Source organism: Bacillus cereus (genome assembly GCF_007678085.1).
Lineage (GTDB): Bacteria > Bacillota > Bacilli > Bacillales > Bacillaceae_G > Bacillus_A > Bacillus_A cereus_BE.
The window spans coordinates 1,384,741-1,442,411 of the sequence record NZ_VEDW01000001.1 but is presented as its reverse complement, the minus strand read 5'-3'; the positions used below and the strand labels follow the sequence as shown (position 1 = coordinate 1,442,411).

Sequence of the window (57,671 nt, the reverse complement as noted above, 5' to 3'; positions counted from 1 at the left end):
AGCCTGTACGCGTGTATACGGCGGTTGGAAGAAGAGCTCCACTTTATGCGGGTGCATGTCCGAGGATTTTACTATCGTATTTCTCTGAGGAAGGGCAACGGAAATACGTAGAGGAAACGGATTTAAGACAGTTTGCAGATGGAACAATTGTGGATAAGAAACAGTTGTTTGAAGTGTTACAAATGGCGAAAAAGGAAGGACATACAATTAGCTACTCTGAGTTAGAAAATCATACAGCGGCTATAGCAGCGCCCATTTTTGGAAGTGATGGAACAGTTGTAGCGGGCATTAGTATTTCGGGATTAGCAATTGAGTATAACGAAAGTAATATTGCATATTTTATTGCGAAAGTGAAAGAGACAGCACATCGCATTTCGAAAGAACTCGGCTTTTTGGCATAGAAAGAGGGAGTGGGATGAAATTTTCTGCGTTAGGGGATCAAGCAATTATTGTTACATTTGGTGAAGAAATTGAGATGAAGACATACGAAAAAGTGCAGCGATTATTTCAAGCGTTGAGGCGGCACCCGTTTACAGGAATGGTTGAGTGTGTGCCGTCTTTTACTTCATTAGCTGTCTACTACAATGTATACGAAGTATGGAAGCGAAATGGGAGAAGTGAAGGGTCATATCATTACGTTTGCCGGTATATACAGGAGCTTTGTAATTCGTATCAAGAAGAATTAAATCAGGATGTGAAACATATTTCTATACCTGTTTGCTATGGGGGAGAATATGGACCTGATTTAGAAGAGGTCGCGCAGTATAGAGGATTACGAGCGGAGGATGTGATTCGCATACATAGTGAAACAACATATTTTGTGTATATGTTAGGTTTTACACCAGGATTCCCGTATTTAGGAGGGCTATCAAAAGAACTAGAAACACCTAGAAAAGAAACGCCACGGTTACAAATACCTGCTGGTTCGGTAGGTATTGGCGGAAATCAAACAGGTATATATCCGCTTGAAACACCAGGAGGATGGAATATTATTGGCCGAACACCAATCTCCTTATTTAATCCGAAAGAAGAAAAACCAACTTATATTCAAAGCGGTATGTATTTACGATTTATCCCAATAACGAAGGAAGAGTACGTATCACTTGAGGGGGCTAAAGAATGGATGTAGAGGTTTTACACGCGGGAATGTTTACAACAGTCCAAGATTTAGGACGATCTCACTATCAACAATACGGTGTACCAGTTGGCGGGGCGATGGATCCAAGTGCACTTCGGATAATCAATATATTAGTCGGTAATGAAGAGAATGAAGCGGGACTCGAAATGACGATTATGGGACCTAAATTGTTAATAAAGAAAACGACTTTACTTGCGATTGGCGGAGCGGATATGGAGCCGTTACTGAATGGGGAGCGTATTCCATTATGGCGTCCCATTTTAGCGGAAGAAGGTAGCATGCTTTGTTTTGGAAAAGTGAAAAGTGGGTGCAGAGCGTATGTGACTTTTGCAGGTGGTATACATATTGATCGTACGATGGGAAGCAAAAGTACTTACATACGTGCTGCGATTGGTGGTATTGAAGGAAGGATGCTGAAAAAAGGAGATTATTTTCAAATTGGTACGCACACAGAAATGGCAAGTCGTTTCATTCAAGATTTACAAAAGAGTGAGCAAATCAAAACGAAATGGGCAATTAGCGGCAGCGTACTGCCAAAGTATAAGAAATATCCTAAGCTGCGCGTCATAACTGATTTTGAATATGATCAATTTACAGAAGAAAGTATAGGGACGTTTTTTACGAAAGAGTATAAAGTATCTAATTACGCTGATCGTATGGGCTATAGAGTTGAAGGAGAAGTTTTAAATAGAGTGGAAGAAAAAGAGATTTTATCGAGTCCCGTTACATTTGGGACCATTCAAGTTCCAAATGGTGGACAGCCAATTATATTAATGGCAGATAGACAAACGACAGGTGGCTATCCGAGGATGGGAAATATCATTTCAGTAGATTTACCACTTCTTGCTCAATTAAAACCGGGGGACTATGTTTCTTTTGAGAAAATTACGCTGGAAGAAGCGGAACAATTGTACATAGAACAAGAAGTAAATATGAGTCTATTAAAGAAATTCATCGCTTTACGAAGCTGACACTAGGAGGGAAATATCGTGACGACAATCGATTTAAACTGTGATTTAGGAGAAAGTTTTGGAGCTTATAAAATGGGGAATGATGATGAAATTCTTCCGTTTGTTTCCTCTATAAACGTTGCTTGCGGTTTTCATGCGGGTGATCCGACTGTAATGAGGAAAACGGTCGAAAAGGCACTGCAGCACAATGTAGCAATAGGCGCGCATCCTGGTTTTCCAGATTTAATTGGATTTGGAAGAAGAAATATGAACGTGTCAGCGAGTGAAGTATACGATTATGTATTGTATCAAATTGGCGCATTAGAAGCATTTGTGAAGGCGGCAGGTGGGAAGATGCATCATGTGAAACCGCACGGTGCTCTATATAATATGGCAGCGACTAATCCGGGAATTGCAGATGCAATTGCAAAGGCGATTTATGATAGTGATCCAAGTCTATTACTTTACGGATTAGCAAATAGCGAAGCTTTTATACAGGCTGCAGAAAAATACAATATAACTCTCGTACAAGAAGCTTTTGCAGATCGTACGTATAAGCAAGATGGGACATTAACGAACCGGACAGAAGAAAATGCGCTCATAAAAAATGAAGACGAAGCGATAAAGCAAGTACTACAAATGGTGAAAGAAGGGTATGTAAACGCGGTGAGCGGAGAGAAAGTAACAGTTCATGCACAAACTATTTGTTTGCATGGTGATGGAGAGAAAGCATTGCAATTTGTGAAAAAAATATACAGAACATTCGAACTTAATGGTGTTTCTATTTGTGCACCGAAATAAAGTGAAACTTTAATCAGTGGGGAGGTCATCCCTCCGCTGATTATTAGTTGAACCAATCGGGCATTAACGGGCAGTTGACTTCCCATCTAAATTTTTTGCTTTAGTCGAATTTTGAGGTGGGAGTTTTACTGCCCGTTAATGCGGGATAAAAAATAGGGGGAAGTGCTGGAATGATTAAATTAATCGGGATACTACTTGTTGCAGTTGGTTTTTTATTTAGATTAAATACACTATTAGTAGTTATGGTTGCAGGTATTGTTACTGGTATGGTTTCAGGATTAAGCTTTTATGATGTGATCAGCATGTTCGGTAAATTTTTCATAGAAAATAGATATATGTCTATGCCTATTATATTAACTTTACCGGTAATCGGAATTTTAGAGCGTTACGGTTTAAAAGAAAGAGCAGAAGCACTTATAACGAAGTCAAAAGGTGCAACAACAGGAAGAGTATTAATGTCGTATTTTACGATAAGAGAATCATCAGCAGCACTTGGACTGAACATTGGTGGTCATGCGCAAACAGTAAGACCGCTCGTTGCGCCAATGGCAGAGGGAGCTGCGCAGGGTAGATATGGTAAACTCCCAGAAAAGTTAAGAGAAAAGATTAAAGCAAATGCAGCAGCTGCAGAAAATACAGCATGGTTTTTCGGAGAGGATATATTTATCGCAACTGGAGCTATTTTATTAATGAAAGGTTTCTTCGATTCAGTAGGTATGCATGTCGGTGTATGGGATATGGCACTTTGGGGTATTCCAACAGCAATATCAGCACTTATCGTAAGCTGGATCAGATTTAGAAGATTTGATAAATATATAGCGAAAACGATGGAAGCAAAAGAAAAAGAAGAGAAGGAGGCAATATAAAATGAACATCATCACAATGGATACAATCTATTACGTATTAGGTATAATCGTTGCCTTTATCGCTGTTCGTATTGCGTTTGATCGTGAACATCCAAATCGATGGGGTTCTAGCTTATTTTGGGCATTGTTTGCAGTTACATTTTTATTCGGCAATGTAATCCCTTCGTTTTACGTTGGCTGTATTGTACTTGCTATGGTCGTGTTAGCTTCATTAAACAAAGTAACAAAATCAGAGGAGAAAGAAGTACCAGTACAAGAACGTGTAAAACATGCTGAGAAATTAAAAAATAAAATTTTTATGCCTGCACTTTTAATACCTATTTTTACAATTATCGGTACGTTAACGTTAGGAAAAATCAAATGGGGAAATGTTTCTCTTGTTGATCCAGATAAAGTAACGTTAGTTGCATTAGCGCTTGGTGCATTACTTGCATTCGTTGCGGCGATGCGTATTACAAAATCGAAAATAACAACGCCTGTTCAAGAAGGAAGCAGGCTATTACAAGCTGTCGGCTGGGCTGTTATATTACCACAAATGTTAGCGGCACTTGGTGGTATTTTCGCGAAGTCTGGCGTTGGACAAGTCGTTTCTGATTTAGTCGGCCAAGTATTACCGACAGAGTATCCGTTCGTTGCTGTTATGGCATATTGTTTAGGAATGATGCTCTTTACAGTTGTAATGGGAAATGCATTCGCAGCGTTTGCCGTAATTACTGGCGGAATTGGCTTACCTTTAATTGTTCAAATGCACGGAGGAAACCCGGCAATCATGGCAGCACTCGGTATGTTTGCTGGATATTGCGGAACGCTACTTACTCCAATGGCAGCGAACTTTAATATCGTTCCGGCAATGCTTTTAGAATTAAAGGATAAAAATGCGGTTATTAAAGCACAAGTGCCAATTGCTCTTTCAATCTTTATTATCAATATGTTTATTATGTACGGTCTTGTATATCGTTTCTAATTAGGAGGGAAAACTATGAAAACAGTATTACTAACAGGATTTGATCCGTTCGGCGGAGAAAGCATCAACCCAGCTTGGGAAGTCGCAAAAAGTTTGCATGAAAAAACAATCGGAGAATACAAGATTATTAGTAAACAAGTACCAACTGTATTCCAAAAATCAATCAGCGTATTAAAAGAGTATATAGAAGAAATAAACCCTGAAATGATTATATGTATTGGACAAGCTGGAGGCAGACCAGATATTACGATAGAGCGTATCGCAATTAATATTGATGATGCAAGAATTGCTGACAATGAAGGGGATCAGCCGGTAGATGTACCGGTTGTAGAAGAAGGGCCGGCTGCCTATTGGTCTACGCTTCCGATGAAAGCGATTGTAAAAAGAATTCAAGAAGAAGGCATACCAGCTTCCGTTTCACAAACAGCAGGTACATTCGTTTGTAATCATTTATTCTACGGACTCATGCATGAACTAGAGAAACAGGATAAGAAAATAAAAGGCGGATTTGTTCATATTCCGTTTTTACCAGAACAAGCGAGTAACTATCCAGGCCAACCGAGTATGTCACTTTCTACTATTCGTAAAGGGATAGAACTGGCCGTAGAGGTAACGACGACAGTTGAGGTGGATATAGTGGAAATTGGGGGCACGACGCATTAAATAATAGTAGATTAAAGAGGGCTGATGTGGCCCTCTTTTTGTATTTGTATGAAGATGCAGTATGGAATACAAAGAGCGAGATTGTTGTAATAGGAGCAGTCTAACATATACGGAATTGTTTCAAATAAAAGGAAACTTTTAGCCAAAGAAAGTGAGCGATTCCTTGTTTATGCTGAAGGAAATGGTGAGAACCAAACATGGCATTATCAGATTTTAATATGTTTTAGTTTTTCTAAGAGTGAATGTAAAGATTATCTCACCTATTATTTGTAAATAATTTGTGAGATAATCTTTTTTATAGTGATAATTCCTATAATAAAATAAATCAATAAATATTTTCATTAGTGATTGTTTAGGTGTAAAAAATGTATTAACGAAATGAGTGAATTGAATGGATGAATTTGAAAGATTAATTATTAGGAGTAAACAGCTAGATAATGAATCCAAGTTGTTACGAAAAGATATGAAAATGGTTATAGATGAAAATGAAAGGGTTATAGAAATTGCTAAGAACTCGAATTTTTATTTGAATGATATCGATAGAAAGTTTGCTGAAGCAACGAAATTAGACATCAAGGATTATCCCTTTTTATTTTTAGCGGTATCCTTACAATGTTTAAGGCAGTATCTTTTAACGCCTTTTGAAGATAGAAATACTCACGATGTTAGTGAAAAGGAATACAAAAAAAGAGAAAAAGAGATTTTCAATAACAAATTTAGTCAAAAGGCTAACAAAGGAAACAGCATACCTTATTCTGCCTCGCTAAGTGACATAATAGCTAAGGGGGTTCCGTATGATGCGCAATTTGGCAGTCGAGATTTTGGCCTTGGCCTGAGTGGTAATGCGCATCGTTATAGAACACTGGGACATGATCCGTTATTAGGTTGGATATTCGGAACTTCGAACATTATGACCAGTACTCTAACTAACTCGCAGCTAAATACGTATCATATAGCGTCCTCTCCGATGGCAAATGGTTATTTAAAAGCAAAAATAACGGAAGAGGCTGATACTGTGATTATGTTTGAGAAAGTAAAAAATCGGGCTTTTAATGAACCGGAGATACTTGGAGCTGCATTAATAAAACAAGGATTACATATAAAGTCTGATGAATATTCAAAAGCCGGCTTACCGATACCAGGTACTATTTTACTTTCACCAGAATTTTCTCAAGAACTTGCTCACTATGGTATTGATGCCGGCAATTTTAAAATAGTTGGTAAACAAGTGACATACTCTATGTTGATCAATTTATTAATAGCTATGCTTCATAGAATCTTCTATAACGAAGAAACATGCGGCTCATTAGATTTATATAAAGTGAAAACAAGAAAAATATTAATGTACTCAAATATAATCGCATCAGCAAGTAACCTTATTGTCGTAGCATTTGAGTCTAGGCGAAAAAGAAAACTAACTACAAAAAGATTAGATATCGGGGGATTGTTAGGTGCTTTATATCGTATTGCCACAGACACTAAATTTATAACAAATGTAAAAGCTGAATTCGTTTACAATAATTTCAATCAGCTAATACAAGGTGATGAATACAACTTCAATATTAAATAAGGGGTAGGAAAATGAAACGAAATTCGAATGATATAAAGAGAATGGAAAATCTTATTCCTAAGAAATATTCATGGGAGTGTGACCCTATTTATACACGATTATTTAAATCAGAAAATGATTATTTAATTGAGGGCTATAAAACAGCAAGTGATGTTTACGATAGAATAATCACAGGATTAAACCTTGAATTTGAGAAATGGCTCTTCAAACTTGAGGTAACTGATATAGAAAAGCAAAGATTAATTGAGCATTTAATATTAGCTATTAGCAAGCTAAGAAAAGATAGTTCAAATGAATACAATGATGAACGAATGAATTTACTGATTAGATGTTTAGATGTGTTTAATGAAGATGTAAACTCTTATTCTTCTAATGAAATGAAACACTTGCCGTTAGATAAGGAATTTTCTGATTGGAGACATGTATATGATATTTCTAAAAAGTACTGAACTAAAATTTAAGAATGAAGGATATTCTAAATGCCAATCAATATTTAACGAAAAGATTGAGAAACAAAAGAGGATTTTTGATGAAAAAGCACGAGGTTTAGTGAGAAATCTAGATAAAAAAGAACAGTTAATCAAGGACTTACTTTTGATGTTACAAAAAGAAAAAAACAAACCGAATAAAGATCCAGACTATATTAATACACTGGAAAAGAGCATTTATGTGCTTCAGGAAGATTATAAAAACTTGGCGGAATTTAGTGCAAATAACGTATTACAAAGCAAAGGGATTCCAACTCAGGTGAAATTATTAGAATAAGTTGGATAGATAGTATTTTAGTAGCCCTCGACATGACTTCATTTACTTCAAAAAACTATTTCTTTTATTGAAACACTCTAAAAGAAATAGTTTTTTTACATATATATACCTTTAGTAATCTTTATTTTATTTGTATATATAGCAATAAGAAAACTCCAACTCATCGGTATTTTAAAGCATGAATGAGTTGGAGTTTTGGTCTTTTATTCGCAAGTTTATCGTTCATCGAGTAAATTTATGACGCAGTCTTTATGTTTAAGAAGCTCAATTTTAGATAAATAGTCAGCTCTCTTACCAAGTTCTTTTAGGTGTGTTTTGTTTTCTAGGAATATCATTGATCCAACACATATAATATCGCATTTGTAATCAGTTGTGAATCCGCCTATATGTTAGTTCGTTTGGTTTGTATAGTCAATAGTTTTATGTCAGTTTGTTCAATTAAAATTAAATAACTTTATTTTAATTTTAATTGAACAGTAGTTATCTTGGGAACTTTAATTACGCCCCAAAAAGTTTTGGTGTAGATAATGTAACATAGTAAATAAATCGAATCGTACAACACCTCTTGTAAACAACTGGTATAATAAGTATAGCAATATACATAGAGGTGATTTTTGTGCAACAATTCGAAGAAGTACGTTCAATTTTAGAGCAAGCGAAGAAAATTACAGTGTTAACAGGTGCTGGTGCAAGTACGGAAAGTGGTATTCCAGACTTTCGTTCAGCAAATGGATTGTATGCTGATGCGAATGTGGAAATGTATTTATCAAGAGGATATTATAATAGAAATCCGAAAGAATTTTGGAAGCATTATAAGGAAATCTTTCAAATTAATACGTTTCATCAATATAAACCAAATCGTGGGCATCACTTTTTAGCTGAATTAGAAGAACAAGGGAAAGACATTACGATTTTAACGCAAAATATTGACGGTTTACATCAATTAGGTGGTAGTAAACATGTCATTGATTTACATGGAACGCTTCAAACAGCGCATTGTCCGAAGTGTAAAGCGGGGTATGATTTGCAGTATATGATTGATCATGAAGTGCCTCGCTGCGAGAAGTGTAATTTCATCTTAAATCCAGACGTTGTTTTATACGGAGATACATTGCCGCAATATCAAAATGCGATAACACGTTTATATGAAACAGATGTACTTATCGTTATGGGAACGTCATTAAAAGTGCAACCCGTCGCTTCATTCCCGGAAATCGCAAAGAGGGAAATAGGGGCAACGACAATCTTAGTAAATGAAGAGTTAACAGGGCAAGAATATAACTTTGATTTTGTTTTTCAAAATAAGATTGGAGAGTTTGTTGAAGGGGTATCATCGGTTAAATAAGTTATTATTTTTATGAAAAACTGAGGTGTATAGAGAGCACCTCAGTTTTTTGCTTGAATAAAATTCATGTTATGACGTATTAAAGGGAATGGTAATAAATAGGTTATAAAGTTAAAAAACTGAAAATTAAATCTTTTAATTCTTTAGTAATTAATATAAAATTCTATATATATCATATAAATAAATTTGATACATAATGGTTCTGTGTAGAAATGTTAATAGAATGAAGCGAGGGAGCGAAATGAGACAAAAAAAGGAGCAGAAGAAACAATCGAAAAAGAAAAAGACTCATATTCCTTTTCGATTAAATGTACTATTTTTTATCGTCTTTCTTTTATTTTCAGCTATTATAATTCAATTAGGTAAAGTACAAATCATTGATGGAGAAACGTATAGAAATGAAGTGAACAAAAAGGAAGATGTAACGGTAAGCACTCCTGTTCCTAGAGGGAAAATGTTTGATCGGCAAGGTCAAGTGATTGTAAATAACAAACCACTACGAACCGTTACATATACGAAAATGAAAGGAGTAGATTCGAAAGAAGTTTTACAAGTAGCAAGACAGTTAGCCAAGCTAATAGAAATGTCACCAGAAGATATAGCTAAGTTGACAGAAACAGATAAGAAAGATTTTTGGATGCAGTTAAATGAAAAGCGTGCTGCAGCAAAAGTGACAAAAGAAGATGAGAATACATTTAGGAAGCAAGAGATGGAAGGGAAAGAATTAGATAAAAAAGTAGAAGAATTACGTAGGGAAAGAATTACGCAAGAAGAATTAAGTGAACTTTCAAAAGAGGATTTAGAAGTACTAGCAATTAAAAGTAGGATGAATGCGGGATATAAAATGACGCCGCAAATTGTTAAAAAAGATGTAAGTCAAAATGAATACGCAGTCGTAAGTGAAAGATTGGCAATTTTGCCAGGAGTGGATACGACAGTGGATTGGGAACGTGAATACCCAAATGATAAAATACTTCGTTCCATACTTGGTAGCGTTTCTACTGAAAATGAGGGCTTGCCAAGAGAACAGTTAGATTATTACTTAGTGCGTGATTATAACCGAAATGACCGTATTGGTAAGAGTTATATCGAGAAACAGTACGAAGATGCATTACATGGAACGAAAGAACAGTCGAAAAATATTACGGATAAAGCGGGAAATATAATTCGGACAGAAAAAGTGACTGAAGGAAAAAGTGGAAATAATTTAATGTTAACAGTTGATATGGAGTTACAGAAAAAAGTAGAGGAAAGTCTTGAGAAGAATTTACGAGCGTTTCATTCTGCAGAGCCGATGATGGATCGCGCGTTCGTTGTGATGATGAACCCGAAAAATGGACAAATTTTATCAATGGCTGGAAAGAAAATAGTAAATAAAGATGGTGGCATGCAAATAGAAGACTTTGCTTTAGGAACGATGACAAGTTCTTATGAGTTAGGATCAACTGTGAAAGGGGCTACGTTATTAGCCGGATATCAAACTGAAACAATTAAGCCGTATACGCATTTCTTCGATGCACCAATGTATTTTAAAGGAAGTACTAAGCCAAAGAAATCGTGGAAAGACTTTGGAGATATTGATGATTTAAGAGCTTTACAAGTTTCATCAAACGTCTATATGTTTAATACAGCATTAAAAATGGCAGGTATAAATTATGTGCCAAACAATCCGCTAGATATTAAAAAAGAGACATTTAATACAATGCGCTACTATTTTAGACAGTTTGGCTTAGGGGTACCGACTGGAATTGACTTGCCGAATGAATCGATTGGTCAAATGGGTAGAACAGATACCATACCTGGTTTTTTACTTGATTATGCGATTGGACAGTACGATACATATACACCGCTTCAGCTTGCTCAATATATGTCAACAATTGCAAACGGCGGTTACCGAATGAAACCACAAATTGTACAAGAAGTGAGAGAGCAACCACATAGACCAGAGGATGTTGGAAAAGTTGTTCGGTCTATTGAACCGGTTATTTTAAATCGAGTGGATATGGACACTTCATACATTAATCATGTAAAAGAAGGATTTAGAAGAGTTTTTCAAGAAACTGACGGGACAGGTACTGCAACGTTTAAAGGATTACCGTATAAACCAGCTGGAAAAACAGGAACAGCTGAAACCGTATATGGAGGAGAAAGTGATATTGGAAGAGATGAAAACAATAACCGAAAAAAATGTTATAATTTAACTCTTGCCGGTTATGCACCATATGATGCTGATCCGGAAGTAGCTTTTTCAGTTGTTGTACCATGGGTGAATGATGACAAATCGGGAATTAATTCTGCGATTGGTAAAGAGATTTTGGATGCGTATTTTGAATTGAAAGCAAAAAGAGCGGGTGGAAATCCAATCCCAGTAGAACAGCCGAATAAGGCCCAGTAAAAATAGTATCACTGCATGAAGACATATTGTGCAGTGATATATTTTTTGAGTTAAAAAGCGTTTAAATAAGGTGGGAATGGATATGAAACAGGAGATTAAAAGAGGTTGGGGGAAATACATACTCTTCGTGTTTGTTTTGGTAATAGCCTATCATTCTTTTACTTTATGTAAAGTGGAAGGGAAATCGATGCAACCGACTTTATATGAAGAAGACTACGTATTTGTAAATAAAGCAGCAGTACATTTTTCTAATTTAGACCACGGAGAAATTGTCATTATAAAGGAAGAGGATGAGTCTAAATATTATGTAAAACGAGTAATAGGGCTTCCTGGTGACGTAATTAGCATAACGAATGGATCAGTATATGTGAATGATAAAAAGCAAGAAGAACCGTATACAAATAAAGGCTTATTCAATAATACGCAAGTGTTTTATAACTTTCAAAAGACAAAAATCCCGCCAAATAAGTTATTTGTAATGGGAGATAATCGTGAACTTAGTAGAGATAGTCGAAACGGCTTAGGATATATTGAAGAAGATAATATAATAGGCAAAGTAGAATTTGTATATTATCCTTTTTCAAAAATGAAGATCATAGAATAAGTGGGGTTTTACAAAACCCCACTTATTAAAGTTTCACTTTATCTTCTTTAAAAAACCTTTAGGATTAAGTGAGATGAAAAACTTATGCTTAGATTCATCGATTATGAAATTGTTATTTTTAGTTAAAAACTCTTCTACAGCTTCCATTGGGCCAGGGCCAAAATTAGGTAGGAGAGGGTTTCCATTAATGCTTGTATCTTCTACAATCATGTAACTGCCTGTTGTTACAAAAGATTTATAAAGTAACAGTTCTTTTGAGACATGCTCTTTACTATGATCAGAATCTAAAATAACTAAAATTACATCATCTGGTTTGCGCATACTTAAAATGGTTTGGACGGCCTGTACAGAAACAGAAGAAGCTGTTAAATACGTAATACGATTATGTGATGGTCGATTTGGCTGTGGAATGATATCGATAGTAAGTACATGACCTTTTCCTATTAAATCTAATATAGAAGCTAAATACAGTGCGCTACCACCATGGAACGTTCCACATTCAATAATTAAATCGGGTTTTAATTCGTGAATGATCTCTTGGTACAAAAAAAGATCAGAGGGAAGTTTACAGATTGGAACTCCGAGCCAGTGTGTATCGTGTAACCAAACGTTGCTGTCGTAATAAAGTTTTAGAAATTCATTGCTTATAGTATCGATGTTAATTCTCCTTTCTAAAAAGGATGCTTTCACTTTACGTAAAATATTTACGTATGAAAGTTGTACTATATATTATGTGATACGGGATTGTAAGGCGAGTGTTTTTACTTAAAAATAAGCTAAATAACTCATGTGTAAATGAAAGGAAATGGACGGATGTACAAATACACAATTTGCTTCATTAGAAAAGGAAATGAAATACTTTTATTGAATAGAAATAAAAAGCCAAATATGGGAATGTGGAATGGTGTCGGAGGAAAAATAGAAGAGAATGAAACGCCATACGAAGGAATTATTAGAGAAACGCTTGAGGAAACGGGAATAGAGCTTCCAAGTGTAGCATATAAGGGGAATGTTGTTTTTAAAGATAAAGACGAGTCTTGGCATAATGAGGGAATGTATGTGTTCTTTGCTGATTTGCCAGATGGAGTACATATGAATACACCATTAAGTACGGCGGAAGGATTATTAGAATGGAAAGAAATTGATTGGATATTAAATCGTGATAATAGAGGTGTAGTTAGCAATTTACAAAAATACTTACCGATAATATTAAAAGAAGAAAATAAGTTGGAACATATATTCACATATGATAACCGGAATATTATTAATTACACAACTGCATGTTTAATGGAAGATGAAGTGAACAAACGGTATGAAAAACAACTTGTTTCTCAATAGAAAAGTATGAAAATAATCACTCTCATTATATATACGAGGTGATGATATGTTTTAAAAATATATTTCATTAGGCATGATCGTTATATGTATGATGTGCTTTTTTGTAGCTTGTTCGAAAAGTGATAAAAAACTGCAAGACATTCAAAAAGCAGATTATCTTGTTTCGTATTCAAATGCAATGAAAGATGGTGGTTACATATATGCGTATGAGTAGTACTATCTATGCTACAATTTACTATAAGTGAGAAAGGAAGGTGTCTTATGAAAATATCCGTTTATGTTGCAAGTGCATTTAGCAAGGATCATAAAGGGGGAAATAAAGCAGGAGTGGTATTTATGGAGGATACATTGACCACTACTCAAAAAATGGCAATAGCCAAACAACTGGGCTATGCGGAAACCGCATTTATATCAGAATCTGAAATTGCGGATTATAAAATTGAGTATTTTACACCAAAAGAGGAAGTTGATTTATGTGGGCATGCCACAATTGGCTCTTTCGCGATACTGATGCATGTAAATAAACTTTTCAAGAATCGCTATACGATTGAAACGAACAGTGGTGTTCTTACTATTACCATAAAAGATGACATCATATTCATGGAACAAAACGAACCGATATTCTATGATGTTATATCTGCAAACGAGTTCATCGACTGTTTTGATAGTAAAGCTATAGACAATACATACCCAATTCAAATTGTCTCCACGGGCTTAAAAGATATTTTAATTCCTATAAAAAGCGAAACACAATTACATACACTGCAACCTAATTTTGAAAAAATAAAAGAAATCAGCAAGTATTATAATGTTGTCGGAATGCATCTATATACTTTTAATGACAATCGAATAATATGCAGAAACTTTGCTCCACTATACGACATTAATGAAGAAGCAGCGACTGGAACTTCAAACGGTGCATTAGCTTGCTATCTTTATGAACAGCACTATTTGCAAAAAGAAGTCTATGTATTTGAACAAGGTTATTCTTTACACTCGCCTTCTGAAATATTAGTTAAATTAGCAACCGATAGCGAGAATAAAATAGAAAAAGTTTATGTTGGTGGCAAAGGCTATTACTGTGAAATGAAGCATTTAAATATAGCAAATGTTGAATGAATATGAAAAAGAGATGGTAGATCCATCTCTTTTTCATATGCTCCATGATTTACTGCGAATCGCCTTAATTAGAAAACGATGTTGCTTCACATCAAAATATCCTTTTTGCAAGATGATTTCATGTATACGATATAATTCCTCATAATACCTTTCAACAGTAAAATTAGGAACTTGCCACGGAATCGCTTTTAAATAATAGACGATAGCTCCAATGTCGTAAAAGCGTTGAAAAGGGAACTCTTCTTTTTCTTCTAAAATAGTAAATCCATTTTCCTTTAACTCACTACATGACGCTTCGAGCGACCAACTTGCGAATTCGCTATTTAGCGGTGCATTAAACTGCTCATTTAGTTCTGCACAATCGAGACCACCAACTTGTTGTGTAAGAAATATTCCATTAGGAGAAAGGATTCTGTTTACCTCAGAGGCAGCATATGATTCATGTTGATTTATGATTAAATCAAACTGACCATTTTGAAATGGTAAAGCAGTATCATCAATCACTTCGACGACTGTAATCCCTAAAGGTTCTAATTTCTTCCGAGCAATTGGTACGTTTGGAGCATAGCCCTCAGTAGCATAAATAGTTGACGGAAACGGTTGTAACATAGATAAAAACTCTCCGCCGCCAGTACCCATATCGAGCATTGATACTGCATGCTGCATAAGCTGGAAAGCTGTACTGCCATACGACCACGATAAAGGCTCGCTCTTCATTCGACCCGTTTCTGAAATGAAAGAGAAATCCCAACCGCTAAAATTTATATTAGCACTTTCTAATAGTAATGAAAATAATAAATCACGTTGCATAATTGTATCCTCCTATTTTGTAAGTAAATGATATGATGAGAAAAGAAAAAAAGGAGGACCTCTTATTAAAGGGGAACGGTTTTACGTTTCGTGTTCAAATAGATTCATATACATTCGCTCCTTGTGAGAATGGTAATTTATATATTCGGGATTTTCGGATGGAATTCCTTTGGGGTATAAAGAAAAGGAAGCGATTGAATGGATAGAGTTAAAAAGGCTGATTGAGGAGAGGGCGACTCATTACGGTTTTATGGTTATATAGTAAAAAAGAATAATGAAGATAAATTCGTTAAAAGAGTCTATTTAGATACAGGTCACGGATGTTTTTACTTAAAATGATAAAATTTCAACTGGAATCGTGTACTTGTTAACACTTTAAAGTGGGAAAACGCTAATGATATGTATCCTCCTTTATTTCAAAAAAACATAATCATTTTGTATAGCAGAGCATTTATGACAACGTATATAATAAATAGAAGGTAAAAAGGAGTATAAACTATGCAGCGGGATGTGATGGGGAATGTGGGGGTTTTTTAAATGGAAAAAATCAGTGGAATTGTCTAAAGAAGAAAAAATTGAAATAAATACAAGAAACAAAGAAGAGGTTCTTCAGAAATCAAGAGAGTTATTATCTGATTTTCAGTACGACTTTGAATTTGTAAGTGAAGATCTTGAGCATGTTCTAATTCTTGATAAGTTGTCTAGAAAAATAGCTTTTATACAGCTTTCTAGTCTTGAAATAGAACCAACTATTCTAGCTTTAAAAGATGTAAATGGACTGGGTATTTATTATGATTTTGCCAAAATAGGCATAGAACGATATTCATTTGAAAATTTTGGGGATATTTATAATCTTGAAAAATGTGCAAGTGAAATTGATTTTACTACTATGTCTACTATGAATTCGATATCTATCTATATTAAATATGAGTTAGATTATGTCACCGAAGAAGAAATCATATTACCCTTCTATAAAAAGGGAGAATCTTTGTTTTATTATGAGGAAAAACACGAGGAATTAAAAGGTTTATATGAATTTCTTATTAGATGTATAATTGAAGATGAAAATTTAAGAAGAGAAGAAAGTAAAATTAAAGAACTTAAATCTATTATTGAAGACCTATGCCAATATAAAAATAAGAATAAAGAATTGCTGGATAATCAAAGTCCATTACTAAAAACATTATTAAGTGGTTTAGTACATGATATTCCCTATTCATGCGAATTTGGTCGTAATATATTTGTAGATATAGATAAATTAGGATTATCTATAAAAGGATTTAGAATGGATAGATTGTATATTGATTGTAATTTTGAAGCGATTGAATCTTTGGGAAATCAGGAAATCAGAAAGTTAATAATTCAAATAATTGAGCTTCAAATACAAAACTACGGATATAAAGAAGTAAAATTAATATCAAGTCAATCAAAGTTAGATGAATTAGAGATTAAAAATGACGTCAGTGTTCAAGAACAGATCGTAAGAGAAGTAATTGAAGTATATCCGGAATTTTATAAAGAATCATATAAGTCTTATGTGTGTTACCAGGAGACGTTATTTATATATTATGATAAAAATGAAACATACAATCTAAAGTCAAGTAATATAAAGTGGGATAAAAATAAGCTCTCCATATTGGAGTATTTAATTGGGGATCAAACTATTAACGTTGTGCTTGTTCCGAGTAACCACAAAATTCAATACTATTCTATGGAGAATATAGAAGAGATTTGGCGTATTGTGGTTAAATATACTATCGATAACGGGCATTACTCAGATTATAGCAAAGAAACGCTTTTAGCTAGTAAAGCATATGCATATAAGGATCAAGTCTTATCTATTTATAATGTAGATAGACCTGGAAATCTAACGAGTGATCTTATAGATAATATCAAATATGCTTTTTACATTTACACAGGTCAATTTGTTAATTCATTTGAAATAAAGGATAATCCAGAAAAAAATGTGAATCAGCAAGACGATGAAGAAAATGTACCGCTGATCGTTACTGAATGGATAAAGCAAATAGAATCTCAGCCACACACACTTTTTGATGTCTTCGATTTTCGGGATATAAATTCTGGAATTTACGTTTTTTTAGATCATAAATTGTATGTGGCAAATCTTATGAATTTTACTTCGGAGAATGAATATCAATTACCTAAAGAGCCTTGGATGGACAATCTTACAAAGCGGTCTCTCCGTATAAATTCTGGGTACTTATCTCTAGGGGAATGTCACTTTGGCTCTTATCATGAGAAGTTTGCAACAAGTATTAGGCAGTACTTAATAGGTTTAGATCAGGTACAGAAAAATCAAATGAAGCCGTGGAAACAAAAATGTATGGAAAATAATACGATTCAAACGTTATTCGAAAGATTTTATCAAAAGAAAGTTAAACCGTTTATTAATGCTACTTATTTAGATGATATTTTAGACGATGTAGTAGATTTAAATGATGAGATTGAAACCTTTAGCCAGTTATTAATGAAAAGAAATTATATAGAGGGTGATGAATTTTTAATTGGTGTGTTTGTAAGAGAATGCGTAGTTAAGAGTGCGATTAAAGATTTTTCAGAAACATTCAAACGGCATAATGGTCTTCATTTTGAAAATATAGCAAACATGACATTAACGGAATGTTTGCAGGCGTTCCATGCAGTAGATTTTGCTAGTATGAAAAACCAGGAAGACCTGGCAAGCTTCATGTGCTTCTTGTTGCAAAATAATAAAATCGAACTGGATGTAACGTATCAAGATTTACAAGAAAAATTAACCGAGATGTTAATGCAAGATGGCGAAGAGCAGATGCTGCAGGATTATGAATCAGATCTCTTAGCTGAGGACGAAGATGTTCCATCAATCACAATTGAAGATGTCGATGAGATGGATGGATATCAGTTTGAAGAGTTTGTTGCACAGCTATTTCAAGAAATGGGATATAAGACTGAAGTAACGAGTAGCTCAGGAGATTATGGTATTGATGTTATTGCGAAAAGAAAAGGATTAACGATTGGCATACAGGCAAAGAGATATAGTGACAAAGTATCGAATAAAGCTGTACAAGAGGTGATTGCTGGAATCGCATTTTACAATTTAGATCAGGGTTTAGTTATTACAAATAACTACTACACGAAACCTGCACAAAATCAGGCGAAGGGTACCAGTGTACTGTTATGGGACCGTGATATGCTATTGCAAAAATTAAGGGAAGTGTACGGGAATAAACTGAATCTTGATAAAAGTGAATAATGTACTGTAATCAGAATCATTAATTATATAAATGAGGAAACAGGCTCTTTCGAATTTTGAAAGGGCCTGTTTGTATAAAATATAAGCTTGAGAATAGAAATATATTTTCAGTATAGGTAAGTTTTAAAAGGGTGGAGTATAATTCTATAACAAAAAATATGCATTTGAAATGAGTGATGAAGCACAGAATGAAATACAAAAACAAATGGATTTAAAGAAAGAGAACCATTAACTACGGATTTAATTTTACATATAAATTCAACTATGTTCCAACACAAGAAGTGGGTTATTTATTGCTTTATTCAAAAATGATTTAATTGGGAGGTTTAGGTTACCATTGAGGAGAGAAGTATAACAATATTTGAAAGCTATGGAGGGGAAAACAAAACCGCTTATACTTCAAAATGAAGCATAAGCGTTTTTGTTTAAAATACTCAAAAACAAAAATCTTTTGGCAAAGTACCATTTTTAATAACTGTTCGTAACCCATGTTTTATAATCCAAGGGGTAACAGGATGCTGTTTATCACGTAATTGCTGCAACCATTGAAAAACGAGTTCTTTATCTTCTTTCGTAATATCGTTAATATGATTGGCTACTGATTTTTGGACATATTTAGAAGGATCATTCATTAATGGTTCAAGAAGCTGCAAATTGTTCTTAAAGTCACCTTTCAGAGCTCCTATTTTTTTAGCCCAAGGAAGTCTTGGTCTTGTACCTTCGGAAACTAATCTCCTAATGTGGCTGTTTTCGTCATGAATCCACTGTTGTAATATGTGTAGTGTGTCTTCATGGTATGTTTCAAGAAAAGGCCGAATGGCATATTCAGCAGTATTCCTTTTCGTTATTTCATACATGGCGTTACATGAGGTTTCAAAATCGTTAAGCCCATATTTTTCAACGTATTTTGCAATAGGCATATACCTATATCCGTTTGTAAATGTACCTACTTCTGTTGTGTTTTCTGGTCCCAATGTTTTCAGTAAAATATGTATTGCTTCATTAAAATCTTTTTGTAATGCAGTATGTAATTCATCTGCTATTACTTCTATACGCTGCTTTAACTCTAAATTTTCAACTTTACATGTTACGGAAGAAACAAAGTTTCTTTTAGAGAAAGTAGGATCGTGTTTACAAATAGAATCAGCCATACTTTCTGCTAATTTTTCATTAAATAAAAATTTTAACGGAACATATTTACCCATTTTTTTACCTCACTTGTCAGCTAAAGCAATTTTTATTTTTTTATTGACAACCCATAAACTAAAGTCTCACTCGGAGTCGTAATACTAAAACCTGTCGTTTTATAATCAAGTTTCACCGTATCACCAGTGTAGTCTTTCGTAAATGAATCCATTTGTACGGTAAAATCAGCATCTTCATATACAACGTCATCTGCATTATATGTATCCCAAATTAAATCCACATCAACGAAAATACTACAAGAGTTTGTCATTGTTCCTCTAATGCGAATGATCTTTTTGTCTTCGCGTTCTAATCTATGTATAGCTGCTTTTGCTTCATCAGTAATGCGAATGTTCATCGTATCCCAACCTTTATGTATATTTCCTTTATTATTGCAAAAACAGGAGCAATAGGGAAGGGAGAAGCATCGGAATAAAAAACGAGCAAACAAATTTGTTTGCTCGTTTTACTTTATTTTAGTTCACATTTATCAAGAGGAATCACTTTCGTTTTCTTCGTAAATTTATATCCTAACCATAGTACTAAGAAGAGTGGTAAACCGATGTAAGAAACGAGTACACCGTTCCAGTCGATTGATTCGCCCATAAATGCGCCGTAGTTTTGACCTGAAATTACGATGACACAAAGTGCAAATGCGAAGATTGGACCGAATGGGAACCATTTTGCTCTATATGGTAAGTCTTTTAAATCTTTTCCTTGTGCGATATATGCTTTGCGGAAACGGTAATGACTAATTGCAATTCCGACCCATGCGATAAAGCCAGACATTCCAGATGCGTTTAATAACCAAATGTATACAACGCCGTCACCGAATAAAGAAGCAATGAAAGCGATACTACCAACAATTGACGTTACGATTAATGCGTTAACAGGAACACCGCGGTTGTCTAATTTGCCTAAGAATTTTGGTGCTTTTCCTTGGCGAGCTAAATCCCAAAGCATACGAGTTGATGCATACATTCCAGAGTTACCAGCAGATAGTACTGCCGTTAAAATAACAGCGTTCATAACAGAAGCAGCAAAGGCAACGCCCGCTTTTTCAAAAATAAGTGTAAATGGACTTACTGTTACATCGCTTGCAGCAAGGCTTTCAGTTGTATAAGGAATTAATAAACCGATAACGAGAATTGCAAGGATATAGAATAAAAGAATACGCCAAAAGATAGAACGAATCGCTTTCGGAATATTACGCTCTGGATCAGACGTTTCACCAGCAGCAACTCCTAATAATTCAGTTCCTTGGAATGAGAAACCAGCTGCCATAAATACACCGATAATTGCCATGATACCGCCGTTAAATGGTGCATCTGCAACAGTGAAGTTTTTAAAGCCAACAGATTCACCGCCCATAATTCCGAAAATCATCATAAAGCCGACAATTAAAAAGATAATAATAGTAACTACTTTAATAAGTGCGAACCAATATTCAGATTCACCAAACCCTTTAACAGATAAATAGTTTAAAAGGAAAATAATAGCTAAACATAATCCACTCCAAATGAGGGAAGGGGTATCTGGGAACCAAAATTTCATAATTAATGTTACAGCCGCGAGTTCAGCAGCAATTGTAATTGCCCAGTTATACCAATAGTTCCATCCAAGTGCAAAGCCAAGGGATGGATCAACAAATTTTGTTGCATACGTGCTAAAAGATCCGGTAACAGGCATGTAAGCTGCGAGTTCAGCTAAGCTTGTCATTAAAAAGTAAACCATAATTCCAATTGCGGCGTATGCAACTAATGCACCACCAGGTCCAGCTGAATGGATGACACCACCACTGGCAAGAAATAATCCGGTACCAATTGTACCACCGAGAGAAATCATCGTAAGGTGTCTTGATTTTAAACTACGTTTTAATTCACCTTTTCCTTTTGTAGTTTGCGTTTCAGAGGTAGTTTGATTCGTTGCGCTATTCATGTTCAACACTCCTTTTCTTGTAAGATAGGAAGGAACGGGGGAGAAAAATACAAAAAACCGCCAAAGGAATTTGGCGGAACGTTTCACAAATAACCACCCCATCATACCCTTCCGTTAAGATAGCACCCCACGTTTACACGGTAATTTTGTAAACGTGACAGTTCTGTTCCTTTCGGAGACAGCCCCAGCTCATATTTCCAGAGATGAAATATAAACTTCGGCAACTTTTCCTTTCAAACGGAGTCGGTGACATTCTCTGTGTCTCGTCCGTTTTACTCTTAAAAGTCGCAACCTCTACCTCATCGGATTGATGAGGATTTGATATATTGCTAAGATTTTTAATATATGGCAATTGTAATGACTTTCTGAATATATTGCAAGATATTTTGTTAGGAAAAGTCAAAAAATATCGGTTATTGTATAGGAAACGCTTGCAAAAATCCACCTGAACCTATTATTATGTAGCAATAAGCAAAGAAAAAATTGTTATACAAATGTTTCGCAAAAAATATTGAAAAACCCTTTAAAATTAAAAGAAAATTCAGAAAATATAATTCGACATAACTATCAAAAGAGGATTATTCCTTAAATTCGTTTCAAAGAATAAGTATAGATCTGATAAATAGAATGAATAATCTTTTTATTCCTGATAAAATTAAGGTATTGTTTAATTGAAAAGGGGAAATCAATTTGAAATTAGAAACAGAAAGACTCTATATAGTGCCATGTACAGAAGAGAGTATGCAAGTTGCTAACGAGCAAGGATATAATAGTGGTCCACATATTGTAGGGCATGTAGAAAATGTAAAAAAAGATAAGGATGTATTACCTTGGGGCGCGTGGTATGTCATTCAAAAAGAAGATGACATCGTTCTAGGTGATATAGGGTTTAAAGGGAAACCAAATGAGGAACATACAGTAGAAATTGGTTACGGATTTATTGAGAAATATTGGAATAAAGGGTATGCGACAGAAGCTGTAAGAGAATTATTAAATTGGGCTTTTCAAACAGGAGAGGTAGAAACGATTATTGCAGAGACACTCCCTGAAAATAATAGTTCGATTCGTGTATTAGAGAAATTACATATGAAGAGAATTGGCACTACAGAAACGATGATTAATTGGAAAATAGAAAAATAAAAAATACCGCTCGAAGTATATCGGACGGTATTTTTATCGTTATGGTAGCATTTGTTTTTGATCATTCGGATATCCAGCTGTCGGTGCGTTAGAACGATTGGAATGATTGCGAACAGCAATGAAAATAGAAATAATAACGACAAGACCAACTGCCACGTAAGAAAGTGAAATAATAGTTGGATCGACTTTAAATGTAGTAAGCAGTGTACGAATGTTTGTAAAGATAATAAGGCCACCAACTAATACGCCAAGTAAATGAGAAGGAACGATGCGTACTAGCCACGCAGCGATTGGTGCCGCAACGATACCACCGAGCATGAGAGAAAATACCCAAACCCAACTTACTTGTTCCCAGCCAAGTGAAATGAAAAATCCAATTGTTGCAGCAAGTGAAACAGGAAACTCACTCGTATCTACAGATCCGATAACCTTTCTAGCTTCATTTCCTCTTGCTAAAAGTACAGGCGTCGTAATCGGACCCCAGCCACCACCACCAGTTGAATCAACGAATCCAGCAAATAAGCCAAGCGGAACAAGCTGTTTAGCAGACATACGTTTATTTGAAGTAACAATTTGTTTTTGAATGAGGAATCGTAATAAAATATAAACCCCTAAAGTAAATAAAAATACGGAAATGTACGGTTTAATTACATCACCAGGTAAATTGCTTAAAAAACATGCCCCAATAAATGCGCCAATTGCTCCTGGTAATGTAAGCCTGGAAACTGTATATTTATCAACGTTTCCAAATTTGAGGTGAGATGCACCAGAAGCTGCGGTTGTAACGACTTCAGCTAAATGAACAGATGCGGAAGCTACAGCCGGTGCGATACCAAACATTAATAATAGTGAGGTAGATGTTACCCCGTACGCCATACCAAGTGCCCCATCAATCAATTGAGCGAAAAATCCAATAATAGCAAAGACAATTAATTTCTGCATAAAAAATCCCCCTGTAATAATAAATGAAAAAGGCACTTTTCCCGTATGAGAAAAGTGCCTTTGGTTTTTCCAATCAGCAATAATTAAATTTGTTTCATTATAATACATATTAATCGTATAAATCAACTAGGTTTTAAAGTTTTTTGAATTGAATGAAAGAAAAATAAAATATACAATAAAAGGATGGAGTGAAAGGGGAGAAAGACATGTTACGATTTGATCATCTCGTACACGCAGTACATAGTACACCGGAGGAAGCTGCAAAACAAATGCAGGAGCGTGGATTTCATACTGCAATAGGCGGGGAGCATACTACTTGGGGTACTTGGAATAGTTTATGTTATTTTGATTTATCATATATAGAATTTTTAGCAGTTCAGCATGAAGATAAAGCGAAGAAAGCAGAAAATCCATTAGTACAAGAAACAGTAGTGAAATTACAAGACGGAGAAGGAATGCTACAAATCGCAATCCGAACAGATGCCATTGAAGAGCTAGCAGTTAAGTTTAGTAAGTACGGTTTACATACGATAGGACCATTTGAAGGAAAACGTATAAGGAAAGATGGCCGCCTTTTAGAATGGAAAATGTTATTTGTAAAGCAAGAAGAGAACGGACCGAAATTACCTTTCTTTATACAATGGAATGAAACGGACGAAGAAAGAAGAAACGATTTACGTAACATAGGAACGATCACTGAACATAAAAACAAAGTACAACAAATTGAAACGATTCATTACGCACTGAAAAATGTTCGAGAAACAGTGCGGAAATGGAAAGAAGTAATGGAGCTAACTGCAAGCCAGATCGTGAAAAATAAAGAATGGAATGCGGAGTGTCAAAGTGTATCGTTTGGAGATATTCATGTGCAGTTTTGTGAACCAATTGGAGAAGGGCTAGTACTAGAACGATTGAAGTATCATGGCGAATATCCATTTGCAGTGGAGTTTAAAGGGGAAAATAAACGAGAACATGAAGTGTTAGGTAGTTTGTACATATATTGATAGAGGTGAACGTTGTGAAGGGAATGCTTAGAGAGATAGAGAGAAAACTAGAATGGCCTCGTATTGTAAAATGTACAGCTATTTCAAAAGGTTTTTCACATGAAGAGAAATATAAAATAGAATTAGAAAATAGAGTAACATATTTTGTGAAAGTATGTGATGCTGTTCATTTTGAACGTAAACAAGAAGAATGTACGTATATGAAACAATTAGAGTCATTACATATTCCAACGCCTAAATTAATTCATTTCATAAAGCTTGAGGAATTAAATAAATGTATTCAAGTATTTGAATGGATCCAAGGTGTAAATGGTGAAGAAGGTTTAGGGAAGCTATCCGTGGAAGAACAGTATCATGCAGGAAGAGAAGCAGGAGAAGTGTTAAAGAGAATCCACTCAATAGAAAGAGAAAGTGCAAGTAATAAATGGGAAACAGTTCGATGGAATAAATACGAAAGATATATAGAAGCATTAGCAAACTATGAAATAGATTTCCTTGATTTGAAACCAGTATTAAGTTTTGTAGAGGAGCATAAACGATTATTGAAAAATCGTCCAATCACTTTTTTACACGATGATTTCCATCCAGCAAATAGTATGATTCATAATAAGGAATTTATCGTTATCGATTTTGGTGGATATGATTTTGGTGATCCAATACACGATTTTTATAACGTAGCGATTTTTACTATAAGAATAAGTAAACCATTTGCGGTTGGACAAGTTCACGGTTATTGCGGAGTCGAACCATCGCTTCATTTTTGGCAACTGTACTCCTTATATGCAGCAATGACATTCCCAGCGGATATCGTATGGACAAACCGAAGCACACCGCATTTAGTAGATGATATGAAGGAAAGATTGAACGGGATTTTAGAAGATCATAATCATTTTTCATCCTATATTCCAAAATGGTATCAATCACAACATGAGGATATAATAAACTATAAGTAATGGAGGGATTCATATGGATAAAATAGCAGTAATTTCAGATATTCACGGTAATATTCCGGCATTAGATTCTGTACTTAAAGATATTAAAGTAAGAGGAATTGAACGCATTATTTGTCTTGGAGATTTAGTCGGAAAAGGTCCTCATTCTAGCGAAGTAATTGAAATCATTCGTAAAGAATGTGATGGAGTTGTAATGGGGAACTGGGATGATTTTATTACAAAACCGACTGAATTTGAGGCGTTAAAATGGCATCAAAAACAATTATCGGAAGAACAAAATGACTATTTAAGAAGCTTACCATTTTCAATCGAATTTTATATGAGCGGCAAACTGATTCGTATGTTTCATGCTTCACCGAGAAGTTTATATGAAAGAATTCAACCGCACGCTTCAAGAGAAGAGCGTGTTAGTATGTTCGAAAACAGTGAGCTCACCGAGAATATAGAAGGAGAAAGAAAACCAGATGTCGTTTGCTACGGTGACGTTCATCAAGCATTCGTTCAAAATTTCAGAGGGAAAACGTTATGTAATGCTGGTAGTGTTGGAAACCCGCTTGAAATTACACAAGCTTCCTATTTAATATTTGAAGGAACATACAATGAAAAAGAAGCCGCAAACTTTTCCATTCAACTCGTACGTGTGCCGTATGATATTGAATTAGCTATCAGACTAGCAGAAGAACTCGATATGCCAGAAATTGAAGAATACAAACAAGAATTACGGACTGCTTTATATCGAGGTTTTAAGGGGAAGTAGGACAATCATAATATATCAACGGTTTTTCAAATATATCTATCGTAACTTAAAATATATCAACGATTTTTTCGATATATCGACTTACCGACAAATAGTGACATAAACTCTTGCTCATAATAATATTATGTAAATTAATTGTAGGAGGAATATCATGAACCGAAAAGAACGAATCACAGAAATTGCAGATCACATATTAAAGCTAAACTTAACCCATCCAACAAGAGTTGGAGTAAGTGGTATTACAGCTTCAGGAAAAACAACATTTGCAAACGAGCTAGCGGAAGAAATAAAAGAACAAGGAGTACGAGTAACACGCGCCAGCATTGACGATTTTCATAATCCGAGAGCAATTCGATACGCGCAAGGAAAAGAATCTGCAAGAGGGTATTATGAAGATGCACACGATTATACAGCTTTCAAAGAAAGATTATTAAAGCCTTTAGGGCCTAACGGGAATTTACAATATGATACGATTTCTCATAACTTAATAACGGATATACCTGTCCATAATGGGCAGCTATTGGCTCAACCTAATATGGTACTAATAGTAGATGGGACGTTTCTATTGAAAAAAGACGTAGAGCATTTATTTGACTATAAAATTTTCGTAGATACAGATTTTGAGATTGCGAGAAAACGTGGTGCAAAGCGCGAGACTGAGGCTTTTGGAAGTTATGAAGAAGCTGAGAAAATGTTTTTAAACAGATATCATGCGGCCTGTAAGATGTATATAGATGAGCATAATCCGAAAGAGTGTGCGGATGTTGTATTTCAGAATAGTGATTTTCATGATCCCGTAGTTGTATTTAAAGGAATTTAAAATCGTTTATATAGCAAAAAATCGTGAAAGGAGATGCTTTGGATGGATCAAAAAGAGAATCCGAACGATTGTCCTGTATGGGCGAATGAGTCAGTAGAGATAGTGAATGCAAATCCTGATTGGCAAAATAAAGGCCGATGTGAAGAACAGCAACTATATGAACTGCTTGCTCCTATCGGAATAAGCAAAGTAATACATATAGGAAGTACATCCATACCTGGTTTACCAGCAAAACCTATCATTGATTTAATGGCTGAAATAGACTCATTTGATAGAGTACTACATATTTCAGCAAAATTGGCTATATATGATTGGCATTATGTAGGCCCAGAATTGGATGAAAGACCTTGGAGAAGGTTCTTTGTGAAAGTTAAGAATAATAGGCGTGTAGCGCACCTGCATTTGATGGTTAAAGGAACTGAGCGATGGGAGCAACAACTTTTATTTCGTAACCGCTTACGAGAAAATCCACAATTAGTTTATGAGTATTCAAATCTTAAACAAGATTTAGCCAAAAGATTTAACCAAGATAGAGAAGCCTACACAAAAGCTAAAACAGAATTTATTAAGCAAGTTCTAAAATGATTTAATTTTTAATTGTAACTACGTTTAAATATAAAAGAAAAAACATACTTTGTTTTATAACTTAAACTAATATGAAATGCATGTAAACAAAGTGAGAGGCTGCGATGTTCTAACGTATTTCCTTTTATTTATCATGATAAATTATATATAATTGAATCAAGTTCATAGAAAGATAGGTACAAAAACGATTCTAAAAATAGACTTGATTTGATGAAAAAAATTAAAGGGAATAAGGCGAAAATATGTTAATAAAGTACAAAGGGGACAGGAAATATAATGAATGAAGTATTAGAATTAAAAGAAGAACTACTACAAATTAAAAATAATAATTATGCTGTACCAGAAGACGTAGATGCATATCCATATGCGCAGTGGATGTTAGATTATATTGGGTCACCTGATGCTGAATTACGTGATGATTTAATTTATAGTACGCTTCATAAATGGATTACAAATGATGTATTTAGACAAAAAGAGTTAAGAGGACTAATGCTACAAGCAATTAGCCCTGATTATTTATTTTATAAAATTGGTGAAAAGGGAACAGATTCTGTATTTAAACGTGCGTTCTCTGTATTAATCCCGCCACTTATTTTATCGGTTCATGAAAGAGAGTCGCTATTATCTGAAGAACAACTATACAGCGTGGCAGAACAAGTGCTGGAATATGTCTATTTAGAAGAGGATGTAAGGGGTTACGTAGAAGGAAAAGGATGGGCACACTCTACTGCACATGCTGCTGATGCACTCGATGCGTTAGCTCGTACAATACAAAATCGTGAATTTTCATATGCAATACTAGCTGCTGTTCGTCAGAAGGTTCGCTTACATGACTACGTATACATCCACTTTGAAGATGAGAGATTAGTAGCGCCAATTATGTCGTTACGTAATCAAAATCTTTTAACAGAAGAAGAGTGGAGCAACTGGTTACATAGTATAGCAATCGTTGAAGACATCCCGCATCCTCAGTATGATATTTTAGTACAAAATATTAGAGCTTTCTTAAGAAGTTTATATTTTAGAGTTTTAGAGACAGAGGGTGGCACAGCCTTTACAGATGATATATTGGAGACTTTGAGGGTTTTGCGTAGGTATTAAAAATGCTCCAGCCTTAGAAACCAAGAATAAATATTAATTTTGAAAAATTTATTAGAAATTTATTTTTACATTGTACCCTTTTAGTATAGTCTGAAAGGGGTGTCAAATGAAAAAAATATTGAGGTTAGTGAAAATAATTTTTTTAATGTGTATTAGTATTATTTTTTTTGGTACAGGTGCTGTATTTATATATCATAACTGTCAATTAAAAATGGAATCGAAATTAATGAACAATAAAGGTGAACTTGTTAATTTCGATAATAAAAAAGTGAATGTTTATAATGAGGGGAGCGGGGAAGATACGTTTGTATTTATGGCCGGATCTGGAATTGCCGCTCCTGTTTATGAGTTGAAAGGCTTATACAGTAAATTTTCGAAAGAAAACAAGATTTCTGTAATTGAGAGAGCTGGTTATGGATACAGTGATGTTTTTCAAGATGATAGAGATATTGATACGATACTAGAACAAACAAGAGAAGCGCTTATTCGAAGTGGGAATAAACCACCATACATCTTAGTACCACACTCTTTATCGGGTATTGAGGCCATTTATTGGGCACAAAAATATCCAAGTGAAGTAAAAGGGATTATTGCGTTAGATATTGGTTTACCTAAACAGTACGTGACTAATAAAATAGGTATGGTTGATTCATTAAAAATAAAAGGGATGAATATTTTAACGGAAATTGGTTTTCAGAGATTAGCTCCCTCTATTACTTATAATCCCGAAGTCATTCGTCAATCCTTTTTAAACGAGCAGGAAAAAGATGTTTATAAAGCGCTTACGTATAAGCGGGCTTTTAATGATGATATGAAGCAAGAACTTTTACAAAGCTACAATAACGGTAAAAAATCAAATTCTTTATCGATCCCAAAAGAAACACCTATGTTATTTATAGATGCAATTGCTAGGCAATATAAAGATTCGAAGTATACAAAGCAAAAAAACAAAGATTATAAGGAGTTTGCTAGCAAGTTATTAATAGCTGATGTAAAAATAATTGAAGGTACACATAGTATTTATTTATATGCTCCTGATGAAATATACAAAATTGCTATGGATTTTATTAAGAATAAAGTAGTGAAGAACTAAACAATTGTAACTTTAGCGATGAAAGGCTTACATAATGAAAGTATATAACATATTAATTGTTGAAGACGATTTGATTATAGGAGATTTATTACAAAAAATTTTACAGCGTGAGAAGTATAGTGTGTGTTGGGAGAAAGAGGGAAGGAAAGTTCTTGATATAATTCATGAAATAGATTTAGTCGTAATGGATGTTATGTTACCAGGCGAAGATGGTTATCAAATTACAAAGAAAATAAAAAATCTAGGATTAAATATTCCAATTATATTTCTATCAGCAAGGAATGATATGGATAGTAAACTAAAAGGTTTGACCATTGGAGAAGAATACATGATAAAACCTTTTGACCCTAGAGAGTTGTTGTTAAGGATTCAGAAAATGTTAGATAATCAATATGGTACGTTCACGCAAATTAACCATTTATTTATAGATGCAGAATATAAAAGAGTTTTTATTAATGATTTGCGTAATGAAGTTGCTTTTACAGCAATTGAACGTAAAATATTCTTTTATTTATATGAAAATAGAGATAGAGTTTTATCTAAAGAACACTTCTATGATTACCTATGGCAACTGGAAGATAGAAATCAAAATATCATGAACGTACATATAAAGAAAATTAGAACCAAAATTGATGATAAAACAGGTGATATTATTCAGAACATATATGGAGAAGGGTATAGATTAAATACCTATATGAAGAAATGAATTTAAAGAAAAAATATCAGTTACTATTATTCTCCGCTATTATTAGCGTACCACTGTTATTGTTATCAATTAGTATCTTAGTATCAGTTATTTATAATGTTGTCTTTAAAACTAAAAATCAGAACATTCCTTTTCACGAATCCTATGCATATCCTACGATGTTAATCATATTTTTATTATCACTATTAATATTAGCTTTTGTATTTTCAAAATCGATTAACACAGTATTAAATAAAATTAATGTATTAAATCAAACGATTCGAGATTTAGCTAGTGATAAAAAAATCCCTAATATAATAAATGTTAAAAGCGATGATGAAATGGGAGAGCTGATTAAATCAGTGAACTTGCTTATAGAAAGAACAACTTATCGAGAATTAGAACTACAACAACAGGAACAAATAAAAAAGGAACTATTAAATAAATTACGGCATGATATTAATACACCCTTAACAGCGGTCAGATTACAATTATATTGTTTAGAAGGTGAGTACAAGGAACAAGCACCAGTACTTGAATCAATGTATGAGCAGATACAATATATAAGTGATTTAACTAACGAATTTAATATTCAATCTACAGAGACCTTAGAGAATACTTATATTGTGAATGATGAAGTTAATATACATAATTTAATAGAAAATATGATTAAAAAATGGAGCTATTTGTATAGCATTCATAAAATTGAATTAGTATATAATCCACAAGATAAAGAGTTGATATGGAATAGTAATGAGTTATGGATTCAAAGGTTATTTGATAATATTTTTCAAAATGTCCTAAAACATTCAAAAGCTAAAAACCTCAAAATTATTATAGATGAAGATATTGTTTCTTTTAGAGATAATGGGATTGGGTTTGATATAAATAGTAAAGGTACAGGACTTGGTTTGAAAAATATTGAAGATATATCAAAGATGTTCGATATAAAATACACTTTACAATCAAATAGTGAGGGTACTATGTTTTCATTTGAAAATACTCAAAAGAATATTTAAATTTCTAGTGTAAGTTTTATTAGTAACATCTATCAGGTCGTTACAGAACCAAAAACTTTTAACTAAAGAAGAGTGGAGTATGTTTTTTACACAGATGATATATTGGAAATTTTGAAGAAACGGCATAGATATTAAAAAAGGCCATCGAATTAGAGCGTGTGCTTCTTCACCGGATTCCATCATAAAACAGCATATAAATAAAGAATAAGATTTTTTAAACGATCATTTCTGTGGGTTCCCTACAAAAATGATCGTTTTTGTAATTGAAATTGAAATTTTAGACTTAACTATACACGAGCTTATATGTAATAACAAATGTATTAAATATGTAATTGTGGATGTTCTTCATATAAACTATTCACATACTGTTTTAAATTCTTGATGAACAATAAAATATCTGGACTAGCCATTCTAGCATGTAGAAGATGAAATATATTTCCTTTCCCAATTTCAAATTCATCGGAAGTTAAAGTAATAGGGATATTTTTAAAAACATGCCATGGGAAATATAAGTGTACAAAAGTTTCTCTAAAATATATACCTGATTGACAAATTAATACTCCATCAGATCCTTTCCCCATATTCCCAAGGACAGATGTATCTAAAAAAGCAACGATTTGTTCTTCTTTTGGAACGATAAATCGTGCCTCAATTGCTTTTAACTTTTTGTCTGAAATATGAGTGTCTACAAATAATCCATTATCAGGCTCTAATAATTCATTGTACGTTTCAAATAAAGAGCAAATTGATTTTATCTCATTAATTTTTATAACTGGATGTATATCATGTTGTTTTGAATTTTGGAATGAATTCGTAAGGGCTATAAGTAATTCTTTAAATAACAGTGGGGGATAATCACTCCCATTAATATTGAAACTTTTTTGTGCATCAAAAGATAAGAAACCATCTTTATCGATTTCAATTTGTTGCACTTCATTTAATTGATCCCATTTCAAACTTCCTTTACCTAATAACCAATTTTTCCAGTATAAACCCGAACTTGTAAAGTAAACACCATACTTGCCTGATCCAAATAAATTACAACTTAAAAAAGCAATAATTTGATCATCCATTGGTATTGAAAAACGTTTTTGGGCAATTGATAAGAAATCTTTAGGGATTCTAGTAACATAAAATCTAGATTGCTGATACTCTAAACAAATATCAGTTAAACGATTAATATTTATATTCACCTGAATCATTCTCCCTTTTATATTTCGTCTCGATCTATTAAATTATAAAGTTATCAGGAAAATATTAACACTTAAATTTACCTTAAATTAAGAAGTAAAGTCTTGTTAAGTTAATCAAAAATTACATAAAACCAACACATCCCAACCATACTAATAAAATGTGTGGAGGTGAATGTTATGGACAATAAAGACTTTGAAAAAGTTTACAATGATTATTTACATCAAGGAGAAGAGCAAGCTCAATTTGAAGTAAACCATGAAGTCAATTCAGGAGCAGAACAAATTGTTGCCGTGCGTAAAAATGATGATGGTGATTTAATAGCGTTTAAAACAAGTAGCGGGAGAGAGTTAGATTATATGACTGCTCTTAGTGAAGCAAAATCAGGGAAGTTAGCTCATGTGGATGTATTTCATAAGTATGGCAGAGATATTATACGTAGTGAACCTGATGGAATAAAAGAAAATAATTTAGATAATTTACCTTCATTTTAAACGGGTAAACCTCAAGAAGAGAATGTTCATTTGGGTATTCTCTTCTTTGTGTTGCGAAGTTTTCCTTGCGAAAAGAAGGTTCATCTTTAATGGGCGATCATACTTTTAAAGAGCGCTCTAAATTTCTCTTTATCTTCTGCTGTAAATGGTTTCGGTCCCTTTGTGCGCTTACCACTTTTTCGAACCATTGCACTTAAATATCGTGTTTGTAACAATTGTTCAATGTTATCATTCGTATACTTATAGCCTTTATGGTGTAGAACGATACAGCCTTTTGCTAATGCAAGCGAAGCAAGACCGTAATCTTGCGTTACGATTAAATCTTCTTTTTTTGCTAACTGCATAATTCGGTAATCTGCAGCATCTGCTCCAGAATCAACATAAATTGTTTCCACACCTTTAGGTTGCTGAGCATTAGAATAATGAGAAAAGCTAGTAACGAGGGTTACAGGGATTTCTGCATTCGTAGCCTCTAAAATAATCACATCTTTTACAGGACAAGCATCTGCATCAACGTAAATTTTCATTTTTATCACTCCTATGACTAGGTTCGAGTTGATAATAATGGTAGATTTAGGTTTTGTCAAACGAAAAAGCTTTATCTCATGTTATTTTCCACAAACTAAAATAGCCTCACGCAAACGAGAAATACCTTCCTCAATTTGATCAATATTCACTTTTCCATAAGATAAACGAATATAACCATCTTTCGCACCGAAAATACTACCGGGCATAAAGGCGATTTCTTGTTTTAAACTTTGCATAATAAGTTGTTTTTCGTTTATCGGTTCGTTTAATTTTCCCCATATGTATATACCACCGGTAGGATTAGAAAAAGAGATTTTGTCGTGAAGTTGCTCATTTAAGGCGCGAACGATAACGTCTCTTTTTTCTGCTAATTGTTTTCGTAACGGTACGATATGAGACTGAAATGGTACAGTTTCGAAGAATTGTTGCATAAGCCACTGCGGGAAAATGCTCATACCTAATTCCATTTGGTGCCTTGCGTCCGATAATCTTTCTACTACAGACTGCGGAGCGACAAGCCAGCCAACTCGTAAGCCTGGTGCAATCATTTTTGATAAGGAATGCACATAAATGACTGTCCCGTTTTCATCAATCGATTTCAAAGTAGGGCAAGGTTGTTTTTTTTCTAACGTAAGTAAACTAGACGGATCATCTTCCACAATCGCAATGCGTAAATCTGCGCAAAGTGATAACAGTTTTTTTCTACGGTTTGGATGAAGCATTGTGCCCGTAGGATTTTGGAAGTTTGGGTTTAAAAAGATCATTTTAATACGATGCTTTCTATATAATTCTTGCACATCGTCTGGATTAATACCGTGTTCATCGACAGGTAACGGAAAAATACGAATACCTGCTGATTGGAATAACGGTAAGGAATAACAGTGTGAAGGACTTTCGAAAGCGACCGCATCACCTGGATTTAATAAACATTGTACGATAAGGTGAAGTGCTTGCTGTGCGCCAGATGTAATCATAATGGATTGCTCAGTCGCTTCAACTTTTAAATATTCCTTCATATATTTTACGACCGCTTGTCTTAGCGGGAGATAGCCTTGCGGATGATCATAACTTAATGAATGTGTTAACGGTTGTTCTCGTAAAATCGTTTGTAGTTGATCGTGAGGATAGAGGTTACAACCGAGCTCTCCATTTGCGAAATCAATGATGTTTTCATTTTGTTGTACTTCCGCACGAATATGACGAAGTAAAGGTAAGTTTGGTAAGAAAGTGCCACCTTCTACGAAATTTCTCCAGTTCGGCGTTAATGTTGGAGAAACACCCCACATATGTGTACTTACACGTGTCCCTTTACCAGTCGTACTTTCTACAATTCCCATAGCACGTAGTTCATTATAAGCAGTCGTTACCGTACTTCGGTTTACATTTAACTGTGTAGCTAATTTCCGTTCGGAAGGAAGGAAGCTACCAGGTGGAAGCTCTCCGTATGTAATACGTTTCTCAATAAAGTCAACTACTTGCTGATAAATAGGGATTTTACTGTCGTTATCTAGCTTCCATTCCATACAAACGCCTCCGCATCTCTTATATACATTAAGTATAACAAATTGGCTGGGTAAAAAAACAGCCAATTGGACGGTGATATATCCAGCCAATTTTACTATGCTAAATATGGAAGGGGAGATTCGGATGAAACGATGGCAAATGGAATGGCTCCTAGTATCAGTAGCATTAGTATGGGGAGCAAATTATACAATTGGAAAGTATGGCGTGGCATATATGTCATCCATTCAATTTAATAGTTTACGATTTTTAGTAGCATCACCGGTATTATTACTTATTACATTTTTAATGGAACGCTCATTACGTATTGAAAGAAAAGATTGGTTACGATTAGTAGCAGTCGGTATAGTTGGAACGGCAATGTATCAAACGATGTTTATGCTATCTGTGAAATACACTTCAGCAACGAACGCCTCATTATTAATTGCGATGTCACCTATATTTACAGGGATATTAGCAGTGTTACACAAACAAGAACGTTTTTCGATGAAAGTACAAATTGGTTCAATAGTAGCGTTTATTGGTGCAGCATTTGTTTTATTAACAGGACATACAGGAGGAGCTAATTATGAATATGCGTGGCTCGGAAATGTAATTGGATTAGTAGCAGCGATTGCGTGGGGATGGTATCCAATTTTAGCACAACCTCTTATTACAAAATACTCCGCAATGAGAGTCACATCATGGTCTACTTTAATTGGAATTGTTCCGCTTGTTATATACTGTTTATTCAACGTAAATTCTTTAACGTGGCCAGTAGATACGCCAAGCTGGGGATCACTAGCATATTCAATCATCTTTGCGACAATCTTCGGACTAGCAATGTGGTATGTCGGTATTAGTCAAATAGGCTCAACGAAAGTAATGGTTTATATGTACCTCGTACCATTGTTCGCAGTTATCTTTGCGGCAGTAACAATTGGAGAGCAAATTAATATGATGCAACTCGTTGGCGGACTTATAATCTTCATCGGTTTATATGTTGTAAAAAAAGGTGGAATGAAAAAGCCTGCTCTCAATTTGAAAAAAGTAAGTTAACAGTAAAAAGGATCTCTTTCATATAGAAGGAGATTCTTTTTTATTTCGTAATATAAGCGCTTGTTCAACGGCCCATTTTTGATGATCGTGAAGGAGAAGCTCGACAGCAAGTAAAGGAAACATCCATCTTAAAACATGATCATCCTCACAGTTTTCAGTTTGTTTCTGCACCATGTTCGCAAAATAAAAGAACCCATCGTTTAAATAATATGTATCTTCCTTTTCAGCATAAAAATAGCGCATTGCATTACCGATATATTGATCAATTTCAATTGCCCATCCTAATTCCTCTAGTAGTTCACGGTGCAAACATTCTTCTTTTGTTTCATTACCTTCCATACCGCCACCAGGTAAAAAGTAACGGTCTTCTTTTTGGATAACAGCAATCTTTGAAGAAGATGAATGGAAAATAATCGCATAACAACTAGGTCTTAATACATAATGAACGGTACGTTTTTTCGAGCCAAATGTGAGTTTCGAAAGCATAAAACACGACCTTTCTCTATAAAATACATAAAAGGAATATTAAGGTAAAATAAGGTAAATTCAGAATTGTATAAGTATAATCTTAATAGATTGGAGTGGTAACAACATGATAAATCGAAAATGTGCAAGATGTAAAGAAATAACAGGTACGCTGCACGGTGGTAAAAAAATAAATGCAGAATTTTTATGTGAAGACTGTTTGCAAAAAGGAATTGCGAGCGGAGAAATCGAATTATCACAAGTGGAAGAAAAACAAACTTCGTATCTTTCTATAAAAATATTAAAAATAATGAGTGTTATTTATTTAATAGCATCTATCTTTATGGCTTTTTCAACCGTTCCATTTATACATAATATAGGATTTGATGAAATGTCCATTTCAGGCCCAGAATTAAGTTTAATAAGTATTGTTATGCTAGGTTCTTTATTCCAGTCTGTTCTTGTATTTTGCGGGATTTGGGTATTCATTCTATTAGTAGAAACCGTAATTAAAATTTATGAAAAAATGAAGTGAGTGAGAGGGAGAAACATATGCGAGTAAGAAACATCCAAGGGGAAGATTATGTAAAGATACATTCTGTTTTAAATGATTGGTGGGGCGGGAGAGACATGGCTGACATGTTGCCAAAATTGTTTTTCGTTCACTTTCAAGAAACGAGTTTTATCATTGAAGAAGATGGCGAAACGTTAGGTTTCTTATGTGGATTCTTTTCACAAACATATAAAGGTGAGGCGTATGTTCATTTTATTGGTGTAAATCCGAAGTATAGAAGAAGAGGAATCGCATCGACATTGTATTCTTACTTCTTTGATATCGCTCGTGCAAATAACCGTAAAGTTGTAAAAGCAATTACGTCACCAATTAACAAAAAGTCGATACTGTTTCATCAAGAAATCGGTTTTCGAATTGAGGCTGGGGATGATGAGGTAGAGGGTGTATCGGTACATACAAATTATGATGGGAACGGCGGTAGTAGAGTTTTGTTTTTGAAAAATGTGTAAGTTGATGAAAATAATAGTGTTATTGCAAGAGGAAGAAATAGAGTGCATCCACAAAGAGACGTGACAGCTCACGCAGAGATAGACGCTATTCGTAATGCAGGCCAAGCAATGTTTGATGCAAAAATAAACAATGAGAAGTTTACTATTTATAGCACGTTGGAACCGTGTCCAATGTGTACAGGCTGTATTTTATTTGCAAAAATACAGAGAGTAGTCTGGTTACTAAATGATGACTTAGGTTTTGGTGGATATAAAAAGATAAAAAACGCTTTAGTATTCGAAGGGAAATTTAATAAAATCGAAATGGTGGAAGAACCATTGGAAGATTTAAAAACGAGACAATTAGAACTTATGAGACAATGGGAGCTAAATCCAAACAATGTTGTTAATTTACGTAAGGCAATAAAAAAATAGTTGTTTCTTTAAATTAAAATACTGCCATATTACCATCAATTTAAAAAATATAGTGAAATTATATCAATTTAACAATAAAATATGGGAGAATCTATTACTAATAGAAAGCCGTCCTAAAAGTATTCTAGGATGGCTCTTTTTTGTTGTGAGGAGATAAAAAGTATGGAGATTAAACAAAGTAGAAATGAGTATGTAAGACGCATACATAAGGTTCAAGATTATATAGAATCAAACATAGACAGTTCACTATCCATTGAAGAGTTAGCGGATGTAGCAGGATTTTCAAAGTTTCATTTTCATCGGATTTTTAAGGGGATAGTAGACGAGCCATTATCACGGTATGTAAACCGATTGAAGTTAGAAAGGGCAACAAATCTACTTACATATCGCACAGATATGACGATTACACATATTGCGTATCATTTCGGGTTTACAGATTCAGCAGTTTTCTCCCGCACATTTAAAAGTCATTACGGAATAAGTCCATCTCAATATCGAAACGACAATAGCAAGAATTGCAAAGACGTAAGGAGATCTTCTCAATACAATGAGTGTAAGAAGGTTCGAGGAAATGTTGAAATTGTAACAGCGGACGATATACACGTCGCATATATAAGGCATATCGGTACATATGAAGAGTTAACGATAGCTTTTCCAAAAATGATAGAGAAATTATTTCATTACGCAGCGAAGGAAAACTGTCATGTATTTGAGGATACGAAAGTATTAACCATTTACCACGATCATCATGAATTTACTGAGGACAATCATTTAAGAACAAGTTTATGTATAAAAATTCCAGATGGGTCCGCAGTAGAAACGAGCGACATTGGAATAATGGTAATACCTTCTGGAAAGTATGCGGTAGGTCATTTTGAAATATTCCAGGATGAATATAAAGGAGTATGGGATTTTTTATACGGTGAGTGGCTTCCTAATAGCGGATATAAACCGAGAGATTCGTATCCTTTTGAATTGTATAAAAATGACCCAAGGCAGCACCCGGAAAATAAACATATAGTTGATATATATGTACCGATCGAACCTTTTTAATCATTGATTAAGGGGGAAGAACAATGCAAACTGCTGAAAAGCTAGATTATATTATAAAAGAAGAATACAAAAATATTAATGGTATGTTAGTAGTACAGAGAGGTAATGTTGTTTTTGAAAAGTATTATAATGGTTACAGTCCAAATAATGCATTTCATATAGCGTCAGTCACAAAAACGATAATTTCTGCGTTGATTGGATTATGTGTAGATAAAGGCTATATAAAAAGTGTTGATCAAAAAGTAATGGAATTTTTCCCGGAATATAACATTAATTCATCTGAAATAACAGTACGACATCTTCTTACGATGACAGTTCCACATCCATTCGTAGACTGGCAGGAACCGTTAGAAGAACTATGTACACAACAAGATTGGATACAATATACGTTAAATAGAATAGGGAACGGCGGAGAAATTGGACATTTTAAATATTCATCCGCAGGAGCTCATTTATTATCAGCAATCATAATGAGCGTAACAGGAAAAAATGCACGTGAATTTGCTAATGAATATCTATTTCAGCCACTCGGCATGAGAGAAATTCCAAACTATAATATGAAAGCATTTGGATTTGATGACTTATTGGGAAAAGATGTAAAGGGATGGGTTCATGATCCAAATGGTAATTCGACAGGCGGTTGGGGACTTACGTTAACAGTTAAAGATATGGCTAAGTTTGGACAGTTGTATTTGAATAAAGGTATTCATAATGGAAAGCAAATACTATCAAAATCATGGATAAAAGAATCGACAGAAATGAACCAAAATCAATATGGTTACTTATGGTGGTTACGAGAAGAGGATGGAATCTTTTCATACTGTGCCATGGGTGATGGTGGGAATGTGATTTGCTGCGTACCAGAGAAGGAACTGGTGGTGGCGATTGCTTCTGAAGTCATACCGAATGTAGAGGATAGATGGAAGTTAATTAAAGAGTGCATACTTCCTTATTTAAAAGATTAATATACTTATTTTTATAAAAACAAGAATGAAAGGTTTAGTTAAACTTGTTTTGTTCTTCATGATAGAAAAAAGTGTTGTATTAACTAAGATTAGAAAACTTCAACATCTATACGATTATTGAATAGGTGTTGAAGTACTTTATAATTTGTTTAGGTACTTTTAACTTTTCGATGTATTAGATACATCATGCCAAAAACAATTAACAGCAAGATAAATTTAATTAATTCCATTAGGCTAATATCCCATTTTGTTTCTACTCCATCTGTTAAATAAAATACATTAAACATACCATGTAAAATTGCAGGTGTTATCACAGAATGGCTATACTCTCTCGTATACGTCAAAATTATAGATACCATAAATAATAACGAGAGATAGCTTAATATTCCTACAAACCATAATTCATAATTTTTATAAAAGATTGATACTGGTAAATGCCATAAAGACCAAAGTGATGCAGTAATGATTGCTGTTTGTTTTAAAGAATATTTTTTTCGTAAATGGTAATGAAAATTTCCACGCCATATGATTTCTTCTAAAAATGCAGACAAAGCAGCAATTGTAAGACCAATGAGTAGGAGAAATCCCAATTCATTATAATGATTAAATAAGAATTTTATATTATAAATATAAAAATAGAAATGCAGACATAGACCTAGAAGTATTGGGAATAAAATGGAGAAAATTAATGGTTTTATTTTTGGACGTGAAACTCCAAATGTATGAACTAGTTTTTGTTTCTTATATAATTTCTGATATAAAATAGCAGCTAAAAGCGGAACAACCATCGTAAATCCTAAATAGTTACGACCATTTTCTATGTTCAGTAAGATGATATAAATAAGCGATGAGAGAAGATATATACATAATGTTGAATGATAAATTATGTTTCTATTAATATTTTTCACCTACCTAAGTATATATAAGTGATTAATCAAATATCCGATATTTTAATTATATATGAAATGGAAATTACATATGTTGAACTTGTAGAAAAAGTTAGACCAACCCCGTAACTTTTTACAACAAAAAATCGTTTAACAAAAGAAAGAATTTTCAATTACGAATGGGGGAGAACCATGAAGATTTTAATTCTAGGCGGTACACGTTTTTTAGGAAGAGCTTTTGTAGAAGAGGCTTTAAAAAGAGGGCATGAAGTTACATTATTTAATCGCGGAACACATAAAGAAATTTTTCCTGAAGTAGAGCAGTTAATCGGTGACAGAAATAATGATGTTTCAAGTTTACAAAATCGAAAATGGGACGTTGTCATAGATACGTGTGGATTTTCTCCGCATCATATTAGAAATGTTGGAGAAGCATTACACAATAATATAAAGCATTATATATTCATTTCAAGTCTTTCCGTTTATAAAGATTGGATTCCGTATCATATAAAAGAAGATTATATATTACAAGCTGAACCTACGGGTGATCAAATAAAGGCTGTGGAGAATGGTGAAGGTTCTCCTTATGAGTATTACGGTGCGCTGAAAGTATTGTGTGAAAAGGAAGCAGAGAAGTATTGGCCGGGGCGTGTTTTACACGTAAGAGCAGGACTTCTTTCTGGTATGTTTGATTATACAGACCGGCTTCCATACTGGATTGGGCGTGTAGCAAAGGGAGGGAAAGTGTTAGTTCCAGGAAGAAAAGACCGTCCAGTGCAGATAGTTGATATAAAAGACGTTGCAAACTGGGGACTAAACATGTCAGAAAACAATAAAGCAGGTACATTCAATGTTACAGGTCCAAACTATGAATTGACGATGGAAGAGCTATTAAATACGTGTAAAAAGGTTACGGATAGTGATGCTGCATTCGTTTGGGTAGATGAATCGTTTATGAATGAAAATAAAGTGCAGCCTTGGACAGAGATGCCACTATGGCTTCCTGAAGCTTTTTCATTAGAAGGTGAGACGAAGCCGTGGAAAGGTGGTTTTTCTATTAGTATTGAAAGTGCTGTTAAAGAAGGGCTTACTTTTAGAAAGTTAGAACATACAGTTACAGATGTGTATGAGTGGATGAAGAGTGTGGACGAATGGGAATTAAAAGCAGGTATTTCAGGAGAGAGGGAGAAAGATTTGATAGAAAAGTGGTATCAATCAATTTAGGGAATCCTCTTTTTCTATACTTGATTGAACATAAGTGATGGAAGGATAAAAAGCTATGTGGAAAATCAACATTCGTAGTATTTCACAAAACTTAAGTTTCAAAAATCCAGCTACAAAGAATGAACTCGCTGAAGTTCACAAAAATTTGCAGGTGGAATTACCGAATGATTTATATCAATTATTACAGGAAACAAACGGTGTACAAGGTGAGTATGGGGACTTTATATGGTCTGCTTCAAAAATTAAAACTGAAAATATGAATATGAGAAATATAGTTGATTTCAAGGATTTATATATGCCTTTTGACTGTTTATTATTTTTTGCTGATGGCGGAAATGGTGATTTGTTTGGTTATTCCATTTTGAACGGAATCGTGCAAAGAGATGATATATATGTATGGAATCATGAGAATGATAGTAGAACTTGGGTTGCTCCTTCGTTAGAAACTTTCATGAAGTGGTGGGAAAGTGGGAAGATAAAAATTTAAACATAGTATCATGAAAAACGCCTTGTTACGAAAGAAACAAGGCGTTTTTGGCAATTAACGAATCTACCAGTCTATCGGTTCTTCCACGTACATGTCCCATAACTTAGGAAACATCTTTTTTAATCCTTCTTCGTCATCTTCATTCCAGTCTAACTTGATATGAACTTTCTCAGATTGTTCTTTTGTTTCAAACTCTTTTGCTTTCACACTACCAGCTGTGCCAATTTCTCCGTAAAACACCACGTAGTCATTAGATAGCAGTAAGACCTCCACCTCAAAATCGAGCAAATACGAGGAAGACCCGTATAAATAAGTTGTATGAATTACATTTATTATTAGATCGTGTTTGTGACTGTATTTTAGAAATTTTCTGTTGATTTACAATGTTCGATAGTATATATTGTATATAAAGTATATATACAATATTTTTTAAAAAGAGGTATTTGCATGCAAATCGTTATTACGAACACTTCAAAGGAACCTATTTATGAACAAATTGGTGTCCAAATAAAAAAACTTATTTTATTAGGTGATTTAAAGCAAGGAGATGCTCTTCCTTCAATGCGTCAGTTAGCAAAAGATTTAAGGGTAAGTATTATTACAACGAAAAGAGCATATGAAGAACTGGAAAAAGACGGTTTTATTTATTCAATTGTCGGAAGGGGGTCCTTTGTAGCAGAACAAAACATTGAAACTATGAAAGAAAAAAAATTAAAGACAGTTGAGGAAAAGTTGTGTGAAGCGATTCAAAATGCTAAACAAATGGATGTTTCTTTAAATGATCTAAAAGAAATGCTTACAATTTTATACGAGGAGGAAAACTCTTGGAAAACGTAATAGAACTTCAAAATGTTAGTAAATCTTTTAAAGGATTTCAAATTAAAAATTTTTCGATGGAAGTAAAAAAAGGATTTGTTACGGGTTTTATTGGGGGAAATGGATCAGGTAAATCTACAACGATTAAAATGATTATGAATCTAATGAACCCGGATAGTGGAAATGTCTCCTTATTTGGTATGAACTATTCGACTGATGCGAAGCGAATTAAAGAAAGAATTGGTTTCGTTTATGACGATAATGTGTTTTATGATGAACTCACATTAAAGGAAATTACTAAAATTATTGCGCCTGCTTATAAAAAATGGGATTTTAACCAATTTACATATTATAAAGATTTGTTCGAATTACCATTAAATAAAAAAATGAAAACATTCTCCAAAGGAATGAAAATGAAAGCCTCTCTTGCAATTGCCCTTTCGCATCATGCTGAACTAATTATTATGGATGAGCCTACTTCCGGACTCGATCCGGTATTTAGAAGAGAATTATTGGATGTTTTACAAAATATTATGCAGGATGGTGAGAAAACTATCTTTTTCTCATCTCATATTACAACGGATTTAGACCGTATTGCCGATTATATTACATTTATTCAAAATGGGAAGCATATTTTTACAAAAGATATTTATGCCATTGCAGAAGATTATATTTTGGTAAAAGGACCACTAGATATGTTAGATTTTGATACTGAGCGTGAATTTATATCTGTATGTAAGGCAAATACAGGTTTCGAGGGATTGATTGAAAATGTAAGTTCTATCGAAACTTTATTTAATAAAGAAGTGGTGATTGAAAAACCAAGTTTAGAGGATATTATGTATTTCATGAAAAAGGGGGAGTCAAGATGCTTAATTTAATAAAAAAGGATTTGATTTTACAAAAAACTTTTTTACCTGCTTATCTCTTATTTCTAGTTACCTATTTGTGGGCTGGCATGGATGTAGCATATGTCATAATCATTTGTAGTGCCGTTTTTGTAATTAACACATATCAATCTGATGATAAAGATAATGCTAATATTTTAGTAAATTCATTACCGTATACTAGGAAGGAAATTATAAGTTCAAAATACGTTGGAACCTTATTTTTTACAATAGTAATCATCCCATTTTGTTTAGTTGGAAAATATTTTATTTTAGACAGCATGCAATTTCAACTTTCCTTAGAAAGTTACATCCTAGGCTTCTTGGCAGTCATGCTGATTACTGCATTTTACATCCCATTTTTTGTTGCATTTAAAGTGAAAACACTTGTACCAGTTTTTATATTTTTATCTATTGGAGTTATATATTTAATGCGAAATACTCCATATTTATTAAATAAATATGCTAATGGCGTACTGACCTTTTTAAAAGAGATTTCAGATTTGAAATTATTTCTTATATTTGCTGTCATAGCAGTGGGGTGCTATGGGGTTTCATGGATATTATCTATTCGTATCTATCAGAACAAGGCGCTTTAATAGCAAGATCTAAAAGGAGGATCTTTAAATGACATCAAAAAAAGGGCGTCCTATTCGAATACGAAATTGGCTGAAAACTCTTGGAGCATTTTTCGTTATGCAACTAATTTTTATCATCCTTGATATGAATTCGTGGATACCGAACTTCAAGGAAGGAGGAGTTGGGGAGCGTCTCGTTAATTCAGTGTTCTTTACGGAATGGTTCGCTCCTTATAAAACAAAGCAATTTAACGTATTAATGGTAGTTATGGCTATTTTATTATTCCTAAATGTATTAACAAGTGCAATAAAAGACGCTTTTTCTAGAAAAAGAATTAATTAGCACATAAGTTGACCTTGCGTCTTTTTTAATAATGTCTTAACAATATTTAAAAACAACAGGGAAAAGATAAAAACTCCATTTATTGAAGTTTTACTTTATCTTTTATAATGATTCCTTAGAAATTATTTGATTTTTCACTTTTGTATATTGGCAATGTTTCCATTCGTCCCCCATAATGCTTCTCTAGTGTGTGCAGTGATTGTGACATATGTATTTATACTTGTGATGACAAATGATGCGTATTGTTTTTGGAAAGTTGAAAAATTATTGAATGAAATAGAAAGATTTAGTAATCTTATTTGTACAGTACATACATAATAGTTTTATAGCGATTTTTAAATGAAATAAAGGGGGCAATCGGTGTGGACCTAACGTTTAAAGTAGAGGAAACATGTTTTAATTACCGAGTCGGAGCAATTTGCAAACACGATAATAAAATACTCATTCTGCAAGGTGACGGTGAAGATTTTTGGTATGTACCAGGCGGAAGAGTGAAAATGCTAGAAAATAGTGAAGACGCGTTAAAACGAGAACTTGCGGAAGAGTTAGCGGTTCCTATTGAGGTGAAGAGATTAATATGGTCGGTAGAAAATTTCTTTACACTTTCTAAACGAAAGTTTCATGAAATTAGTTTTTATTATGAAGTAGAGCTGAAACAATTACCTGCAAATGGGGCAGATCAATATATTTTGGAAGAAGAAGGTAGAACATATTTCTTTAAGTGGGTGCCTGTAGAAGAGTTAGATACATATAACTTACAGCCAGCGTTTATAAAAGAGAAAGTAAAGGATGTATTAGTTCATACAGAACATATCGTTTTACAAAAGTAAATGTATGCGGAGGGGAAAAGATGAAGGGGACTAAAAAAGAGATTCATATAGACGGAAAAGTAATTCCATATACACATATTGAAAAAGGTTCTAATACAGTATGCTTTATGTTTTCAGGCTCGGGATACAATTATGATAAACCTTTATTTTATTATGCGACGATGCTTATGCTCGAAAATAAAATAGATGTAGTACATATTCATTATTCTTATGACGAACAAGTAATGAATAAACCGATGGAAGAAGTAACAAAAATAATGATGGATGATGTTAATCCTTTAATGAAGGAAGTATTAAAAGGTGAGCAATACAATCATACGATGTTTTTAGGGAAGTCACTCGGAACAATTCCGATTGCAAATGATTTAATGAAGAAAGAAGATTTTTTACAGTCAAAAATGATACTACTTACACCTTTACTAACTTTTGATTCTATTTTTGAGTCGATTTTACATAGTCGCCACGAAGGGCTATTAGTAATTGGAGATAAAGATCACCAATATAATGCAGATCAAATCGATAAGTTACATAAGACGAATTTCCAAATTGAAGTTGTCAAAAATGCAAATCATTCTGTAAATGTTGGAGAATTTGAAACAGAGGATTCAATTGAAGCGATAGCAAAAATAATAGAAAAGCTTGAAGAAGTTGTTAGGACAAACTAATCTATCAATACATGCAAAAAAGAGGTGCAATTTGCACCTCTTTTACTTTAATAAGCCTTCAAAACATGAAGCAAATAATCCTTACGATTCAGTGGATTATAATCAACGCGTTTTCGAATAGGAAAGGGACCCGTCAGTTTAATAAAACCAGCTGGCTTCGTTGTAAATATACCTTCTCCTTCAGTGAATGAATGGAGCATTTGCTTAAAATTCTCTGTTTTCGCAACAGGTAATGACCCAGTTAACTGGTAAGAATCATTATTGAATATAGGCTCTGCAAAAGTTGCTGGAATAGCAGCTAATTTATACATTGCGGTACTAATTGCATGTTCCGGTACAGTTAATTCAAATTCGTTTACTGGTTCATATACACATGTTTCAGCTTGATTTAAAGCATTCATTAAAACGAGTGGTGTTAAGTTTCTAAAGTCACTCGCTGTTGTAACAGGACTAGCATAACCTGTATGGGTTAACGTGACGATAATGTCCGTAACTTCCCATCCGTTCAAACCTTGTTTTAACGTTTGAAATACAGTATCTTCAATCGCTTTATGAAATGCTAAAGGCAATGATCCAAGTTCAACACCTAACTTATATGTTATGCCAGAGTTAAGCTCACCACGTTCGATTTTAAAACCAATTGTTGCGTAAAATGGATTCGCTTTTTCGCCCATTACTTCAACGCTATTCCCTATGCCAATGGGTTTCTCAATACATACGACACGCGTATTTGAGAAAGTCACCTGCAAATTATATTTCTCAAAAAGAGTTGTTTCAATTACTTCTTTTTGTACTTCACCGAAAAGGCGAATATATAGTTCATTATGAACATCATCTTTCCGCACTTTAATGAGCGGATCTTCTTCACATAGCGCCATAAGTGCAGCGTATAAATCATGGATTCGTTCTTTTGGTAATGCTTCAATAGCAGCTTCCATTTGTGGTTCGGCAAAGTGAATGTCTTTTATATAATCAGTCCGTTCACCGATAATATCACCAATTGTAATATCATTCAGTCCCCATACTTTGCAAAATTCTCCGCTAGGAACGATAGAAGCTTGAACAGCATCTCCGTTATGAAATACACATATTTTCTTAATCTTTTCTTTATGTGCTAGAGCTTCCCCGCGCTGTATATCAACATATTTTCTAACGTGTAAACGACCAGAAAAAACTCTTACATATGCAATCTTTTCCCCAGAAGGTTCACGTTCAATTTTAAAAACAACACCGGATAATATTTCATTTTCTGCCGAATTTTTAGCTGGAATTAAGTCTGAAATATTTTCGAGCAATTCAGTTACTCCCATACCTGTCATAGCTGAACCGAAAAAGATAGGGAACACACTTGCTTGCGCTATTTGTTTAATGAGTTCTTCTCTTAATAGTGTGTCCGGTACGATTTCGTTATTTACGTATGACTCAAGTAATGATTCATTATATGGTGCTAACAGTTCCATACAATCGTCATATGATTTGTACTCAATAATCCGAGCTTTTTTCGTTCCTCCGTTTAGGGCAGAATAGAAGGGGAATGCTTCATTTGAAAGAACATCTTTTATTTGCTTCATAACTTTTTCAGTATTTGCGCCACTACGATCAATTTTATTTACGAATAATATTGTTGGTATGTTTAGTTTCTGTAATGTTCTCATTAAAATTTTTGTTTGTGCTTGCACACCTTCAACAGCAGAAATAACTAAAATTGCATCGTCTAAAACGCGGAATGATCGCTCCACTTCAGCGATAAAATCGGCATGTCCAGGTGTATCAATGACATTTACTTTTAAGTCATTGATAAAGAAAGAAACGACAGAAGCTTTAATCGTAATTCCGCGTTGTCTCTCTAATTCCATTGAGTCAGTTTGCGTATTACCATTATCAACCCGACCAATTTCTTTAATCACCTTCGTTTCGTAAAGAATACGCTCAGTCAAACTCGTCTTGCCAGCGTCTACGTGCGCGACAATCCCTATATTTATTGTTGTCATATGTGAATATCCTCATTTCATTTTCCATTTTTATTTCCTCATTTCTATTTGTGTATTGCCGCATTATAATCACTCTCCAGTCATTTAAATTAGTACTATTATAGTGCAATTAACATTTTTTGTAACGCGACAAAGCGCCTTAATTTGGAAAAATATAAATGAAAACAAAATGCTTGCATTCTAAATCGATATAGATTATATTAATTGACGTATCAACTATTGATACGTCAAATATTTTTGTTTTGCATGTAAAGGAGGGGTAGTTTGACAAGTTCATGCTCAAAAGAAGCGATTATTTTATATAAATTACACTTTCTAAATAAAGAAGTAAGTTCGAAGTTTGAAGGGTGTACGGGTATGAGCCAATCTCGATTAGAGCTTATACTTCAGTTATATGAAGTAGGTGAAATTAGTCAAAAAGCACTTCAACAAGAAGTGAATATTGATAATGCTGCGATAACGAGGCATTTAAAACAACTTGAGGCAAATGAAATGATAGTAAGACGTAAAAATCCAGATGATAACAGAATTACGTTAGTTTCTCTTACTGAAGAGGGACGAAATAAAATTCAGGCATTTCAAGAGGAAAAAGAACGTTTTGCAGCTTCAGCTTTTAAAGGATTAAGTGAAGAACAGCGCGATAATCTTTTAAATATGTTAAATCACATTCAAGAAAATATAAAAGAACTTTAAAAAAGGGAGAATACAACTATGACTAACTCAGTAAAAACAAATGATTTTAACGAAATTTTAACAGGACGCCGTTCAATTCGTAAGTACGATCCTTCAGTGAAAATTAGTAAAGAAGAAATGACAGAAATTCTTACAGAAGCAACACTTGCACCATCTTCAGTAAACATGCAACCATGGAGATTTTTGGTAATTGAAAGTGACGAAGCGAAAGCAACACTTGCGCCACTTGCGAAATTTAATCAATCTCAAGTAGAAACATCTTCAGCGATGATTGCTGTATTTGGTGATTTAAACAACTTTGATAACGCAGAAGAAATTTACGGTACAGCAGTAGAGCGCGGTTTAATGCCAGCTGAAGTAAAAGAAGATCAAATGAAAAAACTTTCAGCTTACTTCTCAATGGTTACACCAGAAGTCATGAAAGATACAGTACTAATTGACGGTGGTCTTGTAGCAATGCAATTTATGTTAACAGCTCGTGCTCACGGTTATGACACTTGCCCAATTGGCGGATTTGAAAAAGACCAAATCGCAGAAGCATTCGGATTAGATAAAGAACGTCACGTACCAGTAATGTTAATTTCAATCGGAAAAGCTGCTGACAGTGGTTACCAATCTGTACGCCTTCCAATTGAAAAAGTTGCTGAGTGGAAGTAATTTTATAAATACAGAAATAAGTGAGATATGAGAGGGGAAATACCATGATTATTATTCACGCAATATTTCAAGTAGATCCAGCAAAACAACAATCATTTTTAGAAGACATTCGTCCGCTCATTCATGGTTCAAGAGAAGAAAGTGGAAATCTATCTTATGATCTTTATAAAGATACGGAAAAAGAAAATGTGTATACGATGGTAGAAATATGGAAAGATGCAGAGGCAGTTGCGAGTCATAATACGAGTGAACACTTCACATCTTTCGTTAGTAAAGTAAAACAGTTTTTAACTGCTCCTCTTGATATAAAAGCTTATAATGGAGAGTTAGTAAAATAATATAATGAAAAAGATGACTTTAGCTTATAGTGCTAGGGTCATCTTTTTTTTATCCTTTTCGGCAATTCAGGTGGAGATGAATTGCCGTCAGAAGGTAGGCTGAACACTTTTGTTTCGTTCATAATAAATTTACCAGGGCGAATATTTGTTTCTTTTGTCTTGCGATGCAATCTGCTGCCCCTGGATAAGGAGGGAATATATCGTAGGACAACGAAATTGGATAATATAATCATTTGGTTACTTGATTGAAAAGTAATTTTAATGAACTCTCTAAGAAAGGTGGTGAAAACAATGGCTAGAAAGAAAGCAGTGAAAGTATTACGCAAACAAAAGAAAAGAGAAACTATGAAACGATTCACGCAGAAACAGAATGTTGGGCGAGCTTGCTTGACTGCAAAAGAATTTCGTTTACTTCAGCGTATGTCACATAGTTCAAAAGCATTGCGAAATGTTGGATTGTACACGATGAAACAAAGTTATTTGACCCATAATAAAATTGCCACTGTAAAAGAAATAGACACCGCCATGCAAGTCGATATGAACTACTGGGGCATTCAATCAAACTCTGTCCAAGCCATTCGTAGAGCCTTGTATGCAGAAGTAAAGAGCTTTTTTAAAGCCTTGGAACAGTGGAAGAAAAATCCTGAGAAGTTCACAGGGCGTCCTAAGTTTCCGAATTATTCTCGTTCAACTGACAAACGAATTATTGAAATCTATCAAGTGCCAAAAGTGGATAATAACGGGTATTGGATGATTCCGATGAATGTGGCATTTAGAAAAAAATTTGGTTCCATTAAAATACGTATGCCAAAAAACTTAAGACATAAAAAAATCTCTTACATTGAGATTGTACCGAAGCAAAAAGGTCGGTTCTTTGAGGTGCATTATACATATGAGATGCACGTTTCTCAAATGAAGAAACCATCCACGACTACGAGTAACGCTTTGAGTGGCGATTTAGGTGTAGATAGATTAGTAAGTTGCGTGACAAATACAGGTGATGCATTTTTAATTGATGGAAAAAAACTAAAATCCATTAACCAGTACTTCAACAAAATGATATGTAATCTCCAGCAGAAAAATATTGAAAACGGAATTTCAAAGCGAGTTGTAACGAATCAAATGGCTGCACTTTGGCATAAACGGGAACGACAAATAAATGGTTACATTTCACAAACGGTAGGCCTGTTATTTAAAAAAGTGAACGCATGTAATATAGATACGGTTGTCGTAGGGTATAACACTGGTTGGAAACAAAAATCTAATATGGGAAAAAAGAATAACCAAAAATTTGTTCAAATCCCGTTTTATAAACTGATTGCAGCGATTGAGAATAAATGTATAAAAGAAGGTATCCGATTTTTCAAACAAGAAGAAAGTTATACTTCAAAAGCTAGTTTTCTTGATAAAGATCCGGTTCCAGTTTGGACTAAGGATGATAAGACGTATTATCACTTTAGTGGCAAACGAATGACTCGTGGTCTGTACCAAAGTAAAGCAGGAAGGTGTATTCATGCGGATATTAACGGTGCATTGAATACCTTGAAAAAATCAAAAGTTATAGAATTGGAAGAGAATCTTAAAGTGAAAACGCCGATTCTATTAGAAGTGCAAAAAAGTAAGGCTGTTGCTTCGCGCATAGCTTAGTGGGTGCGTCAACCATCCATGTGTACTCGACTTGTCGGGGCTTGTAGCACACGCCGGAGTCATCTGAGTGGTGGCTTCTTTCATAAGGAAGAACTGCTCTTTTTCGAAAGGGTGGTGCAAGTGGGAAAGCAATCGTTCGTTGCCAGTACCAACCAAAAACATACTTGGGGTGTTACCATAAGGTGGCATGAATGCTAGAGCGTCAACTGTCTAGTGATAGACGAAAAGACCTAGCGTTCTAACTCAAGCCCCCACTGAAACGTTTCATCTCAGTGGGGGTAGTTGACCAAAGCAACAGTTACTACTTTTAGTTTTGCAGTATTGGGAATCACCTTTGGCATTGTACACGAGCTATTACAGCCATGGAGTCTCAGTTTAATGGTTTGGTATTGGTTGTTAGTGTTACTTTTGTTTGTAACGACTATAATATTATTAGTTTTTGTATTATTTGTTAATCGTAAAAATTATAATATTCCTGGAAGATATAGAATACTTATACTGTTTAATCTATTTCTTACGTTAGTACCAGTACTGTGGCCACTACTTCTTACTATTATAGGAAATGGTATGAACGCTAGTGCAGGATGGTAAAAGTTAATAGAGTGCTTAAAAGAACGTGTTTATAAATGAAAACACGTTCTTTTTTTATTTCCATACATAATTTTTTCTCATCTGGTCGCCAAATTTTGAAAGTAAGTATTTCGTAAGGAATGGATAAGAAAAAAGAGAGTTTTATCATTTAGGATGAAAGTATAACTTGAATCAATACGATATGAATAGAGGAGAGAAGATCATGAAAAAATGTAATTCAATTAAGTTAGCAAGTTTGACAGTTTTATTAGCGGGTACTACTATATTCGCACCTGGTTTTACTTTGAAGGCAGATTCAGCTCAAAATATTTCTAGTCCATCACAAGTGCACGATCAAAAGAATCGAAATAGTTTGAAACGAGTAATGGAGGAAACAGTACAGCTTGGCGCTACAGGGATACTAGCTAAGGCGTATAATAACGGAAAAACTAGTAGTTACACTGCTGGCGTTGCAGATTTAAGTACAAAGAAACCGATGAAATCGGACTATCGCTTTCGGATTGGTAGTGTGACGAAGACTTTTACTGCTACGACTGTTCTTCAATTAGTAGGTGAAAATCGTTTGCAACTTGACGATTCAATTGAAAAGTGGCTGCCAGGCCTCATTCAAGGAAATGGGTATGATGGCAATCAAATTACGATACGTCAACTTTTGAATCATACGAGTGGTATAGCTGAATACTTAAAATCAAAAGACGCTGACATAATGAATTCAAAGAAAACGTATGTAGCAGAAGAAATAGTAAAGATAGGACTCGCTCTACCTCCAGATTTTTCGCCAGGTAAAGGTTGGTCGTATTCAAACACAGGATACGTAATACTAGGAATGCTAATTGAAAAAATAACTGGTAATAGTTATGCAGAAGAAATTGAAAAGCGCATTATTGAGCCTTTGGACCTATCAAATACGTTTTTACCAGGTAATTCACCCGTCATCCCAGGAAAGAATCATGCTCGGGGATATGTGAAAATTGACGGGGAAAGTAAGTTGAAAGATATGACAGATTATAATCCGAGTTTAGCTAATGCAGCTGGAGATATGATTTCTAATGCGGACGATTTAAATAAGTTCTTTTCATCTTTACTCGGTGGTAAGTTACTAAAGCAACACGAGCTAAAAGAAATGCTTACTACAGTTCCTGTAGAAGGAAAAGAGGTTGGTGACGGATATGGTCTTGGAATCTATGAAACTAAACTTCCTAACGGTGTATCAGTTTGGGGGCACGGAGGAGGAATTCCTGGATTTACAACTTTTGCTGGTGGAGTAATGGGAGGCAAACATACATTGGCTATCAGTGTTAACTCTATAGGTGGGATCGATATTGTTCCACAGTTTAATAAAATGATGCAAATTGAATTTAAGAAATAAATGAAAAGAATGTGAATGGGATCCTGCTCTAAAGGACAGTATTAGCATTCATAGTATGACATCAAGTGTAATTCAATCGTATAGTTTAGTATAAAAAAAGGATGTCGGTTACACGACATCCTTTTTTTATTGAGAATCAAAGAAGTATGTTTTAAATTTTGAAAATTGTTATTTTTGCAATCATTCCATATAATGAAGGGGATAGGGGTTATACAGGGGAGTTATGGATGGAGAATACTTTAGTTAGTTAATTGTTTTTATTTTAATAAATAAAAGTAAATTGATGTGGAGTGAAATTCAATGGGAGAAAATCAGTTTAGATGGAGTAACAAGCAATTAAGAGAACATGTTGAAGTAATAGATGGCAAAAGAAGTCCACACACTTTAATTAAGAATGCAACTTATTTAAATTCCTATATGCGCGAGTGGGTGCAAGCAAATATTTGGATCTACGATGACCGGATTGTATATGTAGGCGAAAAATTGCCAGTGCAACTGCATGAATGTGAAGTCATTGATTGTGATGGAAAGTATGTAGTTCCAAGTTACATAGAACCGCATGCACATCCATATCAATTATATAATCCTGAAACTTTAGCGAATTATGCGATGCAGTTTGGGACGACGACTTTTATTAATGATAATTTAACTTTATTTTTCACATTACAACGTGAAGAAGCATTTCGTCTATTAGATGAATTTGAAAAGATTCCAGCAAGTATGTATTGGTGGTGTCGTTTTGATGGACAAACTGAATTGCAAAACGGGGAATCTTTATTTAATCGTGAAGAAATAATAGAGTGGCTTAAGCATGACGCAGTTCTTCAAGGCGGCGAGCTAACAGCGTGGCCAAAGTTATTACATGGCGATGATGAAATGTTACATTGGGTGCAGGAAACGAAACGATTACATAAAAAAGTAGAAGGACATTTTCCAGGAGCATCTGAAACGACTTTAGCAAAATTAAAATTGCTAGGTACAGATTGTGATCATGAGGCGATGACAGGGCAGGAAGCTTTTGCTCGTCTTATGCAAGGTTACACGGTTTCCTTAAGAAATTCTTCAATCCGCCCAGATTTAGAAGTGTTACTGAAAGAATTGTTGGAATTAGGAGTAAAGCAGTTTGATAGATTTATTCTTACTACAGACGGCTCACATCCTTCATTTTATGAAAATGGAATGACAAACGTAATGATATCTACCGCGATAAAACAAGGAGTGCCAGTAATAGATGCTTATCATATGGCAAGCTATAATATCGCTCGTTATTACAATATGGAAGATCTACATGGTTCAATTGCGACAGGTAGAATTGCTAATATTAATATTTTGGAAAGTAAAGAAAACCCGGTTCCAATAAGTGTAATTGCAAAGGGGAAATGGGTGAAGCGTGACAGAATAAATAAAAATGAATCCTTACTTATAGAATGGAGTAAATTCAAAGTAACTCCATTATTATTAGACTGGTCTATAGAAAAAGAGGATATGGTTTTTGCTAATAAAATAGGAATACAATTATTAAATAACGTTATAACAAAACCATACACGACTGATGTTGATTTAAACCGTGATAAACTTTCTCTAGATCATGATGAGTGTTTTCTTATGATGATTGCTCGTGACGGTACGTGGAGAGTGAATACAGTTGTCAAAGGTTTTGCGAAAGAACTTGGTGGACTTGCTAGCTCATATTCTGGTACCGGTGACATCATTCTTATTGGGAAGAATAAAGAAGATATGCTAACAGCTTTTCATAGAGTAAAAGAGCTTGGCGGGGGAATGGTATTAGCTGAAAAGAATGAAGTATTACACGAAATCGCATTACCATTGCTCGGGATTATGTCTAATTTAAAAATGAGTGATTTAATACAGGAAGAGAAACAGATGGTGAAACTACTCCAAGAGCGTGGTTACGCGTATGACGATCCGGCATTTACCATTTTATTCTTTTCTGCGACGCACTTACCTTTTATACGGGTAACGCCTATAGGACTATATGACGTAAAAAGTAGTAAGGTACTGGACTTACCAGTGAAGTTGATAAAGCAATATTAAAATGAAAGGCTCTATAAAAGTCCAATTTATAGGGCCTTTTACATTGTTAGCATAAGAATATTGTGAGCCTCAAATAATATAAGTATCTAAATTACTTGAGGTGAAACATAAGTATGAAAAAAATATTGTATATTTTAACTGTATTTATATTATGTGTATCTATTCAACAAGTTGTACATTCTCAAACAGATGCACCAGAATTATCTTCTGATTGTCTTGAAAAAAGGAAAATTCGAGATGACAAGCATGTGAAGAATATAATAAGTGATATTAAATCCACATTTAATTTAAAAATTGATGAACATAGTTTTTGGGAAGTAAGTAAAAGAGACCTGGATGCGGCCCATTTGATGTATGGTGGAAGAGAAAATGATTCTTATTATAATTCGCTAACTAAAATTTATGATAGTGGTGGATTTAGCGAGCAGCCTAGCTTATTTGTGAGGGCTCAAGAAGCATTTTTACTTTATAAAGAAAAAGATAATATCAATGTAATGAAACACTTAAACCTAGATGTTGAAAAAGGAGAATGGATTGTTATACAAACGAAAAAGAAGAAAGGGAAAAAAGTGAAATTCAAGCCGTTACAATGTGAAAAAGATTATTTGAAAAAGAGAAATGAGTACCATAATCTAAAATGAAATAACGGAATTTTAAGTGTGGAAAAATTCGTTAATAATTGTAAATGAAGTGGTAGAAATTTCTAGTGATTTCGCCATAAAAAACGTCATTTTTTATTTTAAAAATGACGTTTTTTATATACTTAAAGCTTTTGCATCGCACTTTCAATCCTCTTCACCAAATCAGCTGACACTTTATGAAAATACCCTAAAACGATCTTTCTAATATCATCGGAGATAACTTTCAAATCACCAGCTAAATTTTCAGCAAGATGTTCTTTTTCTATCGGTTTTAACTTCGCATAAAATTCACTAGGCTGCGTAAAGTCATCCTGTTTCGTTATAGAAGTTCTTTCAAGTGTACCTTCAACATATCTTCCGTCACCGCTCGTTATTTGATTAGCAGGTGTCCAATTTTGTTGTTGGTTAATCGTTAATTTGCGGAATGCAGGTCCAATTCTTCTTCTTTGAGAATCGTTATAAATGTTAGCGCGCCCT

At 34.2% G+C, this 57,671-nt stretch carries 61 protein-coding genes, 2 pseudogenes and 1 riboswitch (2 of these 64 only partly in view); of the genes and pseudogenes, 49 read left to right on the top strand and 14 right to left on the bottom strand.

Annotated features, from left to right (window positions below):
* From FS742_RS07435 to lepB, 13 genes are all read left to right on the top strand, one after another.
* A protein-coding gene (locus FS742_RS07435) for an IclR family transcriptional regulator (RefSeq protein ID WP_144611816.1) crosses the window boundary here: on the top strand, window positions 1–401 show its 3' portion. It extends 352 nt beyond the left edge of the window; 401 of the gene's 753 nt are visible here — the last part of the coding sequence; its start codon lies beyond the left edge, outside the window; the stop codon is at window positions 399–401.
* Window positions 402–415: 14 nt separating this feature from the next.
* Window positions 416–1,129, top strand: a complete 714-nt coding sequence (gene pxpB, locus FS742_RS07430; RefSeq protein WP_144611815.1) for a 5-oxoprolinase subunit PxpB — start codon at window positions 416–418, stop codon at window positions 1,127–1,129.
* Window positions 1,120–2,109 (top strand): 5-oxoprolinase subunit C family protein, encoded by a 990-nt coding sequence (locus FS742_RS07425; RefSeq protein WP_144611814.1) that lies wholly within the window; start codon window positions 1,120–1,122, stop codon window positions 2,107–2,109. Before pxpB ends, FS742_RS07425 begins: the two co-directional genes overlap by 10 nt.
* Window positions 2,110–2,127: 18 nt before the next feature.
* Window positions 2,128–2,889, top strand: coding sequence for a 5-oxoprolinase subunit PxpA (gene pxpA / locus FS742_RS07420; protein WP_144611813.1), 762 nt, complete (start codon window positions 2,128–2,130; stop codon window positions 2,887–2,889).
* A 170-nt stretch (window positions 2,890–3,059) separates the two neighbouring features.
* On the top strand, window positions 3,060–3,755 hold the full coding sequence (locus FS742_RS07415; RefSeq protein ID WP_144611812.1) for a DUF969 domain-containing protein: 696 nt from the start codon (window positions 3,060–3,062) through the stop codon (window positions 3,753–3,755).
* A 1-nt stretch (window position 3,756) separates the two neighbouring features.
* A complete protein-coding gene (locus FS742_RS07410) occupies window positions 3,757–4,719 on the top strand; it encodes a DUF979 domain-containing protein (RefSeq protein ID WP_098096428.1) in 963 nt (320 codons plus the stop codon).
* Between the two features lie 15 nt (window positions 4,720–4,734).
* A complete protein-coding gene (gene pcp / locus FS742_RS07405; RefSeq protein ID WP_144611811.1) occupies window positions 4,735–5,382 on the top strand; it encodes a pyroglutamyl-peptidase I in 648 nt (215 codons plus the stop codon).
* 391 nt (window positions 5,383–5,773) lie between these two features.
* Entirely contained in the window at window positions 5,774–6,952 is a 1,179-nt protein-coding gene (locus tag FS742_RS07400) for a hypothetical protein (RefSeq protein WP_144611810.1), read from the top strand.
* Between the two features lie 11 nt (window positions 6,953–6,963).
* Window positions 6,964–7,401: a hypothetical protein gene (locus FS742_RS07395; protein ID WP_144611809.1), complete on the top strand. Its 438-nt coding sequence runs from the start codon at window positions 6,964–6,966 to the stop codon at window positions 7,399–7,401.
* Entirely contained in the window at window positions 7,379–7,717 is a 339-nt protein-coding gene (locus tag FS742_RS07390) for a hypothetical protein (RefSeq protein WP_016717883.1), read from the top strand. The genes FS742_RS07395 and FS742_RS07390 overlap by 23 nt, the downstream gene beginning before the upstream one ends.
* Before the next feature lie 607 nt (window positions 7,718–8,324).
* The gene (locus tag FS742_RS07385; protein WP_186327153.1) at window positions 8,325–9,062 is read left to right on the top strand and encodes an NAD-dependent protein deacylase; all 738 of its coding nucleotides are present in this window, start codon (window positions 8,325–8,327) and stop codon (window positions 9,060–9,062) included.
* A 241-nt stretch (window positions 9,063–9,303) separates the two neighbouring features.
* Entirely contained in the window at window positions 9,304–11,457 is a 2,154-nt protein-coding gene (locus FS742_RS07380; protein ID WP_144611807.1) for a peptidoglycan D,D-transpeptidase FtsI family protein, read from the top strand.
* Between the two features lie 82 nt (window positions 11,458–11,539).
* Window positions 11,540–12,061, top strand: a complete 522-nt coding sequence (gene lepB / locus FS742_RS07375) for a signal peptidase I (RefSeq protein WP_144611806.1) — start codon at window positions 11,540–11,542, stop codon at window positions 12,059–12,061.
* Between the two features lie 33 nt (window positions 12,062–12,094).
* On the opposite strand, the gene FS742_RS07370 is transcribed toward lepB, so the two are convergent.
* Window positions 12,095–12,718, bottom strand: a complete 624-nt coding sequence (locus FS742_RS07370) for a CmcI family methyltransferase (RefSeq protein WP_144612076.1) — start codon at window positions 12,716–12,718, stop codon at window positions 12,095–12,097.
* Between the two features lie 156 nt (window positions 12,719–12,874).
* On the opposite strand from FS742_RS07370, the gene FS742_RS07365 reads away from it, so the two are divergent.
* Both FS742_RS07365 and FS742_RS07360 read left to right on the top strand, forming a co-directional pair.
* Window positions 12,875–13,399 carry an NUDIX hydrolase gene (locus FS742_RS07365; protein ID WP_144611805.1) on the top strand — a complete coding sequence of 175 codons (525 nt, stop codon included), beginning with the start codon at window positions 12,875–12,877 and terminating at the stop codon, window positions 13,397–13,399.
* A 261-nt stretch (window positions 13,400–13,660) separates the two neighbouring features.
* Window positions 13,661–14,518 carry a PhzF family phenazine biosynthesis protein gene (locus FS742_RS07360; RefSeq protein ID WP_144611804.1) on the top strand — a complete coding sequence of 286 codons (858 nt, stop codon included), beginning with the start codon at window positions 13,661–13,663 and terminating at the stop codon, window positions 14,516–14,518.
* A gap of 33 nt (window positions 14,519–14,551) precedes the next feature.
* On the opposite strand, the gene FS742_RS07355 is transcribed toward FS742_RS07360, so the two are convergent.
* Window positions 14,552–15,328 (bottom strand): class I SAM-dependent methyltransferase, encoded by a 777-nt coding sequence (locus FS742_RS07355; protein ID WP_144611803.1) that lies wholly within the window; start codon window positions 15,326–15,328, stop codon window positions 14,552–14,554.
* Window positions 15,329–15,848: 520 nt separating this feature from the next.
* On the opposite strand from FS742_RS07355, the gene FS742_RS07350 reads away from it, so the two are divergent.
* Complete coding sequence (locus FS742_RS07350; RefSeq protein ID WP_144611802.1) at window positions 15,849–18,581, top strand: restriction endonuclease; 2,733 nt, start codon at window positions 15,849–15,851, stop codon at window positions 18,579–18,581.
* A 434-nt stretch (window positions 18,582–19,015) separates the two neighbouring features.
* Here the strand turns inward: FS742_RS07350 and FS742_RS07345 are convergent, their stop codons facing one another.
* From FS742_RS07345 to FS742_RS07335, 3 genes are all read right to left on the bottom strand, one after another.
* Entirely contained in the window at window positions 19,016–19,786 is a 771-nt protein-coding gene (locus tag FS742_RS07345; RefSeq protein WP_144611801.1) for a DNA alkylation repair protein, read from the bottom strand.
* 32 nt (window positions 19,787–19,818) lie between these two features.
* Window positions 19,819–20,124, bottom strand: coding sequence for an iron-sulfur cluster biosynthesis family protein (locus tag FS742_RS07340; RefSeq protein ID WP_064475687.1), 306 nt, complete (start codon window positions 20,122–20,124; stop codon window positions 19,819–19,821).
* Between the two features lie 113 nt (window positions 20,125–20,237).
* A complete protein-coding gene (locus FS742_RS07335) occupies window positions 20,238–21,704 on the bottom strand; it encodes an amino acid permease (protein WP_144611800.1) in 1,467 nt (488 codons plus the stop codon).
* A gap of 112 nt (window positions 21,705–21,816) precedes the next feature.
* A riboswitch (Lysine riboswitch) is annotated at window positions 21,817–22,009 on the bottom strand.
* Between the two features lie 385 nt (window positions 22,010–22,394).
* Between FS742_RS07335 and FS742_RS07330 the strand changes: the two genes are divergently transcribed.
* Window positions 22,395–22,844 (top strand): GNAT family N-acetyltransferase, encoded by a 450-nt coding sequence (locus FS742_RS07330; RefSeq protein WP_144611799.1) that lies wholly within the window; start codon window positions 22,395–22,397, stop codon window positions 22,842–22,844.
* A gap of 39 nt (window positions 22,845–22,883) precedes the next feature.
* On the opposite strand, the gene FS742_RS07325 is transcribed toward FS742_RS07330, so the two are convergent.
* On the bottom strand, window positions 22,884–23,894 hold the full coding sequence (locus tag FS742_RS07325) for a sulfite exporter TauE/SafE family protein (protein ID WP_144611798.1): 1,011 nt from the start codon (window positions 23,892–23,894) through the stop codon (window positions 22,884–22,886).
* A 98-nt stretch (window positions 23,895–23,992) separates the two neighbouring features.
* On the opposite strand from FS742_RS07325, the gene FS742_RS07320 reads away from it, so the two are divergent.
* The 9 genes from FS742_RS07320 (at window position 23,993) to FS742_RS07280 (ending at window position 31,803) form a co-directional block, all read left to right on the top strand.
* On the top strand, window positions 23,993–24,790 hold the full coding sequence (locus FS742_RS07320) for a VOC family protein (RefSeq protein ID WP_144611797.1): 798 nt from the start codon (window positions 23,993–23,995) through the stop codon (window positions 24,788–24,790).
* A 14-nt stretch (window positions 24,791–24,804) separates the two neighbouring features.
* A complete protein-coding gene (locus FS742_RS07315) occupies window positions 24,805–25,743 on the top strand; it encodes an aminoglycoside phosphotransferase family protein (protein WP_144611796.1) in 939 nt (312 codons plus the stop codon).
* Window positions 25,744–25,756: 13 nt separating this feature from the next.
* Complete coding sequence (locus tag FS742_RS07310) at window positions 25,757–26,500, top strand: metallophosphoesterase family protein (RefSeq protein WP_144611795.1); 744 nt, start codon at window positions 25,757–25,759, stop codon at window positions 26,498–26,500.
* Window positions 26,501–26,651: 151 nt separating this feature from the next.
* A complete protein-coding gene (locus FS742_RS07305) occupies window positions 26,652–27,320 on the top strand; it encodes a nucleoside/nucleotide kinase family protein (protein ID WP_144611794.1) in 669 nt (222 codons plus the stop codon).
* Window positions 27,321–27,362: 42 nt separating this feature from the next.
* Complete coding sequence (locus FS742_RS07300) at window positions 27,363–27,905, top strand: GrpB family protein (protein ID WP_144611793.1); 543 nt, start codon at window positions 27,363–27,365, stop codon at window positions 27,903–27,905.
* 276 nt (window positions 27,906–28,181) lie between these two features.
* The gene (locus FS742_RS07295) at window positions 28,182–29,006 is read left to right on the top strand and encodes a DUF2785 domain-containing protein (protein WP_144611792.1); all 825 of its coding nucleotides are present in this window, start codon (window positions 28,182–28,184) and stop codon (window positions 29,004–29,006) included.
* Between the two features lie 106 nt (window positions 29,007–29,112).
* Window positions 29,113–30,099, top strand: coding sequence for an alpha/beta fold hydrolase (locus FS742_RS07290; protein ID WP_000722771.1), 987 nt, complete (start codon window positions 29,113–29,115; stop codon window positions 30,097–30,099).
* A 34-nt stretch (window positions 30,100–30,133) separates the two neighbouring features.
* Window positions 30,134–30,805, top strand: a complete 672-nt coding sequence (locus FS742_RS07285) for a response regulator transcription factor (protein ID WP_000870368.1) — start codon at window positions 30,134–30,136, stop codon at window positions 30,803–30,805.
* Window positions 30,802–31,803 (top strand): sensor histidine kinase, encoded by a 1,002-nt coding sequence (locus FS742_RS07280; RefSeq protein ID WP_001049596.1) that lies wholly within the window; start codon window positions 30,802–30,804, stop codon window positions 31,801–31,803. Before FS742_RS07285 ends, FS742_RS07280 begins: the two co-directional genes overlap by 4 nt.
* Before the next feature lie 320 nt (window positions 31,804–32,123).
* On the opposite strand, the gene FS742_RS07275 is transcribed toward FS742_RS07280, so the two are convergent.
* Window positions 32,124–32,996, bottom strand: a complete 873-nt coding sequence (locus FS742_RS07275; protein WP_144611791.1) for a hypothetical protein — start codon at window positions 32,994–32,996, stop codon at window positions 32,124–32,126.
* Window positions 32,997–33,173: 177 nt separating this feature from the next.
* Here FS742_RS07275 and FS742_RS07270 point away from each other — a divergent pair, with 177 nt between their 5' ends.
* The gene (locus FS742_RS07270; RefSeq protein WP_144611790.1) at window positions 33,174–33,488 is read left to right on the top strand and encodes a DUF3892 domain-containing protein; all 315 of its coding nucleotides are present in this window, start codon (window positions 33,174–33,176) and stop codon (window positions 33,486–33,488) included.
* Window positions 33,489–33,574: 86 nt separating this feature from the next.
* Here the strand turns inward: FS742_RS07270 and FS742_RS07265 are convergent, their stop codons facing one another.
* Entirely contained in the window at window positions 33,575–34,015 is a 441-nt protein-coding gene (locus tag FS742_RS07265) for a YaiI/YqxD family protein (RefSeq protein ID WP_000708779.1), read from the bottom strand.
* Window positions 34,016–34,096: 81 nt separating this feature from the next.
* Entirely contained in the window at window positions 34,097–35,539 is a 1,443-nt protein-coding gene (gene pdxR / locus FS742_RS07260; RefSeq protein ID WP_088009374.1) for a MocR-like pyridoxine biosynthesis transcription factor PdxR, read from the bottom strand.
* A 124-nt stretch (window positions 35,540–35,663) separates the two neighbouring features.
* On the opposite strand from pdxR, the gene FS742_RS07255 reads away from it, so the two are divergent.
* Window positions 35,664–36,575 (top strand): DMT family transporter, encoded by a 912-nt coding sequence (locus FS742_RS07255; protein ID WP_144611789.1) that lies wholly within the window; start codon window positions 35,664–35,666, stop codon window positions 36,573–36,575.
* 18 nt (window positions 36,576–36,593) lie between these two features.
* On the opposite strand, the gene FS742_RS07250 is transcribed toward FS742_RS07255, so the two are convergent.
* Window positions 36,594–37,061, bottom strand: coding sequence for an NUDIX hydrolase (locus FS742_RS07250; protein WP_144611788.1), 468 nt, complete (start codon window positions 37,059–37,061; stop codon window positions 36,594–36,596).
* A gap of 106 nt (window positions 37,062–37,167) precedes the next feature.
* Between FS742_RS07250 and FS742_RS07245 the strand changes: the two genes are divergently transcribed.
* From FS742_RS07245 to FS742_RS07225, 5 genes and pseudogenes are all read left to right on the top strand, one after another.
* Complete coding sequence (locus FS742_RS07245; RefSeq protein ID WP_144611787.1) at window positions 37,168–37,575, top strand: DUF3980 domain-containing protein; 408 nt, start codon at window positions 37,168–37,170, stop codon at window positions 37,573–37,575.
* A gap of 17 nt (window positions 37,576–37,592) precedes the next feature.
* The gene (locus tag FS742_RS07240) at window positions 37,593–38,063 is read left to right on the top strand and encodes a GNAT family N-acetyltransferase (protein ID WP_144611786.1); all 471 of its coding nucleotides are present in this window, start codon (window positions 37,593–37,595) and stop codon (window positions 38,061–38,063) included.
* Window positions 38,064–38,477 (top strand): annotated as a pseudogene (locus FS742_RS07235) (nucleoside deaminase); the annotation flags it as partial.
* A gap of 162 nt (window positions 38,478–38,639) precedes the next feature.
* Window positions 38,640–39,530, top strand: coding sequence for an AraC family transcriptional regulator (locus tag FS742_RS07230; RefSeq protein ID WP_144611785.1), 891 nt, complete (start codon window positions 38,640–38,642; stop codon window positions 39,528–39,530).
* Window positions 39,531–39,553: 23 nt separating this feature from the next.
* A complete protein-coding gene (locus tag FS742_RS07225) occupies window positions 39,554–40,495 on the top strand; it encodes a serine hydrolase domain-containing protein (protein WP_144611784.1) in 942 nt (313 codons plus the stop codon).
* A gap of 149 nt (window positions 40,496–40,644) precedes the next feature.
* Here the strand turns inward: FS742_RS07225 and FS742_RS07220 are convergent, their stop codons facing one another.
* Window positions 40,645–41,403: a CPBP family intramembrane glutamic endopeptidase gene (locus FS742_RS07220; RefSeq protein ID WP_144611783.1), complete on the bottom strand. Its 759-nt coding sequence runs from the start codon at window positions 41,401–41,403 to the stop codon at window positions 40,645–40,647.
* A gap of 171 nt (window positions 41,404–41,574) precedes the next feature.
* Between FS742_RS07220 and FS742_RS07215 the strand changes: the two genes are divergently transcribed.
* Together FS742_RS07215 and FS742_RS07210 are read left to right on the top strand one after the other, a co-directional pair.
* Window positions 41,575–42,606 (top strand): SDR family oxidoreductase, encoded by a 1,032-nt coding sequence (locus tag FS742_RS07215; RefSeq protein ID WP_144611782.1) that lies wholly within the window; start codon window positions 41,575–41,577, stop codon window positions 42,604–42,606.
* 55 nt (window positions 42,607–42,661) lie between these two features.
* Window positions 42,662–43,093 carry an SMI1/KNR4 family protein gene (locus tag FS742_RS07210; RefSeq protein ID WP_144611781.1) on the top strand — a complete coding sequence of 144 codons (432 nt, stop codon included), beginning with the start codon at window positions 42,662–42,664 and terminating at the stop codon, window positions 43,091–43,093.
* 63 nt (window positions 43,094–43,156) lie between these two features.
* On the opposite strand, the gene FS742_RS07205 is transcribed toward FS742_RS07210, so the two are convergent.
* Window positions 43,157–43,354: a hypothetical protein gene (locus FS742_RS07205; protein WP_144612075.1), complete on the bottom strand. Its 198-nt coding sequence runs from the start codon at window positions 43,352–43,354 to the stop codon at window positions 43,157–43,159.
* A gap of 186 nt (window positions 43,355–43,540) precedes the next feature.
* Between FS742_RS07205 and FS742_RS07200 the strand changes: the two genes are divergently transcribed.
* The 6 genes from FS742_RS07200 (at window position 43,541) to FS742_RS07175 (ending at window position 47,212) form a co-directional block, all read left to right on the top strand.
* Complete coding sequence (locus tag FS742_RS07200) at window positions 43,541–43,930, top strand: GntR family transcriptional regulator (RefSeq protein ID WP_001167593.1); 390 nt, start codon at window positions 43,541–43,543, stop codon at window positions 43,928–43,930.
* Window positions 43,918–44,790 (top strand): ABC transporter ATP-binding protein, encoded by an 873-nt coding sequence (locus FS742_RS07195; RefSeq protein ID WP_098238257.1) that lies wholly within the window; start codon window positions 43,918–43,920, stop codon window positions 44,788–44,790. Before FS742_RS07200 ends, FS742_RS07195 begins: the two co-directional genes overlap by 13 nt.
* The gene (locus tag FS742_RS07190; protein WP_144611780.1) at window positions 44,778–45,395 is read left to right on the top strand and encodes an ABC-2 transporter permease; all 618 of its coding nucleotides are present in this window, start codon (window positions 44,778–44,780) and stop codon (window positions 45,393–45,395) included. The genes FS742_RS07195 and FS742_RS07190 overlap by 13 nt, the downstream gene beginning before the upstream one ends.
* A gap of 28 nt (window positions 45,396–45,423) precedes the next feature.
* Entirely contained in the window at window positions 45,424–45,717 is a 294-nt protein-coding gene (locus FS742_RS07185; protein WP_144611779.1) for a YfzA family protein, read from the top strand.
* Window positions 45,718–46,079: 362 nt separating this feature from the next.
* Window positions 46,080–46,547, top strand: a complete 468-nt coding sequence (locus FS742_RS07180) for an NUDIX hydrolase (protein ID WP_144611778.1) — start codon at window positions 46,080–46,082, stop codon at window positions 46,545–46,547.
* Between the two features lie 20 nt (window positions 46,548–46,567).
* Window positions 46,568–47,212 (top strand): alpha/beta hydrolase, encoded by a 645-nt coding sequence (locus FS742_RS07175; protein WP_144611777.1) that lies wholly within the window; start codon window positions 46,568–46,570, stop codon window positions 47,210–47,212.
* 47 nt (window positions 47,213–47,259) lie between these two features.
* Here the strand turns inward: FS742_RS07175 and FS742_RS07170 are convergent, their stop codons facing one another.
* Window positions 47,260–49,203 carry an elongation factor G gene (locus FS742_RS07170; RefSeq protein ID WP_144611776.1) on the bottom strand — a complete coding sequence of 648 codons (1,944 nt, stop codon included), beginning with the start codon at window positions 49,201–49,203 and terminating at the stop codon, window positions 47,260–47,262.
* A 264-nt stretch (window positions 49,204–49,467) separates the two neighbouring features.
* On the opposite strand from FS742_RS07170, the gene FS742_RS07160 reads away from it, so the two are divergent.
* From FS742_RS07160 to FS742_RS07115, 8 genes and pseudogenes are all read left to right on the top strand, one after another.
* Entirely contained in the window at window positions 49,468–49,896 is a 429-nt protein-coding gene (locus FS742_RS07160) for a MarR family winged helix-turn-helix transcriptional regulator (protein ID WP_000204175.1), read from the top strand.
* Between the two features lie 18 nt (window positions 49,897–49,914).
* Window positions 49,915–50,553 (top strand): nitroreductase family protein, encoded by a 639-nt coding sequence (locus FS742_RS07155; protein WP_144611775.1) that lies wholly within the window; start codon window positions 49,915–49,917, stop codon window positions 50,551–50,553.
* Window positions 50,554–50,597: 44 nt separating this feature from the next.
* Window positions 50,598–50,891, top strand: coding sequence for a putative quinol monooxygenase (locus FS742_RS07150; RefSeq protein ID WP_144611774.1), 294 nt, complete (start codon window positions 50,598–50,600; stop codon window positions 50,889–50,891).
* A 291-nt stretch (window positions 50,892–51,182) separates the two neighbouring features.
* Window positions 51,183–52,538, top strand: coding sequence for an RNA-guided endonuclease TnpB family protein (locus FS742_RS07140; protein ID WP_144611773.1), 1,356 nt, complete (start codon window positions 51,183–51,185; stop codon window positions 52,536–52,538).
* A gap of 282 nt (window positions 52,539–52,820) precedes the next feature.
* A pseudogene (locus FS742_RS07130) lies at window positions 52,821–53,129 on the top strand (DUF3902 family protein); the annotation flags it as partial.
* A gap of 202 nt (window positions 53,130–53,331) precedes the next feature.
* The gene (locus FS742_RS07125) at window positions 53,332–54,498 is read left to right on the top strand and encodes a serine hydrolase domain-containing protein (RefSeq protein ID WP_144611772.1); all 1,167 of its coding nucleotides are present in this window, start codon (window positions 53,332–53,334) and stop codon (window positions 54,496–54,498) included.
* Window positions 54,499–54,798: 300 nt separating this feature from the next.
* Window positions 54,799–56,553: an adenine deaminase C-terminal domain-containing protein gene (locus FS742_RS07120; RefSeq protein WP_144611771.1), complete on the top strand. Its 1,755-nt coding sequence runs from the start codon at window positions 54,799–54,801 to the stop codon at window positions 56,551–56,553.
* 113 nt (window positions 56,554–56,666) lie between these two features.
* Window positions 56,667–57,194 carry a hypothetical protein gene (locus tag FS742_RS07115; RefSeq protein WP_144611770.1) on the top strand — a complete coding sequence of 176 codons (528 nt, stop codon included), beginning with the start codon at window positions 56,667–56,669 and terminating at the stop codon, window positions 57,192–57,194.
* Window positions 57,195–57,316: 122 nt separating this feature from the next.
* Here FS742_RS07115 and FS742_RS07110 read toward each other — a convergent pair whose 3' ends face one another.
* A protein-coding gene (locus FS742_RS07110) for a catalase (protein ID WP_260869633.1) crosses the window boundary here: on the bottom strand, window positions 57,317–57,671 show its final stretch. The gene runs 1,025 nt beyond the window's last position; the window shows 355 of its 1,380 coding nt (coding positions 1,026–1,380); its start codon lies off the right edge, out of view — the gene reads right to left on this strand; it ends in the stop codon at window positions 57,317–57,319.

What these genes read in the sequence shown, in the direction of transcription:
- pxpB (WP_144611815.1), top strand. Translation starts at nt 416, where the DNA reads ATGAAATTTTCTGCGTTAGGGGATCAAGCAATTATTGTTACATTTGGT.
- FS742_RS07425 (WP_144611814.1), top strand. Translation starts at nt 1,120, where the DNA reads ATGGATGTAGAGGTTTTACACGCGGGAATGTTTACAACAGTCCAAGAT.
- FS742_RS07415 (WP_144611812.1), top strand. Translation starts at nt 3,060, where the DNA reads ATGATTAAATTAATCGGGATACTACTTGTTGCAGTTGGTTTTTTATTT.
- FS742_RS07410 (WP_098096428.1), top strand. Translation starts at nt 3,757, where the DNA reads ATGAACATCATCACAATGGATACAATCTATTACGTATTAGGTATAATC.
- pcp (WP_144611811.1), top strand. Translation starts at nt 4,735, where the DNA reads ATGAAAACAGTATTACTAACAGGATTTGATCCGTTCGGCGGAGAAAGC.
- FS742_RS07400 (WP_144611810.1), top strand. Translation starts at nt 5,774, where the DNA reads ATGGATGAATTTGAAAGATTAATTATTAGGAGTAAACAGCTAGATAAT.
- FS742_RS07395 (WP_144611809.1), top strand. Translation starts at nt 6,964, where the DNA reads ATGAAACGAAATTCGAATGATATAAAGAGAATGGAAAATCTTATTCCT.
- FS742_RS07390 (WP_016717883.1), top strand. Translation starts at nt 7,379, where the DNA reads ATGATATTTCTAAAAAGTACTGAACTAAAATTTAAGAATGAAGGATAT.
- FS742_RS07380 (WP_144611807.1), top strand. Translation starts at nt 9,304, where the DNA reads ATGAGACAAAAAAAGGAGCAGAAGAAACAATCGAAAAAGAAAAAGACT.
- lepB (WP_144611806.1), top strand. Translation starts at nt 11,540, where the DNA reads ATGAAACAGGAGATTAAAAGAGGTTGGGGGAAATACATACTCTTCGTG.
- FS742_RS07365 (WP_144611805.1), top strand. Translation starts at nt 12,875, where the DNA reads ATGTACAAATACACAATTTGCTTCATTAGAAAAGGAAATGAAATACTT.
- FS742_RS07360 (WP_144611804.1), top strand. Translation starts at nt 13,661, where the DNA reads ATGAAAATATCCGTTTATGTTGCAAGTGCATTTAGCAAGGATCATAAA.
- FS742_RS07355 (WP_144611803.1), bottom strand. Translation starts at nt 15,328, where the DNA reads ATGCAACGTGATTTATTATTTTCATTACTATTAGAAAGTGCTAATATA.
- FS742_RS07350 (WP_144611802.1), top strand. Translation starts at nt 15,849, where the DNA reads ATGTGGGGGTTTTTTAAATGGAAAAAATCAGTGGAATTGTCTAAAGAA.
- FS742_RS07345 (WP_144611801.1), bottom strand. Translation starts at nt 19,786, where the DNA reads ATGGGTAAATATGTTCCGTTAAAATTTTTATTTAATGAAAAATTAGCA.
- FS742_RS07340 (WP_064475687.1), bottom strand. Translation starts at nt 20,124, where the DNA reads ATGAACATTCGCATTACTGATGAAGCAAAAGCAGCTATACATAGATTA.
- FS742_RS07335 (WP_144611800.1), bottom strand. Translation starts at nt 21,704, where the DNA reads ATGAATAGCGCAACGAATCAAACTACCTCTGAAACGCAAACTACAAAA.
- FS742_RS07325 (WP_144611798.1), bottom strand. Translation starts at nt 23,894, where the DNA reads ATGTATTATAATGAAACAAATTTAATTATTGCTGATTGGAAAAACCAA.
- FS742_RS07320 (WP_144611797.1), top strand. Translation starts at nt 23,993, where the DNA reads ATGTTACGATTTGATCATCTCGTACACGCAGTACATAGTACACCGGAG.
- FS742_RS07310 (WP_144611795.1), top strand. Translation starts at nt 25,757, where the DNA reads ATGGATAAAATAGCAGTAATTTCAGATATTCACGGTAATATTCCGGCA.
- FS742_RS07305 (WP_144611794.1), top strand. Translation starts at nt 26,652, where the DNA reads ATGAACCGAAAAGAACGAATCACAGAAATTGCAGATCACATATTAAAG.
- FS742_RS07300 (WP_144611793.1), top strand. Translation starts at nt 27,363, where the DNA reads ATGGATCAAAAAGAGAATCCGAACGATTGTCCTGTATGGGCGAATGAG.
- FS742_RS07295 (WP_144611792.1), top strand. Translation starts at nt 28,182, where the DNA reads ATGAATGAAGTATTAGAATTAAAAGAAGAACTACTACAAATTAAAAAT.
- FS742_RS07290 (WP_000722771.1), top strand. Translation starts at nt 29,113, where the DNA reads ATGAAAAAAATATTGAGGTTAGTGAAAATAATTTTTTTAATGTGTATT.
- FS742_RS07285 (WP_000870368.1), top strand. Translation starts at nt 30,134, where the DNA reads ATGAAAGTATATAACATATTAATTGTTGAAGACGATTTGATTATAGGA.
- FS742_RS07280 (WP_001049596.1), top strand. Translation starts at nt 30,802, where the DNA reads ATGAATTTAAAGAAAAAATATCAGTTACTATTATTCTCCGCTATTATT.
- FS742_RS07270 (WP_144611790.1), top strand. Translation starts at nt 33,174, where the DNA reads ATGGACAATAAAGACTTTGAAAAAGTTTACAATGATTATTTACATCAA.
- FS742_RS07265 (WP_000708779.1), bottom strand. Translation starts at nt 34,015, where the DNA reads ATGAAAATTTACGTTGATGCAGATGCTTGTCCTGTAAAAGATGTGATT.
- pdxR (WP_088009374.1), bottom strand. Translation starts at nt 35,539, where the DNA reads ATGGAATGGAAGCTAGATAACGACAGTAAAATCCCTATTTATCAGCAA.
- FS742_RS07255 (WP_144611789.1), top strand. Translation starts at nt 35,664, where the DNA reads ATGAAACGATGGCAAATGGAATGGCTCCTAGTATCAGTAGCATTAGTA.
- FS742_RS07250 (WP_144611788.1), bottom strand. Translation starts at nt 37,061, where the DNA reads ATGCTTTCGAAACTCACATTTGGCTCGAAAAAACGTACCGTTCATTAT.
- FS742_RS07245 (WP_144611787.1), top strand. Translation starts at nt 37,168, where the DNA reads ATGATAAATCGAAAATGTGCAAGATGTAAAGAAATAACAGGTACGCTG.
- FS742_RS07240 (WP_144611786.1), top strand. Translation starts at nt 37,593, where the DNA reads ATGCGAGTAAGAAACATCCAAGGGGAAGATTATGTAAAGATACATTCT.
- FS742_RS07230 (WP_144611785.1), top strand. Translation starts at nt 38,640, where the DNA reads ATGGAGATTAAACAAAGTAGAAATGAGTATGTAAGACGCATACATAAG.
- FS742_RS07225 (WP_144611784.1), top strand. Translation starts at nt 39,554, where the DNA reads ATGCAAACTGCTGAAAAGCTAGATTATATTATAAAAGAAGAATACAAA.
- FS742_RS07215 (WP_144611782.1), top strand. Translation starts at nt 41,575, where the DNA reads ATGAAGATTTTAATTCTAGGCGGTACACGTTTTTTAGGAAGAGCTTTT.
- FS742_RS07210 (WP_144611781.1), top strand. Translation starts at nt 42,662, where the DNA reads ATGTGGAAAATCAACATTCGTAGTATTTCACAAAACTTAAGTTTCAAA.
- FS742_RS07200 (WP_001167593.1), top strand. Translation starts at nt 43,541, where the DNA reads ATGCAAATCGTTATTACGAACACTTCAAAGGAACCTATTTATGAACAA.
- FS742_RS07190 (WP_144611780.1), top strand. Translation starts at nt 44,778, where the DNA reads ATGCTTAATTTAATAAAAAAGGATTTGATTTTACAAAAAACTTTTTTA.
- FS742_RS07185 (WP_144611779.1), top strand. Translation starts at nt 45,424, where the DNA reads ATGACATCAAAAAAAGGGCGTCCTATTCGAATACGAAATTGGCTGAAA.
- FS742_RS07175 (WP_144611777.1), top strand. Translation starts at nt 46,568, where the DNA reads ATGAAGGGGACTAAAAAAGAGATTCATATAGACGGAAAAGTAATTCCA.
- FS742_RS07170 (WP_144611776.1), bottom strand. Translation starts at nt 49,203, where the DNA reads ATGACAACAATAAATATAGGGATTGTCGCGCACGTAGACGCTGGCAAG.
- FS742_RS07155 (WP_144611775.1), top strand. Translation starts at nt 49,915, where the DNA reads ATGACTAACTCAGTAAAAACAAATGATTTTAACGAAATTTTAACAGGA.
- FS742_RS07150 (WP_144611774.1), top strand. Translation starts at nt 50,598, where the DNA reads ATGATTATTATTCACGCAATATTTCAAGTAGATCCAGCAAAACAACAA.
- FS742_RS07140 (WP_144611773.1), top strand. Translation starts at nt 51,183, where the DNA reads ATGGCTAGAAAGAAAGCAGTGAAAGTATTACGCAAACAAAAGAAAAGA.
- FS742_RS07125 (WP_144611772.1), top strand. Translation starts at nt 53,332, where the DNA reads ATGAAAAAATGTAATTCAATTAAGTTAGCAAGTTTGACAGTTTTATTA.
- FS742_RS07120 (WP_144611771.1), top strand. Translation starts at nt 54,799, where the DNA reads ATGGGAGAAAATCAGTTTAGATGGAGTAACAAGCAATTAAGAGAACAT.
- FS742_RS07115 (WP_144611770.1), top strand. Translation starts at nt 56,667, where the DNA reads ATGAAAAAAATATTGTATATTTTAACTGTATTTATATTATGTGTATCT.